50 protein-coding genes (2 of these 50 only partly in view) are annotated in these 57,246 nt (G+C 66.0%); 26 read left to right on the top strand and 24 right to left on the bottom strand.

From position 1 onward, the window contains the following. On the top strand, positions 1-1,111 hold the 3' portion of the coding sequence (gene mltA, locus B0I00_RS11135) for a murein transglycosylase A (protein ID WP_100867457.1). The gene continues 92 nt to the left of window position 1, outside the view; the window shows 1,111 of its 1,203 coding nt (coding positions 93-1,203); its start codon lies beyond the left edge, outside the window; it ends in the stop codon at positions 1,109-1,111. Next, entirely contained in the window at positions 1,108-1,671 is a 564-nt protein-coding gene (locus B0I00_RS11130) for a Smr/MutS family protein (protein ID WP_100867456.1), read from the top strand. The genes mltA and B0I00_RS11130 overlap by 4 nt, the downstream gene beginning before the upstream one ends. A gap of 72 nt (positions 1,672-1,743) precedes the next feature. Here the strand turns inward: B0I00_RS11130 and B0I00_RS11125 are convergent, their stop codons facing one another. Then, positions 1,744-4,065 carry a TonB-dependent receptor gene (locus B0I00_RS11125; protein ID WP_100867455.1) on the bottom strand — a complete coding sequence of 774 codons (2,322 nt, stop codon included), beginning with the start codon at positions 4,063-4,065 and terminating at the stop codon, positions 1,744-1,746. Between the two features lie 134 nt (positions 4,066-4,199). Between B0I00_RS11125 and B0I00_RS11120 the strand changes: the two genes are divergently transcribed. From B0I00_RS11120 to B0I00_RS11095, 6 genes are all read left to right on the top strand, one after another. Then, on the top strand, positions 4,200-4,820 hold the full coding sequence (locus tag B0I00_RS11120) for a TetR/AcrR family transcriptional regulator (protein WP_232730208.1): 621 nt from the start codon (positions 4,200-4,202) through the stop codon (positions 4,818-4,820). 34 nt (positions 4,821-4,854) lie between these two features. Next, positions 4,855-6,375: a peptide chain release factor 3 gene (locus B0I00_RS11115; protein ID WP_100867453.1), complete on the top strand. Its 1,521-nt coding sequence runs from the start codon at positions 4,855-4,857 to the stop codon at positions 6,373-6,375. Positions 6,376-6,410: 35 nt separating this feature from the next. Further along, positions 6,411-6,968: a pyridoxamine 5'-phosphate oxidase family protein gene (locus tag B0I00_RS11110; RefSeq protein WP_100867452.1), complete on the top strand. Its 558-nt coding sequence runs from the start codon at positions 6,411-6,413 to the stop codon at positions 6,966-6,968. After that, positions 6,969-7,673, top strand: a complete 705-nt coding sequence (locus B0I00_RS11105) for an endonuclease/exonuclease/phosphatase family protein (protein ID WP_100867451.1) — start codon at positions 6,969-6,971, stop codon at positions 7,671-7,673. Between the two features lie 152 nt (positions 7,674-7,825). Further along, positions 7,826-8,164, top strand: coding sequence for a P-II family nitrogen regulator (locus tag B0I00_RS11100; protein ID WP_100867766.1), 339 nt, complete (start codon positions 7,826-7,828; stop codon positions 8,162-8,164). Positions 8,165-8,205: 41 nt separating this feature from the next. Then, positions 8,206-9,672 carry an ammonium transporter gene (locus B0I00_RS11095; RefSeq protein WP_100867450.1) on the top strand — a complete coding sequence of 489 codons (1,467 nt, stop codon included), beginning with the start codon at positions 8,206-8,208 and terminating at the stop codon, positions 9,670-9,672. A 166-nt stretch (positions 9,673-9,838) separates the two neighbouring features. Here the strand turns inward: B0I00_RS11095 and B0I00_RS11090 are convergent, their stop codons facing one another. The 3 genes from B0I00_RS11090 to B0I00_RS11080 all read right to left on the bottom strand — a co-directional run bounded on the left by B0I00_RS11090 (position 9,839) and on the right by B0I00_RS11080 (position 11,859). After that, positions 9,839-10,309: a MarR family winged helix-turn-helix transcriptional regulator gene (locus tag B0I00_RS11090; protein ID WP_100867449.1), complete on the bottom strand. Its 471-nt coding sequence runs from the start codon at positions 10,307-10,309 to the stop codon at positions 9,839-9,841. Further along, complete coding sequence (locus B0I00_RS11085; protein ID WP_100867448.1) at positions 10,306-10,731, bottom strand: organic hydroperoxide resistance protein; 426 nt, start codon at positions 10,729-10,731, stop codon at positions 10,306-10,308. Before B0I00_RS11085 ends, B0I00_RS11090 begins: the two co-directional genes overlap by 4 nt. 120 nt (positions 10,732-10,851) lie before the next feature. Beyond that, entirely contained in the window at positions 10,852-11,859 is a 1,008-nt protein-coding gene (locus B0I00_RS11080) for an NAD(P)H-dependent flavin oxidoreductase (protein ID WP_100867447.1), read from the bottom strand. A 167-nt stretch (positions 11,860-12,026) separates the two neighbouring features. On the opposite strand from B0I00_RS11080, the gene katG reads away from it, so the two are divergent. Further along, positions 12,027-14,231 carry a catalase/peroxidase HPI gene (katG, locus tag B0I00_RS11075; protein WP_100867446.1) on the top strand — a complete coding sequence of 735 codons (2,205 nt, stop codon included), beginning with the start codon at positions 12,027-12,029 and terminating at the stop codon, positions 14,229-14,231. A gap of 137 nt (positions 14,232-14,368) precedes the next feature. On the opposite strand, the gene B0I00_RS11070 is transcribed toward katG, so the two are convergent. Further along, entirely contained in the window at positions 14,369-14,926 is a 558-nt protein-coding gene (locus tag B0I00_RS11070; RefSeq protein ID WP_100867445.1) for a flavodoxin family protein, read from the bottom strand. Between the two features lie 136 nt (positions 14,927-15,062). On the opposite strand from B0I00_RS11070, the gene B0I00_RS11065 reads away from it, so the two are divergent. Both B0I00_RS11065 and B0I00_RS11060 read left to right on the top strand, forming a co-directional pair. Further along, positions 15,063-15,431 carry a winged helix-turn-helix transcriptional regulator gene (locus B0I00_RS11065; protein ID WP_100867444.1) on the top strand — a complete coding sequence of 123 codons (369 nt, stop codon included), beginning with the start codon at positions 15,063-15,065 and terminating at the stop codon, positions 15,429-15,431. A gap of 106 nt (positions 15,432-15,537) precedes the next feature. Next, positions 15,538-16,335, top strand: a complete 798-nt coding sequence (locus tag B0I00_RS11060) for a hypothetical protein (RefSeq protein WP_232730207.1) — start codon at positions 15,538-15,540, stop codon at positions 16,333-16,335. A 7-nt stretch (positions 16,336-16,342) separates the two neighbouring features. Here the strand turns inward: B0I00_RS11060 and B0I00_RS11055 are convergent, their stop codons facing one another. Further along, a complete protein-coding gene (locus B0I00_RS11055) occupies positions 16,343-17,608 on the bottom strand; it encodes an aspartate kinase (protein WP_100867443.1) in 1,266 nt (421 codons plus the stop codon). 78 nt (positions 17,609-17,686) lie between these two features. Between B0I00_RS11055 and ubiG the strand changes: the two genes are divergently transcribed. Continuing rightward, positions 17,687-18,433, top strand: a complete 747-nt coding sequence (ubiG, locus tag B0I00_RS11050) for a bifunctional 2-polyprenyl-6-hydroxyphenol methylase/3-demethylubiquinol 3-O-methyltransferase UbiG (RefSeq protein WP_100867442.1) — start codon at positions 17,687-17,689, stop codon at positions 18,431-18,433. A gap of 4 nt (positions 18,434-18,437) precedes the next feature. Here ubiG and B0I00_RS11045 read toward each other — a convergent pair whose 3' ends face one another. The 6 genes from B0I00_RS11045 to B0I00_RS11020 form a co-directional block, all read right to left on the bottom strand. Next, the gene (locus tag B0I00_RS11045) at positions 18,438-19,439 is read right to left on the bottom strand and encodes an MlaA family lipoprotein (RefSeq protein ID WP_100867441.1); all 1,002 of its coding nucleotides are present in this window, start codon (positions 19,437-19,439) and stop codon (positions 18,438-18,440) included. A 181-nt stretch (positions 19,440-19,620) separates the two neighbouring features. Next, positions 19,621-19,869, bottom strand: a complete 249-nt coding sequence (locus B0I00_RS11040; protein ID WP_100867764.1) for a hypothetical protein — start codon at positions 19,867-19,869, stop codon at positions 19,621-19,623. Positions 19,870-19,983: 114 nt separating this feature from the next. Then, on the bottom strand, positions 19,984-20,505 hold the full coding sequence (locus tag B0I00_RS11035) for an AAA family ATPase (RefSeq protein ID WP_100867440.1): 522 nt from the start codon (positions 20,503-20,505) through the stop codon (positions 19,984-19,986). Further along, the gene (pnuC, locus tag B0I00_RS11030; protein ID WP_232730206.1) at positions 20,502-21,107 is read right to left on the bottom strand and encodes a nicotinamide riboside transporter PnuC; all 606 of its coding nucleotides are present in this window, start codon (positions 21,105-21,107) and stop codon (positions 20,502-20,504) included. Before pnuC ends, B0I00_RS11035 begins: the two co-directional genes overlap by 4 nt. Continuing rightward, a complete protein-coding gene (locus tag B0I00_RS11025; protein ID WP_100867439.1) occupies positions 21,104-21,451 on the bottom strand; it encodes an arsenate reductase in 348 nt (115 codons plus the stop codon). Before B0I00_RS11025 ends, pnuC begins: the two co-directional genes overlap by 4 nt. Further along, positions 21,448-21,759 (bottom strand): antibiotic biosynthesis monooxygenase family protein, encoded by a 312-nt coding sequence (locus B0I00_RS11020; RefSeq protein ID WP_100867438.1) that lies wholly within the window; start codon positions 21,757-21,759, stop codon positions 21,448-21,450. The genes B0I00_RS11025 and B0I00_RS11020 overlap by 4 nt, the downstream gene beginning before the upstream one ends. A gap of 58 nt (positions 21,760-21,817) precedes the next feature. Between B0I00_RS11020 and aroC the strand changes: the two genes are divergently transcribed. Continuing rightward, complete coding sequence (aroC, locus tag B0I00_RS11015) at positions 21,818-22,885, top strand: chorismate synthase (RefSeq protein ID WP_100867437.1); 1,068 nt, start codon at positions 21,818-21,820, stop codon at positions 22,883-22,885. Positions 22,886-22,910: 25 nt separating this feature from the next. Here the strand turns inward: aroC and B0I00_RS11010 are convergent, their stop codons facing one another. The 6 genes from B0I00_RS11010 to rpmI all read right to left on the bottom strand — a co-directional run bounded on the left by B0I00_RS11010 (position 22,911) and on the right by rpmI (position 28,778). Further along, a complete protein-coding gene (locus tag B0I00_RS11010) occupies positions 22,911-23,528 on the bottom strand; it encodes a GNAT family N-acetyltransferase (RefSeq protein WP_100867436.1) in 618 nt (205 codons plus the stop codon). Positions 23,529-23,559: 31 nt separating this feature from the next. Then, positions 23,560-25,953 (bottom strand): phenylalanine--tRNA ligase subunit beta, encoded by a 2,394-nt coding sequence (pheT, locus tag B0I00_RS11005; RefSeq protein WP_100867435.1) that lies wholly within the window; start codon positions 25,951-25,953, stop codon positions 23,560-23,562. Positions 25,954-25,967: 14 nt separating this feature from the next. Beyond that, positions 25,968-27,065: a phenylalanine--tRNA ligase subunit alpha gene (gene pheS / locus B0I00_RS11000; RefSeq protein ID WP_100867434.1), complete on the bottom strand. Its 1,098-nt coding sequence runs from the start codon at positions 27,063-27,065 to the stop codon at positions 25,968-25,970. Positions 27,066-27,160: 95 nt separating this feature from the next. Further along, positions 27,161-28,063, bottom strand: a complete 903-nt coding sequence (locus B0I00_RS10995) for an AraC family transcriptional regulator (RefSeq protein WP_100867433.1) — start codon at positions 28,061-28,063, stop codon at positions 27,161-27,163. 138 nt (positions 28,064-28,201) lie between these two features. Next, entirely contained in the window at positions 28,202-28,561 is a 360-nt protein-coding gene (gene rplT / locus B0I00_RS10990; protein WP_100867432.1) for a 50S ribosomal protein L20, read from the bottom strand. Between the two features lie 13 nt (positions 28,562-28,574). Beyond that, on the bottom strand, positions 28,575-28,778 hold the full coding sequence (rpmI, locus tag B0I00_RS10985) for a 50S ribosomal protein L35 (RefSeq protein ID WP_054531242.1): 204 nt from the start codon (positions 28,776-28,778) through the stop codon (positions 28,575-28,577). 174 nt (positions 28,779-28,952) lie between these two features. Between rpmI and B0I00_RS10980 the strand changes: the two genes are divergently transcribed. Further along, positions 28,953-29,513: a YqgE/AlgH family protein gene (locus tag B0I00_RS10980; RefSeq protein ID WP_100867431.1), complete on the top strand. Its 561-nt coding sequence runs from the start codon at positions 28,953-28,955 to the stop codon at positions 29,511-29,513. Positions 29,514-29,538: 25 nt separating this feature from the next. Here B0I00_RS10980 and B0I00_RS10975 read toward each other — a convergent pair whose 3' ends face one another. Further along, positions 29,539-30,864 (bottom strand): sugar MFS transporter, encoded by a 1,326-nt coding sequence (locus B0I00_RS10975; protein WP_157812544.1) that lies wholly within the window; start codon positions 30,862-30,864, stop codon positions 29,539-29,541. Between the two features lie 178 nt (positions 30,865-31,042). Between B0I00_RS10975 and B0I00_RS10970 the strand changes: the two genes are divergently transcribed. Both B0I00_RS10970 and B0I00_RS17190 read left to right on the top strand, forming a co-directional pair. Beyond that, positions 31,043-31,492, top strand: coding sequence for a MaoC family dehydratase (locus B0I00_RS10970; RefSeq protein WP_100867429.1), 450 nt, complete (start codon positions 31,043-31,045; stop codon positions 31,490-31,492). A gap of 208 nt (positions 31,493-31,700) precedes the next feature. Then, complete coding sequence (locus B0I00_RS17190; RefSeq protein ID WP_198519216.1) at positions 31,701-36,233, top strand: Calx-beta domain-containing protein; 4,533 nt, start codon at positions 31,701-31,703, stop codon at positions 36,231-36,233. A gap of 43 nt (positions 36,234-36,276) precedes the next feature. Here B0I00_RS17190 and B0I00_RS10950 read toward each other — a convergent pair whose 3' ends face one another. Together B0I00_RS10950 and B0I00_RS10945 are read right to left on the bottom strand one after the other, a co-directional pair. Next, the gene (locus B0I00_RS10950) at positions 36,277-36,789 is read right to left on the bottom strand and encodes a flavin reductase family protein (RefSeq protein ID WP_100867428.1); all 513 of its coding nucleotides are present in this window, start codon (positions 36,787-36,789) and stop codon (positions 36,277-36,279) included. 19 nt (positions 36,790-36,808) lie between these two features. After that, entirely contained in the window at positions 36,809-38,053 is a 1,245-nt protein-coding gene (locus B0I00_RS10945; protein ID WP_100867427.1) for a CaiB/BaiF CoA transferase family protein, read from the bottom strand. 235 nt (positions 38,054-38,288) lie between these two features. Here B0I00_RS10945 and B0I00_RS10940 point away from each other — a divergent pair, with 235 nt between their 5' ends. The 4 genes from B0I00_RS10940 to B0I00_RS17185 are packed head-to-tail and all read left to right on the top strand — an operon-like array spanning position 38,289 to position 43,784. Next, on the top strand, positions 38,289-40,649 hold the full coding sequence (locus B0I00_RS10940; protein WP_100867426.1) for a glycosyltransferase family 4 protein: 2,361 nt from the start codon (positions 38,289-38,291) through the stop codon (positions 40,647-40,649). Next, entirely contained in the window at positions 40,603-41,913 is a 1,311-nt protein-coding gene (locus tag B0I00_RS10935; RefSeq protein ID WP_232730205.1) for a glycoside hydrolase family 130 protein, read from the top strand. The genes B0I00_RS10940 and B0I00_RS10935 overlap by 47 nt, the downstream gene beginning before the upstream one ends. Positions 41,914-41,931: 18 nt before the next feature. Beyond that, positions 41,932-42,981: a mannose-1-phosphate guanylyltransferase gene (locus B0I00_RS10930; protein ID WP_100867761.1), complete on the top strand. Its 1,050-nt coding sequence runs from the start codon at positions 41,932-41,934 to the stop codon at positions 42,979-42,981. Positions 42,982-42,995: 14 nt separating this feature from the next. Next, positions 42,996-43,784, top strand: a complete 789-nt coding sequence (locus B0I00_RS17185; RefSeq protein WP_232730233.1) for a class I mannose-6-phosphate isomerase — start codon at positions 42,996-42,998, stop codon at positions 43,782-43,784. Here B0I00_RS17185 and B0I00_RS10920 read toward each other — a convergent pair whose 3' ends face one another. After that, the gene (locus B0I00_RS10920; protein WP_332870772.1) at positions 43,785-45,362 is read right to left on the bottom strand and encodes a phosphomannomutase; all 1,578 of its coding nucleotides are present in this window, start codon (positions 45,360-45,362) and stop codon (positions 43,785-43,787) included. Then, the gene (locus B0I00_RS10915) at positions 45,359-46,624 is read right to left on the bottom strand and encodes a TetR/AcrR family transcriptional regulator (protein WP_232730204.1); all 1,266 of its coding nucleotides are present in this window, start codon (positions 46,622-46,624) and stop codon (positions 45,359-45,361) included. The genes B0I00_RS10920 and B0I00_RS10915 overlap by 4 nt, the downstream gene beginning before the upstream one ends. Positions 46,625-46,786: 162 nt before the next feature. Between B0I00_RS10915 and B0I00_RS10910 the strand changes: the two genes are divergently transcribed. From B0I00_RS10910 to B0I00_RS10885, 6 genes are all read left to right on the top strand, one after another. Then, positions 46,787-47,482, top strand: coding sequence for a pirin family protein (locus B0I00_RS10910; protein WP_100867759.1), 696 nt, complete (start codon positions 46,787-46,789; stop codon positions 47,480-47,482). A 150-nt stretch (positions 47,483-47,632) separates the two neighbouring features. Then, entirely contained in the window at positions 47,633-50,986 is a 3,354-nt protein-coding gene (locus tag B0I00_RS10905; protein WP_100867423.1) for a transglutaminase family protein, read from the top strand. Beyond that, positions 50,983-53,496: a circularly permuted type 2 ATP-grasp protein gene (locus B0I00_RS10900; protein ID WP_232730203.1), complete on the top strand. Its 2,514-nt coding sequence runs from the start codon at positions 50,983-50,985 to the stop codon at positions 53,494-53,496. Before B0I00_RS10905 ends, B0I00_RS10900 begins: the two co-directional genes overlap by 4 nt. Next, positions 53,493-54,362, top strand: a complete 870-nt coding sequence (locus tag B0I00_RS10895; RefSeq protein ID WP_100867422.1) for a transglutaminase family protein — start codon at positions 53,493-53,495, stop codon at positions 54,360-54,362. Before B0I00_RS10900 ends, B0I00_RS10895 begins: the two co-directional genes overlap by 4 nt. 212 nt (positions 54,363-54,574) lie before the next feature. Further along, on the top strand, positions 54,575-54,958 hold the full coding sequence (locus tag B0I00_RS10890; RefSeq protein ID WP_100867421.1) for a hypothetical protein: 384 nt from the start codon (positions 54,575-54,577) through the stop codon (positions 54,956-54,958). A 437-nt stretch (positions 54,959-55,395) separates the two neighbouring features. Then, positions 55,396-56,871, top strand: coding sequence for an aldehyde dehydrogenase (locus tag B0I00_RS10885; protein WP_100867420.1), 1,476 nt, complete (start codon positions 55,396-55,398; stop codon positions 56,869-56,871). A gap of 26 nt (positions 56,872-56,897) precedes the next feature. On the opposite strand, the gene B0I00_RS10880 is transcribed toward B0I00_RS10885, so the two are convergent. Further along, on the bottom strand, positions 56,898-57,246 hold the final stretch of the coding sequence (locus tag B0I00_RS10880; RefSeq protein WP_100867419.1) for a TonB-dependent receptor. Its footprint extends 1,826 nt past the window's final position; only the last 349 of its 2,175 coding nucleotides appear in the window; the start codon falls outside the window, past its right edge — the gene reads right to left on this strand; it ends in the stop codon at positions 56,898-56,900.

Here is a 57,246-nt window from a genome sequence, read left to right as displayed (position 1 = left end):
GGCGCCGCCGGTTTCCACCGCGCCGCCTGCCGGCCTGACCAGCGCCCTGCTGCTGGGCGCGGCGGCGGGCCCGTCGGTCGCCTCGCTCGGCCTTGCCGGCGATGATGCAGCGACTGCGCTGGCCGCGTTTCGCGAAAGCTGCCCCCGCGTTACGACGCGCGCCGATCAGTCGGGCCTGACCCGGCCCGAAGACTGGAAGCCCGCCTGTGCCGCGGCAACGACCTGGCCGACAGGCGATGCCGCACGCTTCTTCGCTACCTGGCTCGAGCCGGTGCGGATCGGCGACGGCAAGGCCCACGCGACGGGCTATTACGAGCCCGAGATTGCCGGAGTGCGCACCCGCCGGCCGGGCTACGATGTGCCGGTCTTCAAGCTCCCGCCGGACCTCGTCCGCGCGCGGCCCGAAGATGCCCCACCGACCGAGCGCGGCACGCAGCCGCTGGGCCGCTACGACGAAACCGGAACCTTCGTCCCTTATTACGACCGCGCCGCGATCGAGGGCGGCGCGCTCGCCGGCAAGGGCCTGGAAATCGGCTGGGCGGCCGATCCGGTCGAGTTCTTCTTCCTGCAGATCCAGGGATCGGGCCGCCTGATCGGCCCCGACGGCAGCGTTATGCGGATCGGCTATGCCGGGCAGAACGGACACCCCTATACCGGGATCGGCAGCGTGATGCGCGCACGCGGGCTGATCGGCGAGGGGCCGGGCCAGTATTCCGGCTCGATGCAGGGCATCATGCAATACATTCGCGAAAACCCGGAAGCCGGGCGCGAGCTGATGCAGCAGAACCAGTCGTGGATCTTCTTCAAGGAACTGACGGGCGACGGGCCGCTCGGCGCGCTCAATGTTCCGGTGCGCGCCAGAAGCAGCGTGGCGGCCGATCCGGCCTATGTCCCATTGGGCGCCCCGGTGTGGCTGTCGCTCGACCGGCCCGAAGCCAGCGGGCTGTGGATCGCGCAGGACACCGGGGGTGCGATCAAGGGCGCCAACCGGTTCGACACGTTCTGGGGCGCCGGTTCCGCCGCGCGCACGACGGCCGGCGGGATGAGCGGGCGCGGGGAGGCCGTGCTGCTCCTGCCCAAGGGAACGCTTCAGCGCCTAAACGCGCGATGAGCCGTCCGCCGCGCGGCCTGACGCCCGAAGAGGCCGAGCTCTGGCGCCGCCTTGCGCAGACCGTGAAGCCCTTGGCTCCGCCGGCCCGCATCGCAGTGGCGCCGCCCCCCACGGTCGTGCCAGCGCCGCCCGCACCGCTCCCAAGGAAGGCCAGGGCCGCACCTTTGCCGGCGAGGATCGTGACGCAAAGCCCCGCACCGCGCCCGCTTGATCGGCACGGCCTCGATTCCTCGTGGGAGCGCAAGCTCAAGGGTGCCTCGATCCAGCCCGATTTCACGCTCGACCTCCACGGCCACACGCTCGAAGCGGCGCACGCCCGGCTCGACCAGGGCCTGACCCAGGCGGTCGCGATGGGCGCGCGCCTGGTCCTCCTGATCACCGGTCGGCCGCGTCCGGCCGAGGCGGCCGACCGTGGCAGCCAGCGTGGCGCGATCCGCGCCAAGGTGCTCGACTGGCTGGCCGCCGGGCCCCATGCCCACCGCATCGCCGCCGTCCGCGGAGCGCACCCCCGCCATGGCGGTGCGGGTGCGCTCTATATCGTCATGAAAAGGCCGCGCTGATCCCTGAGGATCGGCGCGGCCTTCCTTGGTCAGGGTGCCGCTCATGCCGACGGCACCTGCCCAGCAGCAGACTTAGAAGTTGACCGTTGCCGTGGCGAAGACCTGGCGCGGGTTGCCATAGAACGTGGTCAGGATGCCTTCCAGGCCCAGAGCGGACATCATCGGGGTCGCAATCTGCCCTGTCGTGGCGTTGACAGCCATGTAGGTGTATCCCGAGGTGCGGTAGCGTTCGTTGGTCAGATTCTTGCCGTAGACCCCCAGGCTCCAGCGGCCGCCGGGTGCCTTGTAGACGATGCTGGCGTCGAACAGCTGGTAGGCCGGCTGGTCAAGGTACGGATTGGCGATCTCGAACTGGTAGGTCTTGCTCTTGAACGACATCCCGGCGCCCATCGTCAGGGTGCCGTCGGCCAGTGGCATGGCCCAGTCAAGGCTCGCACTGCCCGACCATTCGGGCGTGTTCTGGACGTGGCGGTACTGCGACACCTCGGTCGGCTTGCCGGCAACGTTGGTCACGTACTGCAGGTACTTGGCATCGATATAGCCCACCGAACCCGAAAGCGTGAGCGTGCCGGCGTCGCTGTCGATGATCTTGGCGCGGCCTTCGAATTCGAAGCCCTTCATGCGTGCCTTGCCGGCGTTGGAGACGACGCCGCAGAAGGTTGTGAATCCGCCCGCCACGCAAGGCACCGAACCCGGGATCTGCACGTCCTTGTAGTCCATGTAGAACGCGGCCGTGGCGATGTACAAACGGCGGTCGAACAGGTTGGCCTTGAAGCCCACTTCGTAGCTGTCGACCTGTTCGGGCTTGAAGCTCAGGAACTGGGCCTGGGTGACGCCTGCCGGCGCGCTTGCACCGACGCCGCGCGGATCGAAGCCGCCGCCCTTGAAGCCCTGCGAGTATGAACCATAGACCGTGGTGTCGCGGTCGGGTTTGAAGGTCAGCGTCGCCTTAGGTGTGAACTTGGTGTAGGTGCTGTTGCCGCGGAAATTCGTCAGCGGCGCAAGGTAGGGGATGCCGGCCCCGCCGAACACCGGCGAACCGCCGCCGAGGTAGTACTGGCGCAGGATATAACCGTCGCGCCGGTCCCAGGTATATCGGCCACCCAGCGAAAGGCTGAGCTGGTCGGTGAAGTCATAGGTAAAGTCGGCAAAACCGGCCATCGTCTCGGTGCCGATGTCGGCATTGGTATAGGCCGTCAGCAGCAAGGGCGACGGATACTGGACGAACAGGCGCACGTCGAACTGGGTCAGCGCCGAAGCGTCGAGATAGTAGAATCCGACAAGACCGTTGAGCTTGCCGAAGTTGACCAGCGCCTGCAGTTCCTGGCTGAACTGGCGGTTGCGGTAGTAGCCCGGAACGTCGACGTCGGCTGCGGGCAGCGCGTCGAAGTCGATCGGGGTGGCCGAGTCGTCCTTGCGGTATGACGTGATAGAGCGGGTCGTCAGCCAGTCGGTCGGTTCCGCCTCGAGGAACAGCGAAACGCCCCAGGCCTTGACGTCCTGGCTGGGGGTGTTGAGCCCGCCGCGGGTGTCATAGACGTTGCTCAGCACCGGCGCGCCCGAAACCATGCCGGCAATCACGCGGTGGCCGCCGCGCGGGTTGGACTTGTCGTGGGTGTAATCGCCCGAAACGCGCGCGAAGATGCCGTTGCCGTGGACTTCCAGCGTGCCGCGGCCAGCCCAGACGTCCTTGTCGTAGTTGTCGAGGCCGGTGGTCAGGTTCGTGCCGAAGCCGTCGCGGGTCAGGCGGGCCAGGGCACCGCCGACACGCAGCACGCCGTCGGACGTGATCGGAGCGCTGACGCTGACAACGCCGTCGATCTGGTTGTAGCTGCCGTAAGTCGCGCGGGCGGACAGGCGCGGATCGTTGGCGAGACGCTTGGTCACGTACTTGATCGCGCCGCCCACGGTGTTGCGGCCATAGAGCGTCCCCTGCGGGCCGCGCAGCACTTCGATCCGTTCGACGTCATAGATGTCGAGAACGGCGGCCTGCGGACGGTTGAGATAGACGTCGTCGAGGTAGATGCCGACGCCCTGTTCGAAGCCCGAAACCGGGTCCTGCTGGCCGACGCCGCGGATGAAGGCCGACAGCGTGGAGTTGGTCGCACGGCTGGATTCCAGCGTCACGTTGGGGACGGTTTCGGCCAGAGCGGTGATGTCGCCGGCGCCCTTGGCAGCAAGCTGATCGCCGGTCAGCGCGGTGATCGCGATCGGAACCGAAATCAGCGTTTCTTCGCGGCGGCGGGCGGTGACGACGATTGCGCCTTCATCGGTTGCGGCGGTTTCAGCTTCGTCGGTCGCGGCCGCGTCCTGCGCCTGCGCGGGCAGGGCATACAGCCCGGCGGTGGCGGCGGCGATCAATGAGGCACGGCAAAACAGGTTGCGCATCGGCATCGGTATCTCTCTCCCTCCAAAAGGCGAAGCCGATGCTGCGACCGGCTATCTGAGTCGGCTTATATAAAAGTTGAACCAACTTTCAACTTTGATTATGCGGTCGCGCCAGGGAAGAGGCAAAAGGGATCAAAACCGTGGCAAAAGCGTCACAACAGGACGGCAAGGCGCCGGGCGCGAAAGTGCCGCGAACCGAGCGCGGGCGGCGGACGCAGCGCGCGATCCTGGACGCTGCGGCGGCCGAATTCGGCGAAAAGGGCTTCCACGACAGTTCGATCGTCTCGATCACGATCCGCGCCGGCGTGGCGCTGGGCAGCTTCTACACCTATTTCGATTCCAAGGAGGCGCTGTTCAAGGCGCTGGTTGCCGACATGAGCGGGCGGGTGCGCGACCAGGTCGCGCCAGTCCTGCGCGGTCATGCGGGCGGGGCGGTGGAGGCCGAAGGGGTCGCGCTCGAGGCGTTCCTGCGCTTTGCCCGCGAGCACAAGGAAATCTACCGGATCATCGACGAAGCCGAATTCGTCGCCCCCGAAGCCTGGCGCGCGCACTACTTGAACACCGCCGCGCGCATTCTCGAACGGTTGCAGGCCGCCCATGCCAAAGGCGAACTGGGCGCCGAGCCTGGCGAGGTCCACGCCTGGGCGATCATGGGGATGAACGTGTTTCTCGGCCTGCGCTTCGGCGTGATGGACGCAGATGCGGATCTGGGCAAGGTCGCGGCCACCGCCAACGCCCTGCTCAAGGACGGGCTCGGCTAGACCGGCAGGCGTGCTGCCGCTAAGGGCGGCGACCATGTCCAATCGCCGCACCTTTGCCATCATTTCCCACCCCGACGCGGGCAAGACCACGCTGACCGAAAAGCTCCTGCTGCAGGGCGGGGCGATCCACCTGGCGGGCGAGGTCAAGGCGCGCGGCCAGGCGCGGCGGGCGCGTTCGGACTGGATGAAGATCGAGCAGCAGCGCGGGATCTCGGTCACCTCATCGGTGATGACCTTCGAGAAGGACGGGATCACCTTCAACCTGCTCGACACGCCGGGCCACGAGGACTTTTCCGAAGACACCTACCGCACGCTGACCGCGGTCGATTCGGCGATCATGGTGATCGACGCGGCCAAGGGCATCGAGCCCCAGACCCGCAAGCTGTTCGAGGTCTGCCGGATGCGTTCGGTGCCGATCATCACGTTCGTCAACAAGGTCGACCGCGAAGGGCGGTCGGTGTTCGAGACCCTGGACGAGGTGGCCGACGCGCTCGCGCTCGACGTGGTGCCGATGTCCTGGCCGATCGGCATGGGCGGCGTGTTCCAGGGCGTGCTCGACTTCGCGACCGACACGATCAGCCGCCCGGAAGGCGACAGCCGCGAGTTCCTCGGCACGCGCACCCCGGCCGAGGGAATTCCGGACGACATCGCCGAGGAGATCGAACTGGCCCGCGGCGGCTATCCCGACTTCGACCTTGAGGCCTACCGCCATGGCGATCTGACGCCGGTCTATTTCGGCTCGGCGCTCAAGAATTTCGGCGTCACCGAACTGATCGACGCCATCGCGAAATACGCCCCGCCGCCGCGCCCGCAGCCTAGCGAACAGGGCACGATCCTGCCCGAAGCCAAGGAAGTGACCGGCTTCGTTTTCAAGGTCCAGGCCAACATGGACCCACAGCACCGCGACCGGATCGCCTTCATGCGGCTGGTCTCGGGCACGTTCAAGCGCGGCATGAAGCTGACCCCGTCGGCGCTGGGCAAGCCGGTCGCGATCCATTCGCCGATCCTGTTCTTTGCCCAGGACCGCGAGATCGCCGATACCGCCGAGCCTGGCGATATCATCGGCATCCCGAACCACGGTACGCTTAGGGTGGGCGATACGCTGAGCGAGACGAACAAGGTGCGCTTTACCGGCCTGCCCAACTTCGCGCCCGAAATCCTGCGCCGGGTGGTCCTCAAGGATCCGACCAAGACCAAGCAGCTGCGGAAGGCGCTCGACGACCTCAGCGAGGAAGGCGTGATCCAGGTGTTCTACCCGGAACTTGGCGGGCAATGGATCGTCGGCGTCGTCGGCCAGTTGCAGCTCGATGTTCTGATTTCGCGGCTCGAGGCCGAATACAAGGTCGAGGCCATGCTCGAGGCCGCGCCCTTCGACACCGCGCGCTGGCTCAAGGGCAGTGACGCCGCGTTGAAGGGCTTTGCCGACTTCAACGTGGCGAACCTGGCCAAGGACCGCGACGGCGATCCGGTGTTCCTCGCCCGCTCGGCCTGGGACGTGTCCTACCAGCAGGAAAAGAACCCCGACCTGGTTTTCAGCGCGACCAAGGAACGCTAGGCAAGGCGGCCCGTTCTTTCGCGAAGGGAACCGCCATGGCCGACTTCACCAATCACATCACCCCCGATCACGAAGCGATGATCGCGCGCCAGGCGATCTACTTCGTCGCGACCGCCGCCGACGCGGGGCGCATCAACCTCAGCCCCAAGGGCCTTGACGGGACCTTCAAGGTGCTCGGGCCCAACCGCGTCGCCTATCTCGACCTCGCCGGTTCGGGGAACGAGACCCACGCGCACCTTGCCGCCGATGGCCGCATCACCATCATGATGTGCAATTTCGAACAGCCGGCGCTGATCCTGCGGCTCTACGGCCACGGCAAGGCGGTGCTCCCGCAGGACGCCCGCTGGGACGAACTTCAAGCGCACTTCACATTGCTGCCCGGCACCCGGCAGATCTTCGACATCGCGGTCGACAGCGTGCAGACCTCGTGCGGCTGGGGCGTGCCGATCATGACGCTCGACAAGGAGCGCCAGACGCTGGCCAAATACCACGCCCAGGCCGATCCGGCGGCGTGGATGGACAAGGTCGGGGGGCGGACCCGTTCGATCGACGGGCTGCCGACCCGACCGACCGACCGTTACATCGCGGGATAGATGCAGCTTACCTTCGCCAGCTACAACATCCACAAGGCGGTGGGTCTCGACCGGCGGCGCGACCCCGACCGGATCCTGGCGGTCCTGCACGAGATCGACGCCGACGTGGTCGCGCTGCAGGAGGCTGACCGCCGCTTTGGCCGCCGCGAGACGGTCCTGCCGCGCCAGTTGCTCGACGACCTGTCGGACTACCGCGCCGTGGCCCTGAACCAGCGTCCGGATTCGATCGGCTGGCATGGCAACGCCCTTCTGGTGAAACGCCACATCGAAGTGGCCGAAGCGGGCATCGTCCCCCTGCCGACGCTCGAGCCGCGCGGCGCTGTGCGGGCCGATCTGATTGCCCACGGCCAGCGCCTGAGGGTGGTCGGCATGCACCTCGACCTGTCGGGCCTGCGCCGCCGCCAGCAATTGCGCACCATCATCGCCGACGTCGCGCACTGCGGTCCGGCCTGCCCGGCGGTGATGATGGGCGATTTCAACGAATGGGCGCTCCACGGCGGCTGCTGGCGCGAGTTTCACAGTCCCTGGCGGGTGCTGACCCCAGGCCGCTCGTTCCCGGCCCGCCGCCCCGTCGCCCAGCTCGACCGGATCGTGGTCTCGGATGATTGGCAGGTCGGCGACACCCGCGTTCACCATTCGGCCCTGGCCACGGTCGCCTCGGACCACCTGCCGGTCTTTGCAAGGCTAGCTGTGCCCAAAAATTAGGCAGGTGCGCAGCTTTCGCGCGCGTTCGATGAGGCTCCGGTAACTTACTGGCGTGCCGAAACCCTTGAATCCGCCAAAAGTTCCAGATTGGCACGCGTCTTGCTGTGCTTGCCGATGCCGGCGAGGGGTCGGTAGGCAAACAGGGGATCGGCATGAAATACATCATCGCCATCATCAAGCCGTTCAAGCTCGACGAGGTGCGCGATGCTCTCGGCGCCATCGGCGTCGCGGGGATGACCGTATCCGAGGTCAAGGGCTTTGGCCGGCAAAAGGGGCAGACCGAGATTTACCGCGGCGCGGAATATTCGACCAACATGCTGCCCAAGGTGAAGATCGAAGTGGCGTGCAGCGATGCGCTTGCGCCGCAGGTAGTCGAAACCATCCAGCAGAGCGCCAGCACCGAAGCGATCGGCGACGGCAAGGTCTTCGTGCTCGACCTCGCTTCCGCCACGCGCATCCGCACGGGTGAAACCGGGGACACCGCGCTGTGATGGGCGCGACGAACACCACTTCGCTAAGGGGGGACTTCCCAATGATCCGCAAGCTTGTCTGCGGCGTGGGCGCAGCGGGAGCCAGCCTCCTCGCCGCCACGGCCGCTTTCGCGCAGGACGCGACCGAGGCGGCTGTCGATGCCGCTGCCACCGCCACCGAAGCGGCGACCGCGACCGCCGCCTTCACGCCGACCGCTGAAATGGTCAACAAGGGCGATGTCGCCTGGATGCTCGTCGCATCCGCGCTCGTCCTGCTCATGTCGGTACCGGCGCTCGCGCTGTTCTACGGCGGCCTCGTCCGCGCCAAGAACATGCTGAGCGTCCTGATGCAGGTCCTGACCATCGTCTGCGTAGCTGCGCTGGTGTGGTTCTGCTGGGGCTACTCGATGGCCTTCACCTCGACCGGGACCCCGTTCCCCAAGATCGTCGGCGGGCTCGACAAGGCCTTCCTGATGGGGGTCGATCCGACCACCTTCGCGGCGACATTCTCGAACAGCGTCTATCTGCCGGAATACGTCTTCGTCATTTTCCAGATGACCTTTGCCTGCATCACGCCGGCACTGATCGTCGGCGCCTTTGCCGAACGCGTGAAGTTCACGCCGCTGATCATCTTCACGGTCCTCTGGCTGACGCTGGCCTATTTCCCGATCGCGCACATGGTGTGGTACTGGGCCGGACCGGACTTCCTCCACGCCGCGCCCGACGACAGCGGCCTGCTGTGGGGCTGGGGTGCGCTCGACTTCGCCGGTGGCACCGTGGTCCACATCAACGCAGGCGTTGCCGGTCTGATCGGGTGCCTCGTGATCGGTCCACGCCTCGGCTACAAGACGGAGCCCATGCCGCCGCACAGCCTGGTCATGACCATGATCGGCGCCTCGCTACTGTGGATCGGATGGTTCGGGTTCAACGCGGGTTCGGGCCTTGAAGCCAACGCTTTCGGCGCGCTCGCCTTCATCAACACCTTCGTCGCCACCGCTGCGGCAGGCGTGACCTGGGCAGTGATCGAACAGATCGTCCACAAGAAGCCGTCGCTTCTGGGTGCCGCTTCGGGCGTGGTCACCGGCCTCGTCGCGATCACCCCGGCTGCGGGCTTTGCCCACCCGGGCACCGCGATAATCCTCGGCGCCGTAGCCACGGTAGTCTGCTTCTTCTTCGTCACGACGGTGAAGAACAAGCTGAAGTACGACGACACCCTGGACGTCTTCGGGATCCACGCGGTCGGCGGGATCGTCGGCGCGATCGGCACCGGCTTCGTCGCCAACCCGGCGTGGGGCGGCCAGGGCTGGATCGACTACACCGCACCGGTCGCCAAGGCGGGCGAATTCGATCTCACCGGCCAGGTGATGACCCAGATCTGGGCGGTAGGTACCACGGTGCTGTGGACCGGTGTGGTTTCGGCCGTGCTGTTCCTGGGCCTCAAGTACACCATCGGCCTGCGTCCGTCGGCTGAAGTCGAAAGCGAAGGCCTCGACATCAACGAACACGGCGAACGCGCCTACAACATCTGAGTAACCGAGCTTGGCGGGGTCAGGTTCCTCCTCTCCTCCCCTGATCCCGCCTACCCACGTTCCTCCTGCGAACGTCAACTTACACCGGCCGGAACCGCGAGGTTCCGGCCCCTTTTTTTGCTGGGGCGAGCGATTGGCGAGGGCCCGACGACCGGGAAAGGGACGCCTAGCCCTTGCTGCGCTGGGTCACGTCGGCCAATGCCGCAACCAGGGCGCGCACGCTCTCGCGCAGGTCCTCGATTCCATCGGGATGCTGCCCGCCGCTAAGGATCTCGGGAACCCTGACGGCCTCGGAGCGCAGCAAGCGGCCCTTGTCGGTAAGCCCGACAAGTACGCGCCGCTCGTCTTGTGGGTCGCGAGTCCTGGTGACGAGGCCGGCGGCCTCCATCCGCTTGAGGAGCGGGGTCAGCGTGCCGCTGTCGAGGTAGAGCCGCGTTCCCAGTGCCCCGACAGACAGTGGCTGGGTTTCCCACAGCACAAGCATCACGAGATACTGCGGATAGGTAAGGCCCAGGTCATGCAACACCGGGCCATAGAGCCGCGTCAGCAGGTTGGTGGCGGCGTAAAGCGGGAAGCAAACCTGCCGGTCGAGCAGCAGGGGGTCGTTGTCCGCGCCAGCCGCCACCGGATCGCTCATCGGGTGTGGACCGTCGTCGCCACGTCGATATTGCCGCGGATGGCGTTCGAATAGGGGCAGACGGCATGGGCCGCGGCGACGATCTGTTCGGCAACCTCTTGGCTGATCCCGGCGATCGTCACGTCCATGGCAACGGCAAGGACGAAGCCGCCGGCTTCGTTGGGGACGAGCCCGACCTCGGTTTCGACCTCGATGTCCTTGTCGCCGACCCGGTTGTCGGTGCCGCGCGTCACATGAATGACGGCGTTTTCGAAGCAGGCGGCATAGCCGGCGGCGAAGAGCTGTTCGGGATTGGTGGCGCCACCCTTGCCACCGAGTTCCCGAGGCATGGCGAGAGCCATGTCGAGGATACCGTCATCGCTGCGGATCGTTCCGCTGCGTCCGCCGACGGCGCGAACTCGCGTCGAGTAGAGATGGTTCATGATCGTGTCTCCTATCAATGGCGCAGCGAAAGGCAAACGCGGCCATTAAATAGGATACAATTAAATTGTGTGCAATATAAAAGGGCTGACCACGTGGCAGGCCGGGCCGCAAGGCAGATTTCAACGGGCCAGCGCGGTTTCGCTCTGGTCGATCAGGCGATCGAGGATGGTGGCGACCGGTTCCTCGGCATTGACCATGCCGACCGACTGGCCTGCCATCAGGCTGCCGTTCTCGACATCGCCGTCAATCACCGCGCGGCGCAGCGCACCGGCCCAGAAGTGCTCGATCTCGAGCTGGGCTGCCGCCATGTCGACCTCGCCGGCGTCAAGCCGTGCGGCGACTTCGCGCTGCTTGGCAGTGAACTCCTCGGTGCCCTTGTTCTTGAGGGCGCGGACCGGGATCACGGGCAGGCGCGGATCGACCTGGACCGAGGCGACCGCGTCACGCGCGTTGGCGCGGAAAAAGGCCTTCTTGAAATCGGGATGGGCGATGCTCTCGCTGGCGCAGGCGAAGGCGGTGCCGAGCTGGACCCCGCTGGCGCCCATTTCGAGATAGGCGGCAATCATGTCGCCATGGCCGATCCCGCCGGCCACGAAGACCACGAAGTCGTCGGCCAGTTCGGGCAGGAATTCCTGCGCCAGGACGCTAGTGGCGACCGGCCCGATGTGGCCGCCTGCCTCGCTGCCCTCGATCACCAGGGCATCGGCGCCCGAGCGCAGCAGCTTCTTCGCCAGCGCAAGCGTGGGTGCGAAGACCAGCACCTTGGCGCCGAACGCCTTGATCGCCTCGACGCTGCCCTTGGGCGGGATGCCGCCGGCCAGCACGACGTGGCCGACCCGGTGCCGGGCGCAGACCTCGATCAGGTCGAACAGCATCGGGTGCATCGTGATCAGGTTCACGCCGAAGGGCTTGTCGGTCATTGCCCTGGTCGCGGCGATTTCTGCGTCGAGCAGATCGGGCGTCATGGCCCCGCAGGCGATCACGCCGAACCCGCCGGCATTGCTGATCGCGGAGACGAGGTTGCGTTCCGACACCCAGCTCATCGCGCCGCACAACACGGCGTATTCGGTGCCCAGAAAGTCGATGCCGCGTTGCATCAGGCGGCGGGTGTGCGGGAAGCTGGTCATGGCAAGGGCGCTTAAGCACGCCGCCGGTTTTGGGCAAGTGCGGCTGCACTCTCGGCACGATTAATCGGCAAATCGAAAAACAGTAAGTGAATATGATCGTTACAATCGATTAGTCGGCTTTGATAGCCTTGTTCACACATCAGCAGATTCGAGAGAGGAGATCACCCATGGATATGAAGACAAGCGCCAGCGGCGGCTGCCCGGTTCACCCCGGCGGCGTGCGGGCCCTGCTGGGCCGTCAGAACCGCGACTGGTGGCCCGATGCTCTGGCCGTCGATATTCTCTCTCCCAACGGCGCCAGCGACCCGATGGGCCCCGACTTCGACTATGCCGAGGCGTTCAACGCGCTCGACTACAACGCGCTCAAGGCCGACCTGACCGCGCTGATGACCGACAGCCAGCCGTGGTGGCCGGCCGACTATGGCCACTACGGTCCGTTCTTCATCCGCATGGCCTGGCACGCGGCGGGCACCTATCGCACCGGCGACGGGCGTGGCGGGGCCAATTCCGGGCAGCAGCGCTTCGCCCCGCTCGATTCCTGGCCAGACAACGGCAACCTCGACAAGGCGCGGCGGCTGCTCTGGCCGATCAAGCAGAAGTACGGCCAGAACATTTCCTGGGCCGACCTGTTCATCCTTGCCGGCAACGTGGCGATCGAATCGATGGGCGGGCCGGTGTTCGGCTTCGGTGGCGGACGCAAGGACGTCTATGAACCCGAACGCGACATCTACTGGGGCGACGAGGACAAGTGGGTCAACGAAGGCGTTGCCACCCGCATCCGCCCCGATGACGGCTTCGACGAACTCGACGGTCCGCTCGCCGCGATCCAGATGGGGCTGATCTACGTCAACCCCGAAGGGCCGGGCGGCAACCCTGACCCGCTGCTCTCGGCGCGCGACATGAAGGCGACGTTCGAGCGCATGGCGATGAACCCCGAGGAAACCGTCGCGCTGACCGCCGGCGGGCACACCTTCGGCAAGGCCCACGGCAACGGCGATGCTTCGACGCTGGGTCATGCCCCTGCGGGCGGCGACATGATCCACCAGGGCTTCGGCTGGGTCAGCAACGAGGAGCATGGCGGCATCGGCGAGCACACCGTGACCAGCGGGATCGAAGGCTCGTGGGTCAACACGCCGACGACCTGGAGCGAGAACTACTTCCGCCTGCTCCTCGACTACGACTACGAACTGGTCCACTCGCCTGCCGGCGCCCAGCAGTGGCAGCCGATCAACCAGAAGCCGGAGGACATGGCCCCGGCGGCCTGGGATCCGAGCGTCAAGGTTCCGACGATGATGACCACCGCCGACATGGCGCTGAAGATGGATCCGGAATTCCGCAAGGCCAGCGAGAAGTTCCGCAACGATCACGAAGCGTTCAAGGACGCTTTCGCCCGCGCCTGGTTCAAGCTGTGCCACCGCGACATGGGGCCCAAGGTCCGCTACCTCGGCCCCGAAGTCCCGGCCGAGGACCTGATCTGGCAGGATCCGATCCCCGCCGGCAGCAAGCCCTCCGATGCGGACGTCGCGGCGGTCAAGGCGGCGATCGCGGGCAGCGGCCTTTCGGTATCGCAACTGGTCAAGACGGCTTGGGCCTCGGCCAGCACCTACCGCAAGTCCGATCACCGCGGCGGGGCCAACGGCGCGCGTATCCGTTTGGCGCCGCAGAAGGACTGGGACGCCAACGAGCCGGCGGAACTGGCCAAGGTGCTGTCGGTGCTCGACGGGCTCCGCGGCAGCCTGTCGATGGCCGATGCGATCGTATTGGGCGGCGTGGTCGGCCTTGAGAAGGCGATCAAGGACGCCGGATACAGCGTCGCCGTGCCATTTGCGGGCGGACGCGGCGATGCCACGGCTGAGCAGACCGACGCCGACAGCTTTGCTCCGCTCGAGCCGCAGGCCGACGCGTTCCGCAACTACCTGCCCAAGAAGCTGCGGGTGAAGACCGAGGAGATGATGCTCGACAAGGCTTCGCTGCTCGGCCTGTCGGTGCCGGAAATGACCGTGCTCGTCGGCGGCCTGCGCGTGCTGGGCGCCAATCACGGCGGGCGCGGGCACGGCAGCTTCACCAAGCGCGCGGGCCAGTTGACCAACGACTTCTTCGTCAACCTGCTCGACATGACCAATGTGTGGAAGGCAGTCGACGGCAGCGACGAGGAAGAGTTCGTGGCAACCGACCGCGCCAAGGGCGGCGAAACCTGGCGCGCGACACGGGCGGACCTGGTCTTCGGTTCGAACAGCGAACTGCGCGCGGTGGCGCAGGTCTATGCCGAGCACGGCCACGAAGAAAAGTTCGTCAGGGACTTCGTCAAGGCGTGGACCAAGGTCATGAACGCCGACCGCTTCGATCTGGGCAAAGGCGTAGAGCCGGCCTGAGCCAGTCTCCCCGTCCTTGGGGGCGACGCCTTCCGGGTCGCGGAAGATGACGAAGCCCCGCCGTGGCAGTGCCGCGGCGGGGCTTCCCGCGTTCGGGGCCGGGACAAGGGAGGGGGGAGAGACCGGCCCCGCGGAGGTCAGCTGATGGCGAGGCGGGCGGCGATCGCGGACACGCGCTCGCCATAGTGGCGCGCGCTGGCGAGGTCCCCCTGGTGGATCTCGTCGACCGAGGCATCCGAGGGCGAGCGGACGAGGAGACCGACCGACCCGCCGAGGTTGTTGAGATCCTCGTGGGTCGAGGCCTTGGTGTTGCTCGGTGCGAGGCCCAGGCTGACCCAGATGCCGCCGTGCTGGCTCGCCAGCGTCTGCATCTGGATCAGGGTCACCTGCTTGTCGCCTGATGGGCTGGCCGAATTGGTGAAGCCGCCGAAGACCTTGTCGGCCCAGTCGCGGGTGAACCATTTCTTCGAAGTCGCGTCGGAGAACTTTTTGAACTGCCAACTGGCGCTGCCCATGTAGGTCGGCGCGCCGAAGACGATGGCATCGGCTGCGTCGAGCGTCGCCCAGTCATCTTCGGTGATGTCGCCGTCCGGGCTGATCGCGATCACGGTGGCCTGCGCGCCGGCGGCGACCTGCTCTGCCACGACCTTGGTGTGGCCATAGCCCGAATGATAGATGACGACGGTCTTGCTCATGACGGTATCCTTGTGCTTGCTAGTTTCAAAAAGTAACCTGATGACGAATCGCTACATAGGCTCTATATGAAAGCTGAAAAGAGGGCACTTGCGCGACACTAGGTTACGCGCCGGAAACCGCCTTCGAGGACCGCCGATGGAATATGATGTCTACAGTGCCGAATGCCCTGCCCGCACCGTGCTCGACCATGTCGGGGACAAGTGGGCGCTGCTTGTCCTGCACCGGCTGAGCCAGGGGGCAACCCGCTTCAACGCTTTGAGGCGCGACATCCACGGGCTGTCGCAGAAGGTGCTGAGCCAGGTGCTCAAGCGACTGGAACGCGACGGGCTGATTACCCGCCGGGTCTTCCCCACCGTTCCCGTTACGGTCGAATACGCGCTGACCGGGCTGGGTGAATGCCTGACCGCCAATGTCGGTCCGCTGCTGCGCTGGGCCGAGGCCAACATGGACCAGATCCGCTCTGCCCAGGTCGAATACGATGCCAGGATGGCCGAAGCGGCTTGATCTGTCACTTTGCCTCTTGTGACCGGCCCGGCCAGCGGCCATGGCCAGTCCGGGGCACGGTTCGGCGAAGCGACAAGGCCTGTCCGCCGGCAATACTTGAGGCGACGTGCGCGACGATCCCGACATGGACACGGACTGGCTGGCGCGGATGCGTGATCGCTATGGCGCGCGCGCGCCGTCGCTCGCGCTTACCCTGCTGGTCGAGGCCGCGCTCATCCTTGCGGTGCTTTCGATCGGCCTGACCCCGGACCAGCCCAAGACAAGGCCCGGCACGCGGCTGGTCAGCGTGGCGATCCGCCCGGCCGACGACGACAAGCCGCAGACGGAGAAAAGCGCCCCCGCCAGGACGGCGCAATCGCGGGTCCAGCCGCGCGTCCAGCCCAAGAGCGCCGATGTGGTGACGCCGGTTGTTGCTCCACAGGTCGCGCCGGCCGCGCCGCCGCCGCCCGCGTTCATTGCCCTGCCAAAGAACCAGATGGCCGCGCTCGACATATCGCGTGTCCAGCGAACCGCATCGGCACCCGGTCCGACGAAGGCGCTCTACGGGCCGGCGGACATGGGCGTGGCAGGGGACAGCAAGCGGGTCGGGTCCGCGCCCAACGGCCAGCCGCTATTTGCCGCATCATGGTATCGCGAACCGTCGGACGGCGAACTGGCCGGCTACCTGTCGACCGCAGACGGGCCGGGCTATGCGTTGATTGCCTGCCGGACCGTGGCCGACTGGCGCGTCGACAGCTGCGTCGCGCTCGACGAGTATCCCGACGGTTCGAACATGGCACGCGCCGTCCTTGCGGCGGCCTGGCAATTCCGGGTCCGTCCGCCGCGGCTGGGCGGGGTCTACAAGGTCGGCGAGTGGGTCCGCATCCGCATCGACTACGAACTGCGTCCGCGCAGGGGCGGCTGACGCGGTCCTAGGCCGCTTCGTCCGCGTCCATCTCGTAGGCGGTGTGCAGCACGCGAACCGCCAGTTCGGTCTCGTCCTCGTCGATCAGGACCGACACCTTGATTTCCGACGTGCTGATCGCCTGGATGTTGATCCCGCGGTCGGCCAAGGCGCGGAACATGGTGGCGGCGACGCCCGCATGGCTCTTCATGCCGACGCCCACGACACTGATCTTGGCGACCTTGCCGTCGGTGATGATGCGGTTGTAGCCGATCGCTTCCTTCTGCGCCTCGAGCAGGGTCTGCGCGCGGAGCAGGTCGGCGCTCGGCACGGTAAAGGTCACGTCGGTCTCGCCCTTGTCGCGCCCGACGTTCTGGATGATCATATCGACGTTGATGTTGGCCTGGGCGAGCGGGCCGAAGATCGTCGCCACGGCGCCCGGACGGTCGGGTACGCGGGTCAGGATAATCTTGGCTTCGTTCTTGTCGGCGGCGATGCCGGTGATGAGCTGGCGTTCCATGTCCAATCCTTCCAGTTCTTCGTCGCTGACGATCAGGGTGCCGGGAATCTCGTCGGCGGGGGTGGCGTCGTCGTCGATGAAGCTCGACAGGACCTGCACCCGCACGCCTTCCTTCATCGCCAGGCTGACCGAACGGGTCTGCAGCACCTTCGAGCCGACCGAAGCCAGTTCGAGCATTTCCTCGTAGGTCACGTACTTCAGCTTGCGCGCCTTGGCGACGATCCGCGGGTCGGTGGTGTAGACCCCGTCGACGTCGGTGTAGATGTCGCAGCGGTCTGCGCCGATCCCGGCGGCAACCGCCACTGCCGAGGTGTCCGATCCGCCGCGGCCCAGGGTGGTCACCCGGCCTGCGTCCGACAGACCCTGGAAACCGGGGATCACCGCAATCTCGCCCGCGGCCATCGAGGCCAGCAGGGCTTCGGAATCGATCCCTTCGATACGCGCCTTGGCGTGGGCGTCGTCGGTGTGGATCGGCAATTGCCAGCCCAGCCACGACCGCGCCTTGCAGCCGAGCGACTGCAGGGTCAGCGCCAGCAGGCCCGAGGTGACCTGTTCGCCGCTGGCCACGACGACGTCGTATTCGGCCGGGTCGTAGAGCGGGTTCGCCTCGCGGCAGAAGCCCACCAGCCGGTCGGTCTCGCCAGCCATGGCGCTGACCACCACGGCGACTTCGTGCCCGGCGGCCTGCTGGCGGCGCACGATATTGGCCACGCGGCGGATCCGTTCGGACCCCGCCATCGATGTGCCGCCAAACTTCATCACGATCCGGGCCACGGGTAATCCTGTCCTTGCGCAATAAAATTGCCCGCAGCACCCCTCGCGCCGCGGCGGGCGCCCTGTTAGGGACGGGGCATGGCTAATGCAAGTTTCACAAGCACCGCAGGCGCAACGATCCGGCCCGAAGAAGCCGCGCATTTCGGCAAGCTGGCGGCTGATTGGTGGGATCCCAAGGGGTCGTCGGCCATGCTGCACCGGCTCAATCCGGTACGCCTGGCCTTCCTGCGCGAGGCCATCGACCAGCATTGGCCGGGCGATTCGCGCGCCCTGCGGCCGCTCGAAGGCCGGCGCGCGCTTGACGTCGGGTGCGGGGCGGGGCTGCTGTGCGAACCGCTGTCCCGGCTTGGCGCGGCGGTGACGGGTGTCGATGCGGCCGCGGAGAACATCGCAGCGGCGCGCGCCCATGCAGAGGGGGCCGGACTGCCCATCGATTACCGACATGGCGAACTGGACAGCCTGCCGCCCGGACAGTTCGACCTCGTCACCTCGATGGAGGTGATCGAACACGTTGCCGACAAGGCGGCCTTCGTATCCGCACTCAAGGCGCGCCTGGCGCCGGGCGGGCTGATGGTGCTGTCCACCCCCAATCGCACGACGCGTTCGCGGCTGCTGCTGGTCGAAGGGGCGGAAAGGCTCGGCATGGTGCCGCGCGGCACGCATCACTGGAACGATTTCGTAACTCCGGATGAGTTGCGCGACCTGCTCTGCGCGCAGGACCTGGCGATGGGCAGCCCGCGCGGCATCGCCTGGTCGGCGATGAAGGGCCTGCACCTGTCGGGCGACATGGCGCTCAACTACATCGTCGCGGTAACCGCCGCCTGAGCAGTCACGACCTGGGGGTCAGGTCAGCCTCGAGATCAGGCTGCGCGGCGCCGGCCGGGAGCAGTTTTGCGCGGTCGGCGGCGCGCTTCTTGAGGCCGTCGACAAGGCAAACCGGCATCTGCGCCTTCACGTCGACCGGGCGATTGCGCAACTGGTCGATCACCGCCTGACGCTTGGCCAGATACCAGGCGCGCTCCGCCGCGTAAGAATCAGGGCAGTCTTCCTTGATCACCATCAGCATGTCGTCGCGTTCGAGCCGCTCGTCGATCGACTTGAGCGCGCCGCTGGCTAGCGCGTACTTGGGATCGCTGAACGGCTTTCCGACCACGCCCGGCAGCAGCGAGAGATCGAGAACGCGGCCGATGACGTCGCGTACCGTGGTCGGGCCGATCAGGGGCAGGAACAGGAACGGCCCCGGCTTGATGCCCCAATACCCCAGCGTATAGGCGAAGCCGTTGACGTGGTAGTCGATCTTGAACGGCTTCTTCTTGGCAACGTCGAACAGCCCGAGCACACCCACGGTCGAATTGATGACAAAGCGGGCCAGCGTCTTCATTGCCCGGCCGATCTTCAGTTGCAGGATATCGTTCACGAACACGATGGGCTCGGTCAGGTTGATCAGCATGTTGTGCAGACCGTCCTTGACCGGTTCGGGAATGACCGAACGATAGCCATAGGCGATCGGCGCGACGATTGCACCATCGACCGCCGACATGACCTCGAAGGTCTGCGCATTGACTGCCTGGAGGGGATCGCTCTTGGGTGGCTTGCCGCGCCCGGTGACCACGATCTCGTTGGGAACAGCGGGTTCCATCGGTGTGCCGGGCGGGGGTAGAACCGGGGCGGTGGGGTCGACCGGAGGGGCTTTCACTGGATCGGCCTGTCCCGCGGGCGTCGTCGCTTCTGCAGTCGCGGCGGGGGTGGTCGGATCGGTCTGGACCGCCAGCGCCGCATCGGGATTTCCGGCCAGCGAAGCCAGCAGCGTAACGGCGGCGGGAAGCGTCATGACAGGGGTCCGGCGTGGTTCGATCGATCTAGGGATCAGCCATGGCAGACTTGCACCCCAAGGTTCAAGGCTTGGTTAACTTATTCTTTGATTTGGGCAAAAACAAACCGCCGGGTGCGGTCCACGCACACCCGGCGGTTCGGTTTCAACGATCGTCGCCCGGATTGACCGGGCGGCCGGATCAGTCGGCCTTGGCTTCAGCCTTGGTTTCGCCCTGAACGTCGGCTTCGACGGCAGCGGCACCATCGGCAGCCGCCGTAGCGGTGTCGGCGGCAGCGTCGGCAGCGGTGGTGGCGGCGGCATCGACATTGGCAGCGGCGTCGCTGGCGGCCGAATCAGCGGCGGTGGCGGCGGCGTCTTCGGTCTTTTCCGAGCAGGCGGCCAGGGCCAGGCCGGCAACGGCGAGCGACACTATAGCAAACTTGCGCATCAATTGACTCCCCAGATTGGTGTCTTGGCGGCACGGCGGATGCCGTCCGTCGGGCATCGCTATGGACAAACGCACGGCTTGGCAAGCGTCAGCGACGGATGATCCATGGGGAAATCACGCCGCGCCGGTCGCGATCACGTCGGCAATGCAGGCGCGAACCTCGGCCTCGCGCTCCTCCCAGGTGCCGAAGATGGTGCGGAATGGCACGCCCGCATCGACCAGGACCTGCCGGGCCTGCGCGGCAAAGGCGGCGCGATCCTCGGCACTGCCGAACAGGCGGGTGCCGTCTTCCAGCCATGGCACGTCGGCCTCGAACAGCAGGTAGAGGTCGGCCTTGGGATAGGTCAGGAGGGCATCGGGCGCCTGTCCGAACAGCTTGCGGGCCCAGGCCGCGGTCATCAGCTGGTCGGTGTCGAGAATGAGCAGGTCGGGACGGGCGGCAGCGACCTGCGCTATTGCCGCCGCCTCGCCGCGTGCGATCGCGAGCAGGTCGTCCATGGTGAGGTCGGTGCCGTGCTCTTCGCAATAGGTGCGGCCGAATTCGGGCACCCACGCCCAGCCGGGCTGCTGCGCCAGCCGTTCTGCCAGGACTGATTTGCCGGTGCTTTCCGCGCCGTGGAAGCAGACGGTGATCACGCCGCCGCCGGTACGACCTGACGCTGACTTGCCTCGACCCATTCCTTGAGGCCGATCAGGCTCATTACCAGCATGCCGCCGTAAAGTCCGGCTGTGGGGTACAGCCCGCGGTTTATGTAGAGCAGCACCGCCGCCACATCGACCGCGATCCAGATAACCCAGTTCTCGATCCGCCGGTAGCCCAGCAGGATCTGTGCGGCGACGCTGGCGCCGGCGATCGCGCTGTCGGCAAAGGGCATGGCGGCGTTCGTATAGCGGTGCATTACCCAGCCAAGGTTTAGGCTGATCGCGGCCGTCGCCACCAGCCAGACAGCGCGGCTCCGCCAGTCGAGCCACCGCACCGGCACCTGACCCTGGCCCTGATCTCCCGCAACCCGGCGCCACAGCGTCCAGCCCCACAGGTTGGCGGCGATGAAGAACAGTTGCAGGGCGCTTTCGGCGTAGAGCCGCTTTTCGAAGAAGATGAAGACGTAAAGCGAGACAGACAGGATCGCGAAGGCGAAGTTCCACTGCGACCGGAAGATCAGCAGGGCGATGTTGATCACGCCCAGCCCGGCCGCGACCCATTCGAGCAGCCACAGCGTTTCGTCGGACAGGATCATGCCAGTGCCTGCGCCCATTCGGCCGGTTTGAAGCCAACCAGCAGGCCCCCGCCGTATTCGACGATAGGGCGCTTGATGCAGCTTGGCTGGGCAATCATCAGGCGAATCGCGCCCGCCTCGTCCAGCGCCGTCCGCTCGCTTTCGGGCAGCTTGCGAAAGGTCGTCCCGGCGCGGTTGAGTACGGTGTCGAGGCCCTTGCGACCGATCCAGTCGCGCAGATGGGCTTCGTAGATCCCGGCCTTCTTGTAGTCGTGGAAGGCATAGGCCACGCCGTGCGAGTCCAGCCAGGTGCGGGCCTTCTTGACCGTATCGCAGTTGGGAATTCCGTATACGGTTACAGTCACAGGTGCGGGCTTTCGAAGCGGTGGGTGCGCGGATTGGCGCAGGTGTAGAGGGTATAATCGGCGTAGTATTCGGCCCGCCCGCGCGCCTGGGTGCGGGCATGGTCGGGTTGGTTGCCCCACGCCCGCGCCGCCTCCTCGTCCATCCATTCCGACAGGGCGATCACCTCTCCGTCGTCCGCGACATAGCTCTTGAAGGAAACGAAGCCCGGCTGCGCCCGCGCCAGCGCCTCCATCGCCTCGGCATCGGCGGCATAGGCGGCCGCGTCGAGATCGGCGCGCTTGCGGTTGCGGAACACCACGAGGAACATGGCCTTCTCCTAAACCGGATATGGACAGGCGCGCAATCACGCGCCAAAGCGCAGGGCCATGTCCGTCAACACCTTTGGCCGTCTGCTGCGTTTCACCACCTGGGGCGAAAGCCATGGGCCGGCCCTTGGCGCGGTGGTCGACGGGTGCCCGCCGGGACTGGCGCTCAGCGAAACGGCGATCCAGCCCTACCTCGATGCGCGGCGTCCGGGCCAGTCGAAGTTCACTACTCAGCGGCAGGAGCCCGATGCGGTGCGGATCCTCTCCGGCGTGTTCGAAGGCCGGAGCACCGGTACCCCGATCTCGCTGATGATCGAGAACGTCGACCAGCGCTCGAAGGACTATTCGGAAGTGGCCAAGGCCTATCGCCCGGGCCATGCCGACTATGCCTACGACGCCAAGTACGGCTTTCGCGATTACCGCGGCGGCGGGCGGTCCTCGGCGCGCGAGACGGCGGCGCGGGTTGCGGCTGGCGCCGTGGCGCGGCTGGTTATCCCCGAGGTCGCGATCCTTGGCTATGTCGCGGAAATCGGCGGCGATGCGATCGACCCGGCCCGGTTCGACCCGGCTGAGATCGGAAACAATCCGTTCTTCTGCCCCGATGCCGCTGCGGCGGCGCGCTGGGAGAAAATCGTCGACGAAGCGCGGCTGGCGGGCAGCTCGGTCGGGGCCGTGGTCGAGTGCGTGGCAAGCGGCGTTCCTGCCGGCTGGGGCGCCCCGCTCTACGGCAAGCTCGACGCCGATCTCGCCGCGGCAATGATGGGGATCAACGCGGTCAAGGGCGTCGAAATCGGCGATGGCTTTGCCGCAGCGCGGCTGACGGGCGAGCAAAATGCCGATCCGATGCGCCCCGGCAACGACGGTCCGGTCTTCACCGAAAACCACGCGGGCGGCATTGCCGGGGGAATCAGCACGGGCCAGCCGGTCAAGGTGCGCGTCGCCTTCAAACCGACCAGTTCGATCCTGACCCCGGTGGAAACCATCGACCGCGACGGGCAGGCGACCGAAATCCGCACCAAGGGCCGCCACGATCCCTGCGTCGGCATTCGCGGCGTGCCGGTGGTCGAGGCGATGATGGCGCTGGTTCTGGCCGACCACAAGCTGCTGCACCGGGGGCAGTGCGGCTAAGCTTGCGTGGTCCAGAGTGGCAGGGTCAAAGCCAGGCGGCAAAGGCCCCAAAGACGGCTGACAAACCCGCCGGTTCGGCCGAGGCGCGCATGGCCGCAAGGGCAGGCCGGACCGCAATCGAGAAATCGGCAACGCCGTCTTCGGTCTGTGTCCGCTTGCCGCCGAGCGACCGGATGAAGCCGATCGCCCGCGTATTCTCCGCCAGGACCTGGGCGTCGAGCGTCGCGATGCCTTCGCGCGCGCAGTGGATCAGCAGAACGGCGGTCAGCATCCGGGCCAGACCCTGTCCGTGATAGGCATCGACGATGCCGATGGCGAATTCGGCGCGAGGTTTTGCCTCGTCGCTGCGGATCGCATGGACCACCCCGATCGCCTCGTCGGCGGGGCCTTCGCTGAGGATCGCGCCCCATGCGAGATGCAGATGCCCGTCGACGTCGACGAGCCTTTCGATGACGTGATCGGGCGGGGCCGGCGCAACAGAAAAGAACCGCAGGTAGCGTGAATGCTGCGACAGCCGGTCGATCCCGTCGCGCAGCCGCTCCTCGTCGTCCGGGCGCACAGCGCGGATGCACACGGGGCGCCCGTCTTCAAGGCGGGTGTGGGCGATGGTATCGTCGATTTCGGGCTCGGCGGGTCGGGCCATGCCCGATCCTACCGCGCCATGGGCAGACTTGCTATCCCCGCAACGCGGCGCCCAGCTTGGCCGCCGCGGCCGTGATCCGGTTGGCGATGGCCTTGAGATCGGCTTCGGTAAAGCTCCTCTCGCCCGGTTGCAGGGTCACCTCGATGGCGAGGCTCTTCTGGCCCCCGGGAACGCCAGCCCCGCGGAAATCGTCGAACAAGCGGACGGCGACGATGCTGCCCTTGTCGGCTCCGCGGACCGCGCGGACGAGGTCGCCGGCCGGCAACGCGGCGTCGACCAGGAAGGCGAAGTCGCGGGTGACCGATTGCAGCGCCGGCGGCGCATAGGCGGCGCGGGCAAAGGTCGCGGCACCCTTGCGGGCGGGGATCGCATCAAGGAACAGTTCGACCGCGGCCACGGGTCCATCGATGTCGAAGGCCTTGAGCGTGGCGGGATGGATCATGCCGAAGCGTGCCAGAACGGTCTTGGGTCCAAGCCGCAGCGTGGCGGATTGGCCGGGATGGAACTGCGCGCCTGCCTCGCCCATGAACTGCAGGTTGTCGACCGGGGCGCCGGCCTCGGCCAGCAGGGCCAGGGCCTCGGCCTTGGCGTCGAAGGCGTCGAAACCCGCCGCCTTGCCGCTTGCCCAGCCGCGGGCGGCCCTTTCGCCGGCCAGAACGACGCCTAGGGTCAGGCGTTCGTCCGAATGGCCGCCTTCACCGCGCAGGTAGCGGCGGCCGAGTTCGAACAGCCGCAGGCCCGCCGCTCCGCGATCGAGATTGCGCTTGGCGGCCGACAGCAGTCCGGGAAGCAGCGAGGGGCGCATCGCCTTCATGTCCTCGCTGATCGGATTGGCCAGCACCCACAGTCCGCCATTTCCCTCGGCAAAGTGTTCGGCCTCGTCCTGTGGCAGGAAGGACCAGGTAACCAGTTCGTTGAGGCCGCGGGCAGCTGCCGCACGGCGCACCTTGCGTTCCAGCTTCTGCGGCGCGGTAGCGGTGGGACGGGCAACGCCGTCAGCGCGAGGTAGCGGCGTCGAAGCCACTGCGTCGATGCCGTGGATTCGCACCACTTCCTCGACCAGGTCGGGCCAACCGTCGATATCGGGGCGCCAGGTGGGGACCGCGATCTTGCCGTGGGCGTCCGTCGCAAAGCCCAGCGCGGCGAGGATCTCGCGCTGGCGCTCCGCCGGGATGGCGACGCCGCCGAGGCTCTCGGCCATGGCCGGATCGTACGCCAGGGTCTTGGTGGCGGCCGGCGGCGAGCCGGCGCGCACCACGTCGGACGGCTCGCCCCCGCAGATGCCAACGATGAGGTCGGTCAGGATTTCGAGGCCCGCGTCGAGGAACGCCGGATCGGTCCCGCGCTCGAACCGCTGGCGCGCGTCGGAAGTAAGGTTCAGCTTGCGCCCGGTATCGCCGATCCGCACCGGATTGAACCAGGCGATTTCCAGCAGCACGTCGGTCGTCTCGTCGGTGCAGCCCGAATGTTCGCCGCCCATGATCCCGGCTATGTCGTGCACTCCTGAATCGTCGGCGATCACCGTCATGGCGCTGTCGAGCGCGTATTCCTTGCCGTTTAGCGCAAGGCAGGTCTCGCCGTCGCGGGCGCGGCGGGCGACGACAGAGCCGTTCAGCTTCGCGAGGTCATAGGCATGGGCCGGGCGGCCATAGGTCAGCATCAGGTAATTGGTCAGGTCGACCAGTGCGGAGATCGGCCGCTGGCCCGCACTGTTGAGGCGAGCCTGGATCCAGTCCGGGCTGGCACCGTTGGTCACCCCCTTGATTACCCGGCCATAGAAGGCCGGACAGCCTTCGGGATCCTCGATGCGGATCGGGACCGGGCAGGGGAAGCTGCCGGGCACCGCCTGTGCGGCAATCGGCTTCAGCGTGCCGAGACCCGCGGCGGCGAGATCGCGCGCGATGCCATAGACGCCCATGCAATCGGGCCGGTTGGGCGTGATCGCCACGTCGAACACCGGATCGCTGCCGTGATAGTCGGCAAAGGCCGTGCCGACCGGCGCATCGGCGGGCAGTTCGATGATCCCGTCGTGATCGTCGCCCAGTTCGAGCTCGCGGGTCGAACACATCATGCCGTTCGATTCGACGCCGCGGATCGCGCTTTTCTTGAGCTCGAACCCGCCAGCCGGCACCACCGCACCGGGCAGGCCGAGAACGCCGACCAGGCCCGCACGCGCGTTGGGCGCGCCGCAAACGACCTGCAACGGCTGGCCATCCCCGGTGTCGACCGTCAGCACCTGCAGCTTGTCCGCATTGGGGTGACGTTCGGCGGTCAGGACCTTGGCAACCTTGAATCCGGACAGCCGGGCCGACGGGTCTTCGAGGGCTTCCAGTTCGAGTCCGATGGCGCTCAGCTTTTCGGCGATCGCTTCGGCCGAAGCGTCGGTGTCGAGATGGTCCTTGAGCCAGGCCAGCGAGAACTTCATGCGCGCGCTCTCCTTTAGGCCGCAGTGCCGACGCCGCCCGACAGGGTCGGCACGTCGTTGGGGTTGAAGCCGTAGTGGCGGTTCCAGCGGGCATCGCCGTCGAAGAAGGCGCGCAGATCGTCCATGCCGTATTTGAGCATGGCCAGCCGGTCGATCCCGGCGCCAAAGGCAAAGCCTTGCCATTCGTCGGGGTCGAGCCCGCCGGCGGCGATCACCTTGCGGTTGACCATGCCCGAGCCGAGCAGTTCCATCCAGCCGTGCCCCGGCGCATCGCCGCTGCCGCCCAGAACCCGCTTGCCGCCGACGATCGCGAAGCCGACGTCGACCTCGACCGAAGGTTCGGTGAAGGGGAAGTAGCTCGGGCGCAGGCGCAGGACGATGTCGTCGCGCTCGAAAAAGGCCTTGAGGAAGGTTTCCAGCGTCCACTTGAGGTGGCCGAGGTGGATGCCCTTGTCGATCACGAGGCCTTCGACCTGGTGGAACATCGGGGTGTGGGTGGCGTCGCTGTCGCTGCGATAGACGCGGCCCGGAGCGATGATGCGGATCGGCGCCCCCTGCGCCAGCATGGCCCGGATCTGCACCGGGCTGGTATGGGTGCGCAGCAGCATGGCGCGGCCTTCCCCATCCTGGTCGGGGAAGTAGAAGGTGTCATGCATTGCCCGCGCCGGATGGCTTTCGGGGATGTTGAGCGCGCCGAAGTTGTGCCAGTCGTCCTCGATTTCGGGCCCGGTCGCGACCGCGAAGCCCATGTCGGCGAAGATTTCGGCAAGTTCGTCCATCACTTGGCTGACCGGGTGGATCGAGCCCCGCGGAGCCTCGGGTGCGGGCAGGGTCAGGTCGACCGTCTCGCCGGCAAGCCGCTGCGCCAGCGCCGCTGCTTCAAGCGCGTCCTTGCGCGCGGCCAGCGCCTCGCTCACGCTTTCGCGCAGGGCGTGGATCTGCGGCCCGACCTGCTGCCGTTCCTCGGGCAACATGCCGCCCAGCGTCTTCAGGAGGCCCGAAATCGACCCCTGCTTGCCCAGGAAGCCCACCCGCAGCGTTTCCAGCGTGCCCAGGTCCTGCGCGGCGGCGATCTGCGCCAGCGCGTCTTCACGGGTTGCGGCATAGTCCACGGGTCTGTCGTTTCCATTTCTGCGAAAGGGCGGGAAGCGGGCCCTTTAGCCAGCCCGGCGGCCGGTTGCAAAACGGAAATGGTGGCGCGTCCGGCCTAGGGCTGGCCCTTGCTTGCTCCGGCGGGGCGATCGAGCGTCTGGACCGCCGCGCCCTGGGAGCGCGCGCGCTCCTGCACGAAGCGGCTGAGCACCGGATGCGGTTGGGCGGCGTATTCGCCCGGAGTCACGCCCATGAAGGCGTGAAACTCGCGCACGAACTGGGCCTGGTCGTGATAATGGCTGTCGAGCGCGCCGATCCACTTGAGCGAGGGATCGAGCATAAACTGCGCGAGGCTGCGCATGAAGCGCTGGCGCCGTAGCAGGACCTTGGGCGAGAAACCGAAGTGGCGCAGGCACAGCCGCTCGATGGTGCGCTGGCCAAGCCCGGTCAGGTCGACCAGATCGTGGACCGACGACGCGGTTGGATCGACGATGGCCGCGTGGATATCGGTGATGCGCTGGTGATCGGGCAGTTCGGGCCGGTCGAGCCGGCGGAAGAAGGCGGCGATCGCCTCGACCTCTTCCATCTCGGTCAGTTTGCCGCCGTGGAGCAGCCCGGCCAGCGGGACAAGGTGGCTTAGGGCGGGGTGGGAGTTGCCGTCGCAGACCAGGTTGGCGCAGTCCGACGCGGGTTGGCCGATGAACTTGGCCCAGCCCAGCGGCAGCAGGCCGATGCCCCACAACCGCGTCCGGGGAAGTACGAAATGAAGCGGATGGCTGGACGGACCGGTCGCAACGAACCGCGCGTTGTCCAGCGATTTGCCCCCTTCGAACCAGGAGCGGCCGAGCGCGGATGAAAAGAACCGCAGGCCGGCCCATTCGGGATGAAGGCTGTCGACCAGGGTTTCGTCATCGCCGGGATCGAGATCGGCGCAATAGAAGGTGGTGAAATAGGGGCGCAGGTCATCCGGCGGCGTATGAAAGCGCACCTGGACCGAACTGCAGGACGTCACGACCACCCCTCACTGCGCGCCTTATCGCACTGAATATGGTGCGCCGCGGGGCAGGGATCAAGCCCGGCCGCGCGCAGGCCTGACGTGAAAAGGGCGCGGAAATGGCTTTCCGCGCCCTTTCGGTTGTCTGCAGAACTGCGGGCGTCAGGCCGGAAGGGCTGCCTTCGCCTTGGCGATGACTGCGTTGAACACGCCGCCTTCGTTCATGGCGAGATCGGCCATGACCTTGCGGTCCAGCGTGATTCCCGCGAGCTTGGCGCCGTGGATGAACTGCGAATAGGACAGGCCTTCGGCGCGGACCGCAGCGTTGATGCGCTGGATCCACAGGGCGCGGAAGGACCGCTTCTTCACCTTGCGGTCGCGGTAGGCGTACTGGCCGGCCTTTTCGACGGCCTGGCGCGCGACGCGGATGGTGTTCTTGCGGCGACCGCGATAGCCCTTGGCCTGGTCGAGAATCCGCTTGTGCTTGCTGCGGGTGGTAACACCCCGTTTGATACGGCTCATGGTCTAGCGTTCCTCAGTTCAGCCCGTAGGGCGCCCACTTCTTGATCACCTTCGCGTCAGCGTCGGAGATCACGTCGGTGCCGCGATTCTGGCGGATGTACTTGCCATTGTGGCTGATCAGGCGGTGGCGCTTGCCGGCGACGCCGTGCTTCACCTTGCCGGTGGCGGTGAGCTTGAAGCGCTTCTTGACGCCGCTCTTGGTCTTGAGCTTGGGCATTTTCGTCTCCTGTGTTGAGACACGTCCGACCTGCCATGGCAGCCCTAGTTGGCCAGGCAGGCCATCGAATCCGTGTCGATGAAGGGCGCGCCCCTAAACGCGAATCGCGCGAAAGGCAAGGCTCCCGTCTAGGCGCTGGCATCGCCGCGCCGATCGTGAGAGGCTGGCCTGGCCATGACCGACGCTGCCTTTCTCACCGGTTGCCTGCTTCTCGCCATGCCGGGCATGGGCGATCCGCGTTTCGATCACGCGGTGATCGCGATGATCCGCCACGACGCGGATGGCGCGCTGGGGCTGGGGGTGGGACAGGCTGTTCCCGGCGTGACGCTCCATTCGATCCTGGCGGATCTAAAGATCGATCCCGGCGAGGCGCCCGACGATCCGGTCCTGCTCGGCGGTCCGGTCGAGACCGAGCGGGGGTTCGTCCTCCACAGCAGCGACTGGCGGAGCGAGGCGACGATCGATGCCGGACCGCTGGGTGCGATGACCATGTCGCGCGAAGTGCTGGCCGCCATCGCCGCCGGCGTCGGGCCGCGGCGCTTCGTGGTCGTGCTGGGTTATGCCGGTTGGGATGCCGGCCAGCTCGACGCTGAAATGCGCCGCCACGGATGGTATGCGGCACAGGGGCGGCCCGAAATCGTCTTTGACGTTCCGACCGAGGATCGCTGGCGCCAGGCGTGGCTGGCGGACGGGATCGATCCGGCGCTGCTGGCCAGCCAGACCGGGCGGGCCTGAACGGCACCGCCCGGCTTCGCGTGACTTACTGGAAGGTGGGGGCCTCCGCCGCCTGCTCGACGCGGCTGGGGTGGCGCACCGCCCACAGTCCGAAAGCGGCGATGATCGCATAGCACACCGCCGGCACGATCAGCGCCATGCGGATGTTGTGCGACAGGTCGGCCACGGTGCCGAACAGGAAGGGGACCAGAGCCCCGCCGACGATGGCCGTGCAAAGGATCCCCGAACCCTGCGGCGCGCGTTCGCCAAGGCCTTCGGTGCCGAGGCTGAAGATGGTCGGGAACATCAGCGAATTGCAGAAGCCCACGAGGATCAGCGACCAGCCTGAAAGCGTGCCCATCGACAGCGCTGACAGCGTCAGCAGGCCGATCGCGGCGGCGGCATAGGTGGTCAGAACCCGGCCGGGGCGGAACATCCGCAGCACGAAGCCGCCGACCAGTCGGCCGATCATCGCCCCGCCCCAATAGAACGCGACCAGCTTGCCCGCCTCTTCGAGACCCAGGCCCATGACGCTCTGTTCGCCGAGATAGGCGATCATGTTCGATCCGATCGCGACTTCGGCGCCGACGTACATGAAGATGCACAGCGCGCCCCACTGGACGCGGCGGTTGGTGAGAAGAAGGTCGAGCGTGCCGGCGACCTTGGCCTCCTCGGCCTTGGCGCCGTCGAGCGCGGATCGGAACGCCCAGAACAGCGCGGCGATCGCGAGCATGGCGACGGCCAGCCACATGTAGGCGTGGCCGATCGAGGCGCCCTGCTCGACACGGTAAGCCTGCAGCTGTTCGGCCGTGGCCGAGGCTGCATCGATCGGCTTGGCATCGCCGAGCAGGACCGACGCCCCGCCATAGACCATCAGCGTCACGCCGATCGAATTGAACGCCTGGGCGAAGGTCAGCCGGCTGTGCGACGTCTCTGTCGGGCCAAGCGTCGTGATGACCGGGTTCATTGCCACCTGCAGCACGGTGATCCCCGCGCCGATGAAGAACAACGCGGCCAGGAACCCTCCGAACGAGGCGTTGGCGGAAGCCGGGATGAACAGCAGCGAAGCGGCGGCCACCATGACGAAGCCCAGCACGAAGGTGCGGATATAGCCGAGGCGGCTCATGATGATGCCGGCGGGAATGGAGAAGGCGGCGTAAGCGATGAAGAATGCCATCTGCACCAGGTTGGCTTCGGCGTGCGACAACTGGAACATCGGCCGGAACTTGCCGACCAAGAGGTCATTGATGTTCGTCACCCCGCCAAGGATGAAGAACACGGCGAAGACCAGCAGCAGGACCGTGGTCGTGCCCGACGTGCTCTTGCCGGGCGGGGTTTGCAGCCCCCTCGTTCCGGTTATTGGCGCGGCCATTGCGATTTCTCCCATCGTTTATCGTGTTGTGGCGGCATAGATGACGCGCAGTGCGGCCAAGTCCAGTCACATTCGTATGCCTTCCCCTGCAATCGTGTGAACGTTACCATAAGTCGGTCGGGCTGGCACCCGCTGAACGCGGCTGGTAGGGCGGCTGGCGAGATCGGGGAGACAAGGCATGGCGGGGTTGTGGTTCGACGAACTGGAAGTGGGGCAGCGGTTCGAACACGCCATCCGCAGGACGGTTACCGAGACCGACAACCTGCTGTTCACGACGCTGAGCCACAACCCGGCGCAACTCCATCTCGACGCCGAATATATGAAGGACTCGGACTACGGCCGAATCCTCGTCAATTCGTGCTTCACACTGAGCCTGATGGTAGGGGTCAGCGTGGGCGATACCACGCTGGGCACGGCGGTGGCCAATCTTGGCTGGGACGAGGTACGCTTCCCCAAGCCGGTCTTCGTCGGGGACACGCTTAACATCGTCACCGAAGTGCTCGAACTGCGTGACTCGCGGTCGCGGCCCGACGCCGGCATCGTGACCTTCCAGCATCAGGCCTTCAATCAGAGGGGCGAGCTTGTCGCCAGCTGCAAGCGCTCGGGGCTGCAGCGCCGAAAACCCTGATTGCGCGAAATGGAATTGCGCGCATTAAGCCTGCAAAGCATTGATATTTCGACCTGACCCAATGTGGGACGGCTGCTTGCGGCTGTCCACAGATTCACGTCGATCGTTCTTGAAACCGTAACACGCCCGCACCACGGTTTCGCCCTCGTGGCCCGCAGAAACCGGCGGATCGGGCCGGCCAAGGATTCCACCCAAGGGGTTGCACTAGATGTCGAACACTTATTTCTCGTTGGCCAGCGGCGACCTGCTGCAGGACTGGAGCAACACCGGCCTGATCACGACCAACGACAACTGGGACCTCGTGCCCAGCATCGTCGGCTTTCTGGGCGATGGACTGACCTCGGCGACGGGTACCGATCCGCGAACGATCACCGGGTCGGCCGGCACGATCGATGTCATTGCCAACCAGCTCAGTCCCGGCATCACCAATGGCGGTGTCGCGGAATTCCAGATCGCAAACGCCACCGTCGCACTGCAGGGATCCGGTCCCGCCAGCGCACCATACCTGGCGATCTATCTCAACGCGACCGGTCGGCAAGGCGTCACCCTAAGCTTCAACGCACGCGATCTTGACGCATCCACCGACAACGCCGTCCAGCCGATTGCCGTGCAATACCGCATCGGCAGCACAGGTGCGTGGATCGACCTTCCGGCGGGCTATATCGCCGATGCCAGCACCGGGCCCAGCCTGGCGACACTGACGACCGCAGTCACGGTCACCCTGCCAAGCAGCGCGAACAACCAGGCGCAGGTCGAAGTTCGCATCATCACGACCAACGCCGTAGGCAACGACGAATGGATCGGGATCGACGATATCGCGGTGACCAGCACGGCCCTGGTCCAGAGCCAGCCCGGCGCGCTCAGCATCAATGACGCCTCGCTGGTCGAGGGCAATGCCGGAGCCGCCGCGATCACCTTCACCGTGACCCGAAGCGGCGGCAGCGACGGCGCGGTCGATGCCACCTGGACCGTCCAGAACGGGACGACCAGCGCGGCCGACTTTGCCGGACCGCTGACCGGGACGGTCCATTTCGACGCAGGGCAGACCAGCGCGACGATCACTGTCCAGATCGCGGGCGACACATTCGTCGAAGCGAGCGAGACTTTCGCGGTGGTCTTGTCCAATCCGACCGGCGGCGCCACGATCCTCGACGGGTCCGGCGCCGGCACGATCGTCGCCGACGACCTGCCGCCGGTGGCCAATGTCTTCGTCAACGAGATCAACTACGATCCGGTCGGAACCGACGCGAACGAGTTCATCGAACTTGCCGGCCTTGCCGGCACCGATCTGACCGGCTGGAAGCTGGTGCTCTACAACGGCAACGGTGGCGGCGTTTACGGCACGCTCAACCTGTCGGGCACGCTGGCCGATGCAGGCAGCGGCTTCGGGTTCGTCAAGGTGCTGGCACCCGCCTTGCAGAACGGTGCGCCCGACGGGATCGCGCTGGTCGACAGCATTGGCCGCGTCGTCCAGTTCCTCAGCTACGAAGGAGCGATGACGGCAACCAGCGGCGTGGCCGCGAGCATGACCAGCACCGACATCGGCATTGCACAGGAAAACGCTGCGGTCGGCTTCACGCTCCAGTTGACCGGCACGGGATCGAGCTATGCGGACTTCACGTGGACGGCGAACGTTGCCGATACCGCCGCGGCGGTCAACGGCGGCCAGACCTTCCTGTCGGGCACGGCACTTGGCCAGATTCGCATCGCCGACGCGCGCGTGAGCGAAGGCAACGCCGGCGAGGCGCTGCTGACCTTTACCGTGTCGCGCGCCGGCGGTTACGCTACCCAGGCCAGCGTCGACTGGCAGGCCGCGCTGGGCACGGCCGACGGCGCGGACCTTGGGATCGGCGCGGTGCTGGCCGGTACCGTCTCCTTCGCCGCGAACGAGTTCACCAAGACGATTACCATCCCCGTGCGTGGGGACACGCTGGGCGAGGTCAACGAAACGTTGACCGTCACCCTGTCGAACGTGACCGGCAACGCCGTGATCGCCGATGGCGGCGCCACCGGGACCATTGTCAACGACGATCCGATCGCGCTGACCATCATGGCAATCCAGGGGGCGGGCCACCTCTCGGCCTATGCCGGCCAGCCGGTCATCACCACGGGCATCGTAACCGCGGTCGATGCCGGCGGCTTCTACCTGCAGGACCCCGGCGGCGACGGCAACACCGCCACCTCGGACGCGATCTTTGTCTACACCGGCATCGCCCCGGGTGTGGCCGTCGGCGATGCCGTCAGCGTGAAGGGCACGGTGGCGGAATTCGCTTCGGGCGCGGGGCTTTCGTTGACCGAGATTGACGCCACGCCGGCCAATATCACCGTGACCAGCACCGGCAACGCGCTGCCTGCGGCCATGTTGATCGGCGCGGGTGGGCTCCTTCCACCGAGCCAGACCATCGACAACGACGGGCTGACCAGCTTCGACCCTGCCAGCGACGGGATTGACTTCTGGGAATCGCTGGAAGGTATGCGGGTCACCGTAGATAGCCCGCTGGTCGTCTCCAACACCAACCAGTACGGCGAAACCGACATCGTCGCCTCGCTCGGCGTCGGCTCTACGGGGGTCAACGACCGGGGCGGGATCACGATCGGGGCCGGGGACTTCAATCCCGAGAAACTCCAGCTCGACGATCGCTTCGGCGCCCTGATCGGCTATGTCCCGAACCACACCATCGGCGATCAGCTTGCCAGCGTGACCGGCGTCATCGGTTACAGCTTCGAGCACTACGAGCTGCTGGCGACCGAGGCCGTCACGGTGACCAGCGACGTCACCCTGACGGAAGAGGTCAGCGTGCTGCGCGGCGATGCCAACTACATGTCGGTGGCGACCTACAATCTCGAAAATCTCGATCCGTCGGACCACAAATACGAGATCCTGAGCAACGACATCGTCTATAACCTCATGGCGCCCGACATCATCGCCGTTCAGGAAATGCAGGACGCGGACGGCGCCGGCAGCGGCACGAGCCTCAGCGGGGCGAGCAACGCGCAGGGCTTGATCGATGCGATCTACGCCCAGAGCGGCATCACCTACGTCTACGTCGAAATCGCCCCGGCCGTCGCCAATTCCACCGGGGGCGAACCCGGCGGCAACATCCGCAACGGTTATCTCTATCGGCCCGACCGCGTGGCCCTGCTCGAAGGCAGCCTTGCGCTGGTTACCGACCCGGCCTTCAACGGCAGCCGCAAGCCGCTGGCGGCAACCTGGGAATTCAACGGCCAGACGGTGACGACGATCAACGTCCACTTCACCTCCCGCGGGGGCAGCGATCCGCTCTGGGGTGCGACTCAGCCTCCGGCCGATGCGGGCGATGCCGCGCGCACCGCCCAGGCTGCAGCCGTCGGCGCCTATGTGAACGATCGGCTCGCCGCCGATCCTTCGGGGCAGTACATGGTGCTGGGCGACTGGAACGGGTTCTACTTCGAACGGGCCCAGACGCAGCTTACCGACGGCGGGGTATTCACCAACCTGGCGATGCTGCTCGACGCGGCGGAACGCTATTCCTACGTGTTCGACGGCAATCACCAGCTGATCGACAACATGCTGGTTACTGGCGGCCTGTTCGAGGGCACGCGGTATGACGCGGTTCATCTCAACGCGCAGTTCGGCGCCGAAGGGCGCCCGACCGACCATGATCCGCAGCTTGCGCTGCTCTTGATGGGCATCACCCCGCACGACGTCGTGCTGTCGAACGACGTGGTGGCCGAAAATCAGCCGGGGGGCACTCTTGTCGGCACCCTTTCGGCGACGGACACGACGGGCGACGTGCTGACCTACACGCTTGTCGACGACGCCGGCGGCCGATTTGTCGTCGATGCGGCGACCGGCGCGGTGACCACCACCGCAGCCTTCGACCACGAGGCGACCGGCAGTTTCACGGTGACGGTCAAGGTTACCGATTCAGCCGGGCTCAACAGCACGCAGGACATCGTCATAACCGTCGGCGACGTCAACGAGGCTCCGACTGCCGTGGGCGATGCCATTGCCGCCAACGAGGACGCGACCAGCGCGAACCTGTGGAGCCTGCTGCAGGGCAACGACTTCGATCCCGATCTGGGCGATGTGCTGGAAATCAGCGCGATCGACACCACCGGCACCCACGGCAGCCTGGTCTTCGATGCCGCCAGCCAGACCCTGCGCTATGTCGCCGATGGCGACGCCTTCGATGCGCTGGCGCCCGGTGCGACGGCCATCGACACCTTCACCTATACCGTGCGCGACAGTGGCGGGCTGACCAGCACGGCTTCGGTCAGCGTCACGGTGACGGGGATTGCGGACGGGCTTGAGGTGGCCGGTGGCAACGGCATCGACTGGCTCGTCGGCACGGCCGGGGAGGATCAGATCCGTGGCGGCCGCGGCGACGATCGGCTGTTCGGGCTCGACGGCCACGACTGGCTGCAGGGCGATACCGGCAACGACTTGCTGACCGGCGGCGAGGGACACGACAGCTTTGCCTTCGGCAAGTCCTATGGCGACGACGTGGTGACCGATTTCGACCTTGCCGAGGATCGTGTCGTCCTGCTCGACGGTGCGGCTTTGCGCACCGCGACCTTTGGCGATTACAACCACGATGGGCAGATCGACGCGCGGCTGGCGTTCACGACTGGCGGGTCGCTGACCCTGCTGGGGCTGGACAGCATCGCCGGGCTCTACGTCGACCACGCGGCCGGATTTGCCGACGCCTCTGCCAACGACTGGTACCTGCACCTGCAGAGCGCCGGCGTGACCCCCTGACGACCCGCCGCGGCGTTCGGTTCCAGCGAGCCGGCGCCGCCGCTCAGGCCTCGTCGATCGGTGAAAGGCGCCCCAGCGCGCCGTTGGCCCAGCCCAGGATATCATCGCCGCCGCTGGCGATCAGGTCGTAGACTTCGCCGATCAGGACGTCGTGCGTGCCAAAGCCCATGCACTCGCGTACCGTGCAGAAGATGGCGGCGGGCGAGCCCTTGATGTACCAGACCGGCCCGTTGTGGCACCAGGCGGGTTGCTGGAAGCGATCGGCGCGGCCGGCATGGCTGGCAAAGGGTGCCAGATAGTCCTGCCGCTCCGCATCAAGCAGGTTGATGCAGAAACGCCCCGCGCGGATCATCGCGTCGTGTGCCGATCCGGCGCGGTTGATCGCGATGGCCATGGCCGCCGGTTCAAGGCTGACCGGCATCAGCGCCGACATGGCGAGGCCGACCGGCTCGGCGGTTTCGGGATCGAAGCTCGATACGATGCCGACAGGCGCCGGCAGATAGCGCAGCACGCGCTTCAGGCGCTGCTCGATCGGCGCGGGGGCGAGTTCGGTCATAGGGCGTGGGGTAGGGCGATCACAGCCGATCGGCAACGATCCCGGAGGACAGGAGGGCGGCGATTTCATCCTTGTCCAGGCCGAGCTCGGCGCCAAGCACCTCGGCAGTATGTTGCGCCGAGCGCGGCGGCACGCGGCGGTAGGTCGCCGGGCTGCGCGACAGCTTGCCGGGAAATCCCAGGAACTTGACCGGCGTGCCGTCGTCGCGCGTCAGTTCGTGGATCAGGCCGCGCGCCTCGATCTGCGGATGGGCCAGGATCTCGGGCACGGTGTTGACCTTGCCGCAAGGCAGTTTTGCGGCATCGAGTGCTTCGAGCAGGTCGGCGCTGGTCCTTCCGGCGATGATCGGCTTGATCACCGCGAACAGATCGGCCCGGTTGGCACTGCGCTCCCCGGATTCGGCAAAGCGCGGGTCGGTCGCCAGGTCGGGCACGCCCAGCACGTCGCACAGCTTGGCGAACTGCCTGTCGTTGCCGACTGCGATCATGATGTCGCCGTCCGCGCAGGTGAAATCCTGGTAGGGCGTGATCAGGGTATGGGCATTGCCCATGCGCTTCGGCTCCACCCCGCCGTTCAGCCAGCCCGAGGCCTGGTTGGCCAGCAGCGCAACCTGCGAATCGAGCAGCGCCACGTCGATGTACTGCCCCTCGCCGGTACGGTAGCGGTGATTGAGCGCCGCAAGGATGGAGATCGTGGCGTAGAGCCCGGTCGACAGGTCGCTGATCGGAATCCCGGTCTTGAGCGGCCCTTCGCCCGGTTCCCCGTCGGGCCGACCGGTCACGCTCATCACCCCGCTCATGCCCTGGATCAGGAAGTCGTATCCGCCGCGATTGGCTTCGGGACCGTCCTGGCCAAACCCGGTGACCGAACAGTAGATGACATCGGGCCGGATCGCGCGCAGCGATTCATAGTCGAGGCCATAGCGAGCGAGGGCGCCGACGCGGAAGTTCTCGATGACGATGTCCGACCGCTCGGCGAGCTTGCGCACAAGGTCGGCGCCTTCGGGCCGGGCGATATCGATGGCGATCGAGCGCTTGTTGCGGTTTGCGCACAGGTAATAGGCCGAATCGCGCGATCCGTCGGGCAGGAACGGGGGGCCCCAGCGCCGCGTGTCGTCGCCCTGGCCAGGCTGCTCCACCTTGATGACGTCGGCACCAAGATCGCCGAGCATCTGCGAGGCCCATGGCCCTGCAAGAACCCTGCTGAGTTCGAGGACGCGAAGCCCGTGAAGCGGGCCGTCTAGGCTGGTCGGTTCGGTGGTCACGCCGGGGTCTTTGCCCCGGCCTGTCCCGAAGGGCAAATGGCGATTGCGCGGAAACAAAGCCGGCTCGCCTTGGTTCTATCGAGGCTGCAGCCGCAATAATGTTGCGTTGCAACATGGAACTTCTCACGATTTGCCGTGTGTTAGCGTCGGAACAGCCGATTTTGTTAGCGCTTGCGGAACATTGCCGAACCTCGCGTGTTAACCTTTTCGTACTTTGAAGGATGGGCCCCCGACAATGGATCAACTGTACGCGGAACCGCGACACTCCTACCCTCGCGTCGATGACAGCCCCGTCGTGCAGATCTTTTCGCGTCCGGTCGGTCGTCCTGTCCCGCGGCGCCTCTCGCTCGCCCTGATCGGCACATACGTTCCGCGAAAATGCGGAATAGCCACCTTCACCGCCGATGTGGTCGAGCAATTGGCTGAATACCACGGCGAGATCGCTTCGACCGTTTATGCTCTCGATGACGCCGATAGCGGCGCGCAGTACGCCGGTGGGGTGGTCCGCGTCGACCAGTCGGAGATCGAAAGCTACCGCGCCACGGCGCGCCAGATCAACGAAGCGGCCCCCGATGCAGTCTGGCTGCAGCACGAGTTCGGCATTTTCGGCGGTCCAGACGGAGAAATGGTCTGCGAACTGATCGACCGGATTGCGGCGCCGCTGGTCGTGACATTCCACACCGTGTTGAGCGAGCCGAGCGCCAACCAGCGCCGCATCGTCGAACATCTGATTTCGCGCGCCTCGCGGATCATGGTCATGTCGGCGCACGGCCGCGATCTGCTGGTCGATCTCTACCACGCCCCTGCCGACCGCGTTGCAGTCATTCCCCACGGCGCGCCGGATCGTCCGTTCGGCCGCGAGGCGGCGTTCAAGGAGGCAATGGGACTTGCCGGTCGCAATGTCCTGATGACCTTCGGGCTGCTCGGTCCGGGCAAGGGGCTGGAACACGCGATCGAAGCCTTGCCTGCCATCGTGGCGTGCCATCCCGAGACGGTCTATCGGATCGTCGGTGCAACGCATCCCAACCTTGTCGCGCAGCAAGGCGAGGTCTACCGCGAACGGCTTGTGGCGCTGGCCGAACGGCTGGGCGTCGCGCAGCATATCGAGTGGGATAACCGCTTCCTCGAAACGCCCGAGCTGCTTGATCAACTCGAGGCCTGCGATGTCTACCTCACGCCCTATCCGAACCTGCAGCAGGCCACTTCGGGGACGCTCAGCTATGCCGTGGCTCTGGGCAAAGCGGTAGTCTCCACTCCATATGTCCATGCGCGCGAACTGCTGGCCGACGGGGTCGGCGTGATCGTCGAACCCCATTCGAGCGGCGCGATTGCCGAGGCGGTCAACGCACTGCTCGACGATCGTGAATACCTTATGGCGACGCGCCGCCGCGCTTATGGCGAAGGCCGCAAGACCATCTGGCCGCGCTTCGCCGATTCTACCGCCGCGCTGGTCCAGGCTGCCGCAGCGCAGCCGCTCGCCGAGATTCCGCTAACCGCCACGCCTGGCATGCATGGCGTCCTGGCGATGTGCGATGGCACGGGGATGCTGCAGCACGCGATCGGTATCGTGCCTGACCGTCGCCATGGCTACTGCCTTGACGACAACGCCCGCGCGCTGATCCTGATGAACCATGCGCCGGCGCTCAATCCGATTGATCGACTATCGTGGAGTTCGACCTTCGCCAGCTTCATCCAGTACGCCTGGAACCCGGATCGCAACCATTTCCGCAATTTCATGCGCTTCGACCGCACCTGGTGCGAGGACGAGGGTTCGGACGATTCCAATGGCCGCGGGTTGTGGGCGCTTGGCGATACGGCCGAACATTCGCCGTTTCCCGATCTGCGCGATTGGGCGCGGCACCTGTTCGACCAGACATTGCGCGCGCTCGACGGCGTCGAATCGCCGCGCGCGATGGCATTCGGCATGCTTGGCGCCTGCGCAGTCCTGCGTGCCGACGGGCACCACCCCCAGGCCGAAGCGCTGATCCGTCGCGGGGCCTTGCTGCTTGAACGGCTGCTGGCCGCTTCGCGCCGGCCTGATTGGGCTTGGTTCGAGGCCGTACTCGGCTATGACAACCCTCGTCTGCCTCAGGCGCTGATCGAATCGGGCCAGGTCTGCGGTCGCGGCGACTGGATCGGGCTGGGCCTTGCCACGCTCGACTGGATTGCCGACCGGCAGATTGCCGCCAATGGCCTGTTCCGGCCGGTCGGTTCGGAAAGCTTCGGCCAGCACCATGGCCAGATGCCGTTCGACCAGCAGCCGCTTGAAGCCCAGGCCGCAATCGAGGCGGCTGCTGCCGCCCACGCCGCCGCGCCATCGCAGCGCTGGGTCGATCACGCCGTGACGGCTTACCGCTGGTTCCTTGGCGCGAACGATCGCGGTGCTATATTGGGCGATATCGCCAGCGGTCGGTGCCGCGACGGGGTGACCCCACGCGGGGCCAACGCGAATTGCGGTGCCGAATCGATACTCGCTTTCCAACTGGGTTACGCTGCCCTGCAGCCGATGCTCGGAGAGCGCCGCACAACTCAACGGGCAGGGGACGCGCTTGCTGAAGACTACCACGGGCCAGCCGCAACGCTTGCTCATCCATGATACGCGATTGCATGCCGATCCCTCGCGCGTCGTTCTCCGGCCTTTTCACCTCGGCTGGCAATCCGCATCGGCGCCGGTCGACCGTGCGCAGCGGCTCGTCGACGACGTCGCCGCGCTGAGCGAGGAACAAGTCGAAGCCGAATATGATCGCGTCATCCAGGATTTCGCCGAGCGCCACTGGCAGACCGAACAGGTCTTCGAGGAACGCTACCGCGAGGTCGAGCACCATCATGGCCTGCACGACTGCGGGTTCTCGCCCGCCCGGCAGCGCCTGATCGGGGCCTATTTCTGCCACGAATACACCTATGCGGCAGCCGCCCTGATGAACCCGTCGATCGTCCCCCATCCCGACCAGTCGGGCATGTGCGAGGGGGCGTCTCGGTTCGTCATGTCGCTGCGCGCGGTGGGCGAGGGGCACATCAGCTCGATCGCCTTTCGTGAGGGGATCGCCGAAGCCGACGGGTCGTTCCAGCTCTGGCCGCAAAGCCATTTCGCCACGGCGGCGGTGATCGACGACACCACCCTGACCGATGCCGACGAAGGCGTCATGGTCCACCGCAACGCCGAAAGCACACTGTCAAACTGCGTGATCTTCCCGATCACGGAACAGCAGCGCGGCGGTCTGGAGGATCTGCGCTTGGTCCGTTTCCGGCACGGCGAGGACGACTACGAATGGATCGGCACCTACACCGCCTATTCGGGCAGCTCGATCCGGTCCGAACTGCTCCGCACCCGTGACTTCCGTGCCTTCGAGCTCGAGCCGATCCGCGGCAAGGCGGGCCGCAACAAGGGCATGGCCCTGTTCGACCGGCCCATCGACGGGCGCTATGCGATGATCGGGCGGCAGGACGGTAAGAACCTGTTCCTGCTCCGCTCGGACAGCATCGACACCTGGGATGACGATGGCGTGCTCCTGATGGAGCCGAAGTATCCTTGGGAGTTCATCCAGATCGGCAACTGCGGCGCCCCTATCGAGACCCACGCCGGCTGGCTGATGCTGACCCACGGGGTCGGGGCCATGCGCAAGTATGCGCTGGGCTGCGCGCTGCTCGACCGTGACGACCCTTCGAAGGTCCTGGCCCGCACGCGCGAACCGGTGCTGACCGCCGAGGATGCCGACCGTTCGGGTTATGTGCCCAACGTCGTGTACACCTGCGGGGCAATGAAGGTAGGCGAAGCCCTGCTCATCCCCTACGGCATTTCGGACAGCGCGGTGGGCTTCGCCTCGACCACCGTGTCCGATCTCCTGGCGATGATGGACTGATACCAGCGAAAGATGACGATGCCTTCCGACAGTGCCAAGATCCATCCGGTCATCCTGTGCGGCGGGAGCGGCACGCGCCTGTGGCCGCGCAGCCGTGCGACCAAGCCCAAGCCGTTTCTGCCGCTGGTCGGCGACAGCACCCTGTTCGAAGCGACGCTGGGCCGATGCGGCGATCCCGGCCAGTTTGCCGGGCCAGTCGTCGTCACGGGAACGGCGCATCTCGAACATGTCATGGACCAGGTAGGCCAGGACTTCGGCGCGCAGATCATCGTCGAACCATCGGCTCGCAACACCGCTGCGGCGATCGCGCTTGCGGCACTGCGCCTGCCCGGCGAAGCGATCATGCTGGTCTGCCCGAGCGATCACCACATCGGCAACGCCGAAGCGTTTTGCGCCTCGGCGGCCAAGGCGGCGAGCCTCGCGGATGATGGGTGGCTGGTGTCCTTCGGGATTGAGGCGACGGCACCCGAAACTGGCTTCGGCTATCTCGAACGCGGGGCGCCGATCGGCGATCAGGGGTTTCGCGTCGCGCGCTTTGTCGAAAAGCCTGATCTTGAGCGGGCGCGCCAGTTCCTGGCCCACGGCGGCTATGCCTGGAACGGCGGCATCTTCGCCTTCAAGGTCGCGACCTTTCTTGACGAGCTGGGCCGCCACCGGCCGGCGATCCTGGCCGCAGCACACGAGGCCGTCGCAAAGGGGCGCGAAGAGGGTGCGCAGTTTCATCCCGATGCCGAGGCATTCGCCCGGATCGAGAGCGAGTCGGTCGACTATGCGGTGATGGAGAACACCGACCGCGCGGCAATGGTTCCGGCCGACATGGCTTGGTCCGACATCGGCAACTGGCAAGCTCTTCACGCTGCGCTCGACCGCGACGAGGACGGCAATGCCAGCCGCGGCGATGTCGAACTGGTCGATTGCCGCAACGTGCTGGTCGACAGCGACGGGCCGCACGTGTCGGTCATCGGCCTCAGCGACGTTATCGTCGTGGTCGACGGCGACGACATCCTCGTCACCACGGCGGACGGCGCCCAGAAGGTCGGCAAGCTGTTCAGGGCGGCCAACCAGTGACCCTGCCGACCCGGATGGTCGAGAAGCCGTGGGGCAAGGATCGCCTGCCGCCCCCGTTCGAAACGCCTGCGGGACAGCGCATCGGCGAGGTCTGGTTCGAACCGCCTGCCGCGCTAAGCCAGCTTTTGATAAAGTACATCTTCACCAGCGAAAAGCTGTCGGTCCAGGTCCACCCCAGCGATGCGCAGACGCTGCAGGCCGGGCTGGGCAAGCAGGGCAAGGAGGAATGCTGGCTGGTGATCGCCGCCGATGAAGGCGCGATGCTGGGCATCGGCTTCGATCGGGCCGTCGATGCGCGGCACATGCGCCGCGCCGCCTGCGACGGAGCGATCGAAGGCCTGATGACCTGGTTTCCGGTCAAGGCGGGCGATTTCTTCTACATTCCCGCCAACACGGTCCATGCGATCGGTGCGGGAGTGAGCCTGATCGAGGTCCAGCAGAACAGCGACATAACCTATCGGCTCTACGATTACGGCCGCCCGCGCGAATTGCACCTCGATGACGGCATCGCCGTGGCCCGCGGCGAGCCCTACGACGATCCGCGCCGGCGGCATGTTTCCGATCGCGGCGAGATCACGCTGGTCGACGGGCCGCTGTTCCGCTTGGTCCGCTATGACGGTCCCTTGTCAGATGAGGCCCAGGCCCTGTTCGGTAGCGGCGGCCTGTTGGTGGTTCCGATCGACCTTGCAGTTGCGGTGGACGGTGCGCCAGTTTCCGCCGGGGCCTGCGAACTGGCGGTGTCGGTGGGGCGACTTGCCATTCCGCGCGGCGCGCGCGGCTTGATCGCCCAGCCTATCTCCTGATCAGGCGGGCGTGGCCACGTCCTTGGCCAGAATCGTCCTTACCACGTCTAGCGCCGCGTCGTTGATCGTGCGAGCGCGCTCCGCGCTGGTCGCCTCGCTGTAGCAACGCAGTTCGGGCGCATTGCCCGATGGGCGCAGATGGATCACCTCTCCGCTGCCGAACGTGATGCGCAGGCCATCGGTGCGGTCGATGCGAACGGGCTTTCCGGCGACTGCGCCGAAGGCGTGCTCGATCCTTCCCAACTGTTCGCCCTCGGTACCGTTCTCCAGCCGGGCGAGGATCGCCTTGCTGGATTCGGTCGGAAAGTCGGCAATGCGGTTGCTGTAGGTCACGCGGGGCGGAAGGGCATCGACCAGAGCCGAAAGCGGCTGCGGTCCGGCGGCAACCAGCGTCGCCAGGATCGGCAGCACGGCATCGCGGGTGGGCAGCGCGGAGAGCGTGCCGACGCCATTCGCGAGGTCGCTTCCAAGCAGGAAGCCGCCATTGGCTTCGTACCCGCAGACGCGCTTGCCCCCGGCGGCGATCTGCGAATTCATTTCCGCGATGACATAAGGCGACCCGATTCGGGTCCGCGCGGTGACGGCAAAGGCGCCGGTTTCCTCGAGCACGGTGTTGCTGGAGACAGGCGTCACCACCCGGTCGGCGCCAAGCTGGCGCGCGCAAAGCACGCCAAGCACATCGCCGCGCAGCCATTCGCCGGCCTCGTCGGCGAGCAGCGGGCGGTCGGAATCGCCGTCGGTCGACACGATGGCGTCGAAGCCTTGTTCTTCTGCCCATTGCCGGGCCAGTTCGATGTCCGCGGGCCGGACCGCTTCGGTATCGACGGGCACGAACTCGTCCGAACGGCCGAGCGGAACCGCTTCGCCGCCAAGGGCCTCGACGATGGCTACAAGGACGTCGCGGCCGACGGCGGAATGCTGGTAGATACCGATGCGCTTGCCGGCGAGGGTGGCGCTGCCGAACGCGTCGCGATACCGCGCGACATAGGGCGGCACCACATCGATCGGGGTCGGAAGCGGGGCTGAGCCGATCAGGCTTCCCAGCGGGTCGAAGCTGCGACCGTCCACCGCGACCTGCTGCGTCATCATGCCAGCCTCGTCCTCTTTCAGCACTTCGCCGTGCGGACGGTAGAACTTGATGCCGTTGCGGTCGGCCGGAATGTGGCTGCCGGTGACCATCAGCGAGGGAATTCCCTGGGCGAAGGCGAACAGCGCCAGGGTCGGCGTCGGGACCAGCCCGCAGTAGACCGGCTCTCCGCCGAGGTCGCGCACGGCCTGCGCGCAGGCGGCAAGGATGCGCGGCGTGCTGGGACGCAGGTCTCCCGCCAGGGCGACCTGGGTGCCCGGTGCGAACTCGCCCAGGGTCGCCAGGTAGCGCAGGAAACCGGCGGTATAGCCGTGACATACCCGGTCGGTCATCGCCACCACGGTGCCGCGCGCACCGCTGGTTCCGAAGGCCACGCCGCTTTCGGCCATCAGTTCACCGACTGTCATCGTCCATTCCTTGCCCGAAGTCCCGCCCGCAGGATTGCCAACGCCGCAGGGCCGCGTCGGGTTCCCCGCGAAGGCAACGCTCAACTGCCGGCGGGCTGGATGAAGCTGCCGGCCCAGTCAAGCACGCTGTCATCGAACAGACCGTCGGCCAGGGTCGAGGCGTAGTAGGCGATGGCCCGTTCGCGCGGCATCCGCGCCGCCCAGCCGGCGAGGTCGTACGCTGAATTGAGCGTCGAGATGATCAGCTGGCTGGCGATCACCGGATCGACCGGATTGATCGAGCCGTCACGCAGCCCGTCGACCAGCGTGCCCATGAAGCGCAGCGCGATGCGGTTCGACCGGCTGACAACTTCGACGCGCAGGTTGAGGGGCAACGATTGCAACGCAGTGGTGCGGGTAAGGGGCCAGTCGGCGCGGAACTGGATGTCGATCAGCGTCGCGATTGCGCCGCTCAGCCGCTCCCATTCGCTGCCGCCCGCCTCATGGGCCAGCCACTGGGCGATGGCGACGCGCTTGTAGCTTTGCCGGAAGCATTCGAGCACAAGGTCGTCCTTGGCGTCGAGGTGGTGGTAGAAGCTGCCCTTGGTAACGTTGAGCTCGCCGACGATGCGCACGACCGAAGCACCGCGATAACCGCTTTCGTTGATCAGCCGCGTTGCGACGCGCAGGAAGCTCTCTTCTGCGATGTCGAGACCGGGCATCGCCGAGCGCAGGGCATCGTCGGAAAACAATCGTGCGTGCCGGCCGGCCTGCTTGGGGGCGAGCCCTTCGTCGAGGATGGTGCAGATGCGGCGGCAGACCCGGCCGAAATCGTTGATCGCGAACTGTTCGAGCCAGGCCGGCAGCCAGAACACCACCTCGAGCAGCATGTGCACGCGCGCGGTGCACAGCTCGCGCTGCTCGGCGCTGGCGAACGGCCCCCAGAAATCGCGCAGCTTGCGGAAGATTGCGAGGTATTGCGCGTTGAGCGGGCGTTGCAGGTCCTCGTCGAGAGTGCGGATGTCCGACAGGTCGACCAAAGGCCGCGCTGTTCCGGCAATGACCTCGGCGCGCAGGTCTACATGGAACTTGACGAAGCGGTGCACCCGCTCGCGCGGGCTGGCCTCTCTTGCCGCGTCCTCGACCATTGCGAGGATCCGCTGCAGCGAGCGTTCGAACACCTCGACCGCCAGCATTTCCTTGCGCCGGAAATAGTAGGTGACGCTGGTCGTATTGAGCCCGACTGCTGCGGCAACGTGCTGCAATGTCGCGCCGCGCGCGCCGCGGCTGTTGATCAGGTCCGCGGCGGCATCGAGGATCGCCTCGCGCTTGCGCTCGAAGCGGGCACCCCTGCGCGGGCGCGCCATCGTATCTGCCGCTGCCGAGCCTCCGCTCCTCTCCATCCCTGTGTCCTACAACACCGGCGGGCAAGATCAAGGCACCTGCAACGCGGCCGGTATCGGACAGGTAACCATCTTTTCGTGCGTGGTGGCGCTCCTATCTTGTTCCACGAAAGCAGGAGACGCATGATGATCGATATCCGCAAACTGGACACGCTTGGCGGAGCCAACCACGGCTGGCTCAACGCCCGGCACCACTTCAGCTTCGCCGACTACCACGACCCGGCGCGTGTGCACTGGGGCAACCTGCGGGTGTGGAACGACGATACCATCGCGCCGCAGACCGGTTTCCCGCCCCATCCGCACAACAACATGGAAATCGTCACCTATGTCCGCAAAGGCGCGATCTCGCACCGCGACAGCATTGGCAATGCGGGTCGGACAGAAGCGGGCGACGTCCAGGTGATGTCTGCCGGATCGGGCGTGGTCCATTCGGAGTACAACCTCGAGGACGAGGCGACCGACCTGTTCCAGATCTGGATCATTCCCGATAGCCAGGGCGGCGAACCGACCTGGGGCACGCGCCCGTTCCCCAAGGGCGATCGCGCCGGGCGCTTCGTGCCGCTCGCTTCGGGCATGGCGGGGGACGATGCCCTGCCGATCCGCGCCGACGCGCGGGTTGCCGGAGCCACGCTCAAGGCCGGCGAGACTACCGAATACCGCACCGAAGCCGGGCGGCACCTCTACCTGGTGCCGGCGACTGGCCGCGTCGAGGTGAACGGTGTGACGATCGAGACCCGCGACGGGGCAGCGATCACAGGCGAAGAGACGCTGACCGTTCGCGCGCTGGAAGACAGCGAACTGGTGCTGGTCGACGCGGCCTGACCGGCCCGGACGATCCTTTGAACCACGGCGTCGTTCCGGCTGCGAGCCGGACCTGACCAGGCTGCCAGGGCATACCCGTGATGGGAGCGTCCTGGCAGTACTATCATCTTGCATATTGCAATGCAGCATGAACAGGTTCTTATTCGGCGCATGATCCGCGCCGGCCTGCACCACCTGACGCATTACCGCTACTCGCGGCCAGTCCAGCTTGGTCCCCAGGTGATCCGGCTGCGCCCAGCGCCGCATGCGCGGACCGCGGTTCCCAACTATGCGCTGAAGATCAAGCCCGACGGGCATTTCATCAACTGGCAGCAGGATCCGCACGGCAACTGGCAGGCGCGGGTGGTCTTCCCCGAACGGGTCAGCGAGTTCAGCATCGAGGTCGACCTGATCGCGGACATGGCCGTGATCAACCCGTTCGACTTCTTCGTCGAGGAATACGCGGAGACCTATCCTTTCGCCTACGACGACAAGCTGCGGTCGGACCTTGCTGCCTATTTCGATTGCGAAGAGCAGGGCCCGCTGTTCGAGGAACTGGTCGCCAGCCAAGGCGGGTACCGAGGACGCACGATCGATTTCCTGGTCGAGGTCAACCGCCAGATCGAAAGGCGCGTCGACTATGTGATCCGCATGGAATCCGGCACGCTGACGCCCGAGCAGACGCTCGAAATCGGGCGCGGTTCGTGCCGCGACAGCGCCTGGCTGCTGGTCCAGCTGCTGCGCCGCCTGGGCTTCGCCGCGCGCTTCGTATCGGGCTATTCGATCCAGATGGTGGCCGATGTCGAACCGATCGACGGCCCCAGGGGCGTGACCGAGGACGTTGTCGATCTGCACGCCTGGGCCGAAGCCTACGTCCCCGGCGCCGGCTGGATCGCGCTCGACGCCACGTCGGGCATGTTCGCCGGCGAAGGCCACATCCCCCTTTGCGCCGCGCCGCATTACCGCTCGGCGACACCGATCGAAGGCATGGCCGAGCCGGCCGAAGTCGATTTCACCTTCGAAATGCGCGTCGACCGGGTCAAGGAAGCGGTACGCATCACCAGGCCCTTCACCGACGAGCGGTGGCAGGCCCTGCTCGATCTGGGGCGAAGGGTCGATGCGGACCTGGAATCCCAGGACGTGCGTCTGACCATGGGCGGTGAGCCGACCTTCGTGGCCGAGAATGCCGGCGAGGCGCCCGAATGGAACGGCGAGGCCGTCGGTCCGACCAAGGCGGCATACGCCGACAAGCTGATCCGCAAGCTGGGCTCCGCCTTTGCTTCGGGAGCACTGCTGCACCACGGCCAGGGCAAGTGGTATCCGGGGGAAAGCCTGCCGCGCTGGGGCTTCTCGCTGTACTGGCGCAAGGACGGGGTGCCCTTGTGGGGCAACCCGGCGCTGATCGCGCGCGATCCCGAGGCCGGCGAGGACCGCGCCATCGGTGCCGAGCAGGCCGGAAATTTCCTGGCCGTGGCGGCCGGCCGGTTGGGCATCGACCAGGCCTTCGTTCACCCGGTCTACGAAGATCCGCACAAGTGGATCGAGCGCGAAGGCGATTTGCCGGTCAATGTCTCGCCGCTCGATCCCAAGATCGACGACCCCGAGGAGCGCCAGCGGATCGTCACGACCTTCAGCCGGGGCCTGACCAAGCCGGTCGGCTATGTCCTGCCGATCCAGCGCTGGCAGGCAAAGCAAGCGAAAGACGCGCAGCGCTGGAAAAGCGAGCAGTGGCGTCTGCGCCGCGGGGCGCTGTTCGCGGTGCCGGGCGATTCCTCGCTCGGCTATCGCCTGCCGTTGGGCTCCCTGCCGCACGTGCCGAAGAACGAATACCCTTATGTCCACCCCCGCGTCGAAACCGATCCCGGCGCACCGCTGGCCGATTTCCGCGCGCAAGGTGCCGACCAGGTGCATGACCAGCGCGAAAGCGCGGCGCAGATGCACCAGAAGGTCGAGGTGCCAGAGGGCGCGCGGCAGGACATCGTCGAGCAGCAGATTATCGAAGGGGCGGTGCGCACCGCGATGACGGTCGAGCCGAGGGGTAGCTACCTGTCGGTGTTCCTCCCGCCGACCGAGAGCATTGAGGATTTCCTCGAACTGATTGCCGAGATCGAGGCCACGGCCGAGGCGCTGGCCCTGCCGGTTCGTATCGAGGGTTATCCCCCGCCACCCGACCCGCGCATCCAGGTGCTCAAGGTGACGCCCGATCCCGGCGTGATCGAGGTCAACATCCATCCCACCGCTTCGCTCGAGGAATTGGTCGACGTGACGACCCGGCTCTACGCCGCCGCGCGCGAATGTGGGCTGACCGCCGACAAGTTCATGGTCGATGGCCGCTCGGTCGGGACCGGCGGGGGAAACCATCTGGTCCTGGGCGGCGCAAGCTTCACCGAAAGCGCCTTCATTCGCCGCCCGGACCTTCTGAAAAGCTTCGTGCTCTATTGGCAACGCCACCCGTCGCTCAGCTACCTGTTTTCCGGCCTGTTCATCGGCCCGACCAGCCAGGCGCCCCGCATCGACGAGGCGCGGCACGACAGCCTCTACGAGCTCGAGGTCGCGCTTGCCCAGGTTCCGCCGCCCGGCGAGCCGCCGAAGTTCCCGTGGATCGTCGACCTCCTGTTCCGGAACATGCTGGTCGACGTCACCGGCAACACCCACCGCACCGAAATCTGCATCGACAAGCTCTATTCGCCCGACGGCCCCACCGGACGACTGGGCCTGGTCGAGTTTCGCGGCTTCGAGATGCCGCCCGACGCGAAGATGAGCGTTGCAGCGCAATTGCTGCTGCGCGCGCTTGTGGCGTGGTTCTGGCGCGAACCGCTGGGCGGATCGCTGGTTCGCTGGGGCACCAGCCTGCACGACCGTTTCCTGCTGCCGCATTTCTGCTGGACGGACTTTCTCGAAGTGCTCGAAGACCTGCGCGGCGCGGGCTACCGGTTCGATCCGGATTGGTTCGAGGCCCAGCACCAGTTCCGCTTCCCGGTTCACGGCACGGTCCACGCCGGCGGGGTCGAGCTGGAAATCAGCCATGCGCTGGAGCCGTGGAACGTGCTCGGCGAAACCGGCGCGATCGGGGGCACGGTGCGCTATGTCGACAGTTCGACCGAACGGCTTCAGGTCAAGGCCAGCGGGCTGGTGTCCGGGCGGCACGTCATCGGCTGCAACGGCAGGCGCGTGCCGATGCATTCCACCGGCATCCCGGGCGAAGCCGTCGGCGGCGTCCGCTACAAGGCCTGGGCGCCGCCCAATTGCCTTCATCCGCTGCTCGGCGCCGATGCGCCGCTGACCTTCGATGTGTTCGACACCTGGAACAGCCGTTCGCTGGGGGGCTGCGTCTACCATGTGGCGCATCCGGGCGGTCGGGCCTATGACGATGTGCCGATCAACAGCTACGAGGCCGAAGCCCGTCGCAAGGCGCGCTTCCAGGATCACGGCCACACCCCGGGCAGGGTGGCGATCCCGGCGGAAGAGAATAGGGGGGAATTCCCGATGACGCTTGACCTCAGGCGGCCTGCCGGGCTGGAATGACCGAGACCGAGCTTCCTCCAGAGGCGGGCACGATGGGGTCCGGCGCGCACGGGTCGGCAGCGGCCATGGATCCATTGCCGCAATATGCGCCGCCCGATCCAGCGGCCGACATATTCGCCGCGGCAGATCCGTCACAGCAGGCCAGCTGGCGCGCCTTCGCGGCGGGCCTCGCGGCACAGGGGCAAGGCAAGCTGTCCGAACTCCAGCCCCATATCGACCATCACGTCGAAGACCTTGGCCTGGCGTTCCGTCTCACCGGTGACGAGCACGAGCGGGCCTGGCCGCTCAATCCCATGCCGATCTTCATCGGCGCAACCGAATGGGCCGGGATCGAGGCGGGCCTTGTCCAGCGCGCCAACCTGCTCGAAGCCGTGCTGGCGGACATCTACGGGCCGCAGCAGCTGGTGGCGGACGGACACCTGCCGGCAGCGGTTGTCTCGGGCAGCGGCGGATTTGCCCGTCGGATGGTCGGCATGCGTCCGCCTGGCGGCCATTTCCTGCACATCTATGCGGTTGACCTGGCGCGCGGGCCCGCCGGCGAATGGCGCGTGCTGGCGGACCGGGCTCAGTTGACCATCGGCCTTGGGTTCGCGTTGGAAAACCGGCTGGCGATGACGCGTGCTACCGGGGGGCTGCTCGCCTCGATCGGTACGCGGCGACTGACGCCCTTCTTCGATGCGCTGCGCCAGGGACTTGCCGCCGATTGCGAACGGGCCGAACCGCGCATCGGCATCCTGACCCCAGGCCGCTTCAACCAGTCCTATCCCGAACAGGCACACCTGGCCCGTCACCTCGGCTTTTCGCTGGTCGAAGGCCGCGACCTGACGGTGAATGACGGACGGCTCTACGTTCGCACCATCGCGGGCCTGAAGCGGATCGACGCCCTGTGGCGCTGGATCAAGACGCGCGACAGCGATCCTCTCAACTTCGATGCCCGCTCGCAGATCGGCGTACCGGGGCTGATCGATGCCGCGGCGCACGGGCTGGTTCTTGCCAACTGGCCGGGTGCGGGGGTGATCGAAAGCCGGGCCATGCCGGCGTTCCTTCCGCGCCTCTCTCGCATCCTGTTCAACGAACCTCTGCGGCTGCCCAATGCCGCGACCTGGTGGTGCGGCGGCGAAAGCGAACGCGCGCAGGTCCTGGCGCGCCTCGACGAACTGGTGATCAGCTCGGCCTTCCGCCTGCCGGTGGCAGGCCTGCCCGATGGCCACACGCGCGTTGGCAGATTGCTAAGCAGCGCCGAGCGCGAGCAGATCGTCGCGGGCATGGCGCTGCGGCCGATGGACTATACCGCGCAAGAGATAGTCAGCCTGTCGACCACGCCGATCGTGTCCGGCGATCGTTTCGAGCCACGCGGGTTCACGCTGCGCGCGTTCCTCGCCCGCAACGGGGAGGGCCAGTGGGTCGCCTTGCCTGGCGGCTTTGCGCGCGTTTCCGAACACGGCGACCTGCGCACCTCGTTGATGGGGCTGGGCGATATTTCGACCGACGTCTGCATCCTCGATCCGTCGCCGATCGCCCCCGGCATCGCAGCGGGACCCGCCAACCAGGCGCCGCGACGCGATCTGGGCCTTTTGCCCAGCCAGGCGGCCGACAACCTGTACTGGCTTGGCCGCTATGGCGAGCGGGCGCACCAGATCGTGCGGATCGTCCGCACTCTTATCGAGCAAGTCGGCGCGGCGAACGAGCGGGACGAGGCGTTTAGCACGGTGCAGCGCCTTGCTGACCTGCTGCGCGGATTGGGCGCCGTCCCGCCCGTCAGCACGAGCTGGCAGCCGTCGCGCATCGCCGCCGCAGCGTTGAGTGACAGCAAGCGGGAAGGCTCGGTACGCGGGCTGGCGGCAAGCGGGCGGCAGATCGCCCTCTTGCTGCGCGATCGCCTGACCCGCGACAGCTGGCGCGCGATCCATCGACCCTTGCCCGCCAAGCTGCCCGAGGATTTCGAACGGATAGCCGTCCTTTGCGACGACCTGGTCGAGCGGTTTGCCGCGATCGCCCGATTGACGGCGGACGGGATGAGCCGGGGGGCGGCGTGGCATTTTCTCGACATGGGGCTGTGCATCGAACGCGCGTCGATCGTGCTTCAGGCGGTGCGCCCGCTGACCGGCGGTACGGCCTCTAGCGACGATCTCGCCGCCTTGCTCGATCTTGTCGATGCGCAGACGCTGTACCGCAGCCGCTACCTCGCCAGCCCGACGCTGGCCCCGGTAATCGACCTGGTCATGCTCGATCCGGCCCATCCGCGCTGCTTCGCCTATCAGGTGGTGCAGATCGAACAGCACCTGGCGTCGCTGCCGGACCGCCGCGACGACGGCATGCTCGAGCAGCCGCTGCGCCTGGCGCGGCAGTTGATCGCAAGGATAGAGGCTGTCGACGCGGACGGGGTGAACGAGGCTTTCGTCGCCGGATTGCAGGCAGCACTTGCCCAGCTCTCGAATGCAATCGCGAGCCGCTATTTCCTGCACGCCGAACCGCCATCGACCAGGGAAACGGCCAGCTTTCTTGGATGATATACAAGGTCCGCCACGCCACGCAGATGACCTACGCTGCGCCAGTCGCCGCTGCCCGCTACAACCTGCGCCTGCAACCGGCGACGTGGAGCGGCCAGAGGATGCGCGACTACTTGTTGACGGTGAACCCCGCTCCGGCGCGCTCGACCAACAATTCCGGCCCCTATTGGGTGGTCACGACGCAGATCGAGTTCAATCGGCCCTTGCGTGAACTGGAACTGGTCAGCGAGTTCACCATGGAGGTCGATCCCCCGCTTGAGGGCCAGCGCGGGCCGTCGCTCGACGTGCTGCGCGAACAGGTGCTCGCGGCCCGGGACCTTACGCCGCTGGCGCCGGCGCCCTATCTCTTCGCCTCGCGGATCGCCGTGCCCAGCACCGACATCGCGGCATGGGCCGCGCGCCACGTTCCGGCCGGCGCCGGGGTCGTCGAAGTGGCCAGCGCGATCATGACGGCCATTGCGCAGGAGTTCGACTACAGGCCCGGCGCCACGACCAGCGCCACCCCGCCGAGCGAGGCCTTCGCCGCGCGGGCCGGCGTCTGCCAGGATTTTTCCCACGTGATGATCATCGCCTTGCGCGCCCAGGGCATTCCGGCGGCCTATGCCAGCGGATACCTGCGCACCGTTCCGCCGCCCGGCAAGGAGAGGCTTGTCGGCGCCGATGCGATGCACGCCTGGGTCAACGTGTGGTGCGGAAAGGACCTCGGTTGGATCGGCTTTGACCCGACCAACGCCTGCCTGGTGCACGACGATCACATCCAGATCGGCATGGGCCGCGACTATGCCGACGTCTCGCCGATCGACGGCACCTTCCTCGGCAGCGCGCCGCAGACCATGGTTACATCGGTCGACGTCCGGGTCGTGTGACGACGGAGCCGTCCGGCGCGCGGAGCGATCGGGTTTGAAATTAGGGATTGATGATGGCGGTGGAAGCAGTCAGCTGCGAACCGCTCTCCACCTAAATTTCCCTGTTCTTCGGGAATAGAAAGGGAATTTCGTGTTTCGATGCTTCCGCGTGACTTTGAGACGCTTTGAAAGTCGCAGATTGCTGCCGATCTGCATCCAATTTTAGAGGGAATTTGATCCACGGCCGCAAGCAACACCGCGCGGACAGGGTTTTGATTGAGAAGGCGGGAAGCGGTTACGCCCTGTTCCCCGAACTCAAGACGACCGCCGGGTTCAATCCAATCATGGTCCAGCCGGTCGCTTGCAAGGAAGAACGGTTCAACGCCTGTCTCGGCGAGGTCGAGGCGGGCCATCTCGATCTCCCGCGAGAGGCCCCGTTGTTTGACGCGTTCCGCGGTAAACTTCGCGCCTTCCCCCACGGCAAGCACGATGACCAGGTCGACAGCTTCAGCCAGTTTGTCATCCGCCAGCTAAAGAACTGGCTTTGGATCCTGACGGAGACAACGCGAGACGGGCGGGTGCGGGGCATTGTTCGGCTCGACAAGCTGCGGTGGTAGGCGGCAGCGGCATTACGGAAGGGACAGGCGATCATTGGATAATTTAATAATTTGATTTTCGCGATCAGAAGAATAATGAAGTATAAATCATCAATGCAATTGGCGAATATATCTATAAATGCCGCATTTCATTTAGAAATAGGCTATGAAACGACGTCATTTTAAATATATCAATATAGGTAGATATATTGCTCACTTCGGCCAAAAAATTGTTGCAACCCAACATGCCGGGGGTGAAAATGAGTGAATTATGGGCAACAGCGCTTGCGTGTCGGGCTTTCTCATCGCGGCATTCTTTACCCTGATTGCTTTGACCAGCGCACGGCAACCGATATTCTTCGCAGGGTGAAGACCGATCGATTAAACCTTGTCCAGCGGGTCACCTTGCGAGGAACGCTGAAGCTTGGCAGTCCCAACCGATCGAAAGGCGACCCTTGATGCTTCCAGTTTCAAATAGCCTCATCAACGGCAAGCCATACATCGATGACGCCGCCACCTTGGTGGAGATCATCGATCCCTCAACCGAAGAGGTTGCGTCGCACTTGGCGGAGGCGAATGCGAAGACCGTGGACTTGGCGGCCAAGGCCGCGCGACAAGCGTTCAAAGCTTGGTCAACGATGGGAACGGATAATCGAAACGATATCCTCTATGCGATCCATGACCGCTTAGTCGTTGAAGCCCAGTCGCTAGCCCAGATCGAAGCACGGACGACCGGCCTGCCCGTGCGCAATCTCGCGGCCCTAATCCGGCGAACAGCCGCAAACTTCCGCAGTTTTGCCGAATTCGCCAGTAGCCTATCCGGTGAAAGCTATTTGCAGAACCCTGATTTCCTCACCTATGTCACCCGGGAACCCAAGGGCGTTGCGGCACTCATTTCGCCGTGGAATGCCCCGCTCGCCCTGTCGTCGATGCGGATCGCCACTTGCATTGCGTTTGGAAACACCTGCGTCCTCAAGCCGTCCGAATATACACCGCAATCAGTGTTGCGGATGGTGGAGCTGATGCACGAGGCCGGCTTGCCGGAAGGGGTAGTGAACGTAGTCAACGGACGCGGCACTGTCACTGGATCAGCGCTGGTCGACCACCCGGAAGTCGACATGGTCGGATTCACCGGCGGCACAATGACCGGCCGCGCGATCATGGCGGCTGCCGGCCGGCGGTTGAAACCCTCGATCATGGAACTTGGTGGCAAGTCGGCGGCGATCGTCTGCGCCGATGCCGACTTCGATCGCGCGATCGATGGCACACTGGCTGGAATATACGCCAACAACGGCCAGCAATGCCTTGGAGGTTCGCGCATACTGGTCGAACGCCGCGTGGCGGATCATTTCATTTCCGAGTTCGTGCGCCGCACCCGCGCAATCAAATTGGGTGATCCGCTTGATCCGTCGACGGAAATGGGGCCGCTTGCCTATCGGGCACATCGCGATCGCGTCTTGTCCTATCTTGACGCGGCCACCAACGAGGGAGCCGAGGTCTTGTGTGGAGGCGGGCGGCCACAAGGGCTAGAGCGAGGATGGTATGTGGAACCCATCGCCGTACTAGCGAAGGACAACGCCAGCCGCGTATGTCAGGAGGAAATCTTCGGCCCCTTTGCAACTTTCCTGATTTTCGATTCGCTGGACGAGGCCATATCGATTGCCAACGCGTCGGATTTTGGCCTTGTTGCCTATGTCTGGACCGCAAGCCTTGACGCAGCCATGCGCTGCAGTCGCGAAATCCGGGCAGGAACGATCTGGATCAATACCCCCATGATGCGCGAACTGCGTGCGCCATTCGGTGGTTACAAGGACAGTGGAACCGGGCGCGACGGCGCGTCCAGCAGCGCAGATTTCTTCACTGAATTGAAGACGACAAGCATCCCGCTGCGCGAGGTTCCCCTACCCGTGTTCGGCGCGGCGGCGAGGGATTGATCCCCCGCCTCCGCTCCGCGCTGCTACTAGTACGAATACCGTAGCGAGATCTTCCAGGTCCGCGGTTCACCAGGGCTGCGCAGGCCGAAGGCGCCCAGCACGTTGCCGTAGACGTAGTATTTTTCCTTGAGGAGGTTCGAAACGGAGAAGCGCGCTTCGAAGTTGTCCAGCCCCGGAGGAGCCCAGCCGACATGGGCGTTGACCAGTTCGTAGGACGGCATGAACGTGATCGGCGCGTTGTTGCCGCCGAGGTACTTTCCGCCCATGAACGAATAGTCGGCACCTAGCAGCAGATCGCCCAGAGTTTCGCTTGGTATGGTCCCGTTAAAGCCGAAGCTGTACTGCCAATGGGGAACGTTTGGCAGATGCTTTGCG

Source organism: Novosphingobium kunmingense (genome assembly GCF_002813245.1).
In the GTDB taxonomy this organism is placed as follows: domain Bacteria; phylum Pseudomonadota; class Alphaproteobacteria; order Sphingomonadales; family Sphingomonadaceae; genus Novosphingobium; species Novosphingobium kunmingense.
The sequence above is the reverse complement of the archived record's forward strand: the minus strand, read 5'-3'. Positions and strand labels throughout refer to the sequence as shown.

Excerpts from the sequence above, each read along its gene's own strand:
- B0I00_RS11130 (WP_100867456.1), top strand. The coding sequence starts at position 1,108 with ATGAGCCGTCCGCCGCGCGGCCTGACGCCCGAAGAGGCCGAGCTCTGG.
- B0I00_RS11125 (WP_100867455.1), bottom strand. The coding sequence starts at position 4,065 with ATGCCGATGCGCAACCTGTTTTGCCGTGCCTCATTGATCGCCGCCGCC.
- B0I00_RS11115 (WP_100867453.1), top strand. The coding sequence starts at position 4,855 with ATGTCCAATCGCCGCACCTTTGCCATCATTTCCCACCCCGACGCGGGC.
- B0I00_RS11110 (WP_100867452.1), top strand. The coding sequence starts at position 6,411 with ATGGCCGACTTCACCAATCACATCACCCCCGATCACGAAGCGATGATC.
- B0I00_RS11105 (WP_100867451.1), top strand. The coding sequence starts at position 6,969 with ATGCAGCTTACCTTCGCCAGCTACAACATCCACAAGGCGGTGGGTCTC.
- B0I00_RS11100 (WP_100867766.1), top strand. The coding sequence starts at position 7,826 with ATGAAATACATCATCGCCATCATCAAGCCGTTCAAGCTCGACGAGGTG.
- B0I00_RS11095 (WP_100867450.1), top strand. The coding sequence starts at position 8,206 with ATGATCCGCAAGCTTGTCTGCGGCGTGGGCGCAGCGGGAGCCAGCCTC.
- B0I00_RS11090 (WP_100867449.1), bottom strand. The coding sequence starts at position 10,309 with ATGAGCGATCCGGTGGCGGCTGGCGCGGACAACGACCCCCTGCTGCTC.
- B0I00_RS11085 (WP_100867448.1), bottom strand. The coding sequence starts at position 10,731 with ATGAACCATCTCTACTCGACGCGAGTTCGCGCCGTCGGCGGACGCAGC.
- B0I00_RS11080 (WP_100867447.1), bottom strand. The coding sequence starts at position 11,859 with ATGACCAGCTTCCCGCACACCCGCCGCCTGATGCAACGCGGCATCGAC.
- katG (WP_100867446.1), top strand. The coding sequence starts at position 12,027 with ATGGATATGAAGACAAGCGCCAGCGGCGGCTGCCCGGTTCACCCCGGC.
- B0I00_RS11070 (WP_100867445.1), bottom strand. The coding sequence starts at position 14,926 with ATGAGCAAGACCGTCGTCATCTATCATTCGGGCTATGGCCACACCAAG.
- B0I00_RS11065 (WP_100867444.1), top strand. The coding sequence starts at position 15,063 with ATGGAATATGATGTCTACAGTGCCGAATGCCCTGCCCGCACCGTGCTC.
- ubiG (WP_100867442.1), top strand. The coding sequence starts at position 17,687 with ATGGCTAATGCAAGTTTCACAAGCACCGCAGGCGCAACGATCCGGCCC.
- B0I00_RS11045 (WP_100867441.1), bottom strand. The coding sequence starts at position 19,439 with ATGACGCTTCCCGCCGCCGTTACGCTGCTGGCTTCGCTGGCCGGAAAT.
- B0I00_RS11040 (WP_100867764.1), bottom strand. The coding sequence starts at position 19,869 with ATGCGCAAGTTTGCTATAGTGTCGCTCGCCGTTGCCGGCCTGGCCCTG.
- pnuC (WP_232730206.1), bottom strand. The coding sequence starts at position 21,107 with ATGATCCTGTCCGACGAAACGCTGTGGCTGCTCGAATGGGTCGCGGCC.
- B0I00_RS11020 (WP_100867438.1), bottom strand. The coding sequence starts at position 21,759 with ATGTTCCTCGTGGTGTTCCGCAACCGCAAGCGCGCCGATCTCGACGCG.
- aroC (WP_100867437.1), top strand. The coding sequence starts at position 21,818 with ATGTCCGTCAACACCTTTGGCCGTCTGCTGCGTTTCACCACCTGGGGC.
- B0I00_RS11010 (WP_100867436.1), bottom strand. The coding sequence starts at position 23,528 with ATGGCCCGACCCGCCGAGCCCGAAATCGACGATACCATCGCCCACACC.
- pheT (WP_100867435.1), bottom strand. The coding sequence starts at position 25,953 with ATGAAGTTCTCGCTGGCCTGGCTCAAGGACCATCTCGACACCGACGCT.
- rplT (WP_100867432.1), bottom strand. The coding sequence starts at position 28,561 with ATGAGCCGTATCAAACGGGGTGTTACCACCCGCAGCAAGCACAAGCGG.
- rpmI (WP_054531242.1), bottom strand. The coding sequence starts at position 28,778 with ATGCCCAAGCTCAAGACCAAGAGCGGCGTCAAGAAGCGCTTCAAGCTC.
- B0I00_RS10980 (WP_100867431.1), top strand. The coding sequence starts at position 28,953 with ATGACCGACGCTGCCTTTCTCACCGGTTGCCTGCTTCTCGCCATGCCG.
- B0I00_RS10975 (WP_157812544.1), bottom strand. The coding sequence starts at position 30,864 with ATGGCCGCGCCAATAACCGGAACGAGGGGGCTGCAAACCCCGCCCGGC.
- B0I00_RS10970 (WP_100867429.1), top strand. The coding sequence starts at position 31,043 with ATGGCGGGGTTGTGGTTCGACGAACTGGAAGTGGGGCAGCGGTTCGAA.
- B0I00_RS17190 (WP_198519216.1), top strand. The coding sequence starts at position 31,701 with ATGTCGAACACTTATTTCTCGTTGGCCAGCGGCGACCTGCTGCAGGAC.
- B0I00_RS10950 (WP_100867428.1), bottom strand. The coding sequence starts at position 36,789 with ATGACCGAACTCGCCCCCGCGCCGATCGAGCAGCGCCTGAAGCGCGTG.
- B0I00_RS10940 (WP_100867426.1), top strand. The coding sequence starts at position 38,289 with ATGGATCAACTGTACGCGGAACCGCGACACTCCTACCCTCGCGTCGAT.
- B0I00_RS10930 (WP_100867761.1), top strand. The coding sequence starts at position 41,932 with ATGCCTTCCGACAGTGCCAAGATCCATCCGGTCATCCTGTGCGGCGGG.
- B0I00_RS17185 (WP_232730233.1), top strand. The coding sequence starts at position 42,996 with ATGGTCGAGAAGCCGTGGGGCAAGGATCGCCTGCCGCCCCCGTTCGAA.
- B0I00_RS10915 (WP_232730204.1), bottom strand. The coding sequence starts at position 46,624 with ATGGCGCGCCCGCGCAGGGGTGCCCGCTTCGAGCGCAAGCGCGAGGCG.
- B0I00_RS10910 (WP_100867759.1), top strand. The coding sequence starts at position 46,787 with ATGATCGATATCCGCAAACTGGACACGCTTGGCGGAGCCAACCACGGC.
- B0I00_RS10905 (WP_100867423.1), top strand. The coding sequence starts at position 47,633 with ATGATCCGCGCCGGCCTGCACCACCTGACGCATTACCGCTACTCGCGG.
- B0I00_RS10900 (WP_232730203.1), top strand. The coding sequence starts at position 50,983 with ATGACCGAGACCGAGCTTCCTCCAGAGGCGGGCACGATGGGGTCCGGC.
- B0I00_RS10895 (WP_100867422.1), top strand. The coding sequence starts at position 53,493 with ATGATATACAAGGTCCGCCACGCCACGCAGATGACCTACGCTGCGCCA.
- B0I00_RS10885 (WP_100867420.1), top strand. The coding sequence starts at position 55,396 with ATGCTTCCAGTTTCAAATAGCCTCATCAACGGCAAGCCATACATCGAT.